Origin of the sequence: Flaviflexus sp. (assembly GCF_052087705.1) — a bacterium.
Lineage (GTDB): Bacteria > Actinomycetota > Actinomycetes > Actinomycetales > Actinomycetaceae > Flaviflexus > Flaviflexus ciconiae.
This window is the reverse complement of record NZ_JBQCYC010000014.1, coordinates 1-56,258: the sequence shown is the minus strand read 5'-3', so window position 1 is coordinate 56,258 and position 56,258 is coordinate 1. Positions and strand designations below refer to the sequence as shown.

54 protein-coding genes and 5 tRNA genes are annotated in these 56,258 nt (G+C 59.4%); 31 read left to right on the top strand and 28 right to left on the bottom strand.

Annotation, left to right across the window (positions count from 1 at the left end):
* Positions 1-452: 452 nt before the first annotated feature.
* From ACTHUY_RS08425 to ACTHUY_RS08400, 6 genes are all read right to left on the bottom strand, one after another.
* The gene (locus ACTHUY_RS08425; RefSeq protein WP_441678453.1) at positions 453-968 is read right to left on the bottom strand and encodes an NYN domain-containing protein; all 516 of its coding nucleotides are present in this window, start codon (positions 966-968) and stop codon (positions 453-455) included.
* 309 nt (positions 969-1,277) lie between these two features.
* Positions 1,278-1,367: transfer RNA gene (locus tag ACTHUY_RS08420), tRNA-Ser, on the bottom strand.
* Between the two features lie 50 nt (positions 1,368-1,417).
* The gene (locus ACTHUY_RS08415; RefSeq protein WP_441678445.1) at positions 1,418-1,765 is read right to left on the bottom strand and encodes a hypothetical protein; all 348 of its coding nucleotides are present in this window, start codon (positions 1,763-1,765) and stop codon (positions 1,418-1,420) included.
* A gap of 375 nt (positions 1,766-2,140) precedes the next feature.
* On the bottom strand, positions 2,141-4,186 hold the full coding sequence (locus ACTHUY_RS08410; RefSeq protein ID WP_441678443.1) for an N-6 DNA methylase: 2,046 nt from the start codon (positions 4,184-4,186) through the stop codon (positions 2,141-2,143).
* The gene (locus ACTHUY_RS08405; RefSeq protein WP_441654714.1) at positions 4,183-4,695 is read right to left on the bottom strand and encodes an NYN domain-containing protein; all 513 of its coding nucleotides are present in this window, start codon (positions 4,693-4,695) and stop codon (positions 4,183-4,185) included. Before ACTHUY_RS08405 ends, ACTHUY_RS08410 begins: the two co-directional genes overlap by 4 nt.
* A gap of 368 nt (positions 4,696-5,063) precedes the next feature.
* Positions 5,064-5,151: transfer RNA gene (locus ACTHUY_RS08400), tRNA-Ser, on the bottom strand.
* Between the two features lie 61 nt (positions 5,152-5,212).
* Here ACTHUY_RS08400 and ACTHUY_RS08395 point away from each other — a divergent pair.
* On the top strand, positions 5,213-6,148 hold the full coding sequence (locus ACTHUY_RS08395; RefSeq protein ID WP_441654713.1) for an NAD(P)H-quinone oxidoreductase: 936 nt from the start codon (positions 5,213-5,215) through the stop codon (positions 6,146-6,148).
* A gap of 11 nt (positions 6,149-6,159) precedes the next feature.
* Here the strand turns inward: ACTHUY_RS08395 and ACTHUY_RS08390 are convergent, their stop codons facing one another.
* Entirely contained in the window at positions 6,160-7,035 is an 876-nt protein-coding gene (locus tag ACTHUY_RS08390; protein ID WP_441678441.1) for an HAD family hydrolase, read from the bottom strand.
* The gene (gene serS / locus ACTHUY_RS08385; RefSeq protein WP_441654711.1) at positions 7,032-8,291 is read right to left on the bottom strand and encodes a serine--tRNA ligase; all 1,260 of its coding nucleotides are present in this window, start codon (positions 8,289-8,291) and stop codon (positions 7,032-7,034) included. Before serS ends, ACTHUY_RS08390 begins: the two co-directional genes overlap by 4 nt.
* A 34-nt stretch (positions 8,292-8,325) precedes the next feature.
* On the opposite strand from serS, the gene ACTHUY_RS08380 reads away from it, so the two are divergent.
* Complete coding sequence (locus ACTHUY_RS08380) at positions 8,326-9,459, top strand: diacylglycerol/lipid kinase family protein (protein WP_441654710.1); 1,134 nt, start codon at positions 8,326-8,328, stop codon at positions 9,457-9,459.
* Positions 9,460-9,477: 18 nt separating this feature from the next.
* Here ACTHUY_RS08380 and pheA read toward each other — a convergent pair whose 3' ends face one another.
* Positions 9,478-10,395 carry a prephenate dehydratase gene (gene pheA, locus ACTHUY_RS08375; RefSeq protein WP_441654709.1) on the bottom strand — a complete coding sequence of 306 codons (918 nt, stop codon included), beginning with the start codon at positions 10,393-10,395 and terminating at the stop codon, positions 9,478-9,480.
* A gap of 59 nt (positions 10,396-10,454) precedes the next feature.
* Between pheA and ACTHUY_RS08370 the strand changes: the two genes are divergently transcribed.
* On the top strand, positions 10,455-12,563 hold the full coding sequence (locus ACTHUY_RS08370; RefSeq protein ID WP_441678439.1) for a hypothetical protein: 2,109 nt from the start codon (positions 10,455-10,457) through the stop codon (positions 12,561-12,563).
* Positions 12,564-12,656: 93 nt separating this feature from the next.
* Here ACTHUY_RS08370 and ACTHUY_RS08365 read toward each other — a convergent pair whose 3' ends face one another.
* From ACTHUY_RS08365 to ACTHUY_RS08355, 3 genes are all read right to left on the bottom strand, one after another.
* Positions 12,657-13,457, bottom strand: coding sequence for a glycosyltransferase family 2 protein (locus ACTHUY_RS08365; RefSeq protein WP_441654707.1), 801 nt, complete (start codon positions 13,455-13,457; stop codon positions 12,657-12,659).
* A gap of 99 nt (positions 13,458-13,556) precedes the next feature.
* Entirely contained in the window at positions 13,557-14,408 is an 852-nt protein-coding gene (locus ACTHUY_RS08360) for a DUF5926 family protein (RefSeq protein WP_441678437.1), read from the bottom strand.
* Positions 14,409-14,417: 9 nt separating this feature from the next.
* Entirely contained in the window at positions 14,418-14,768 is a 351-nt protein-coding gene (locus tag ACTHUY_RS08355) for a rhodanese-like domain-containing protein (RefSeq protein WP_441678435.1), read from the bottom strand.
* A gap of 22 nt (positions 14,769-14,790) precedes the next feature.
* Between ACTHUY_RS08355 and ACTHUY_RS08350 the strand changes: the two genes are divergently transcribed.
* Both ACTHUY_RS08350 and ACTHUY_RS08345 read left to right on the top strand, forming a co-directional pair.
* The gene (locus ACTHUY_RS08350; RefSeq protein ID WP_441675556.1) at positions 14,791-15,480 is read left to right on the top strand and encodes a copper resistance protein CopC; all 690 of its coding nucleotides are present in this window, start codon (positions 14,791-14,793) and stop codon (positions 15,478-15,480) included.
* A gap of 282 nt (positions 15,481-15,762) precedes the next feature.
* Positions 15,763-17,625, top strand: coding sequence for an MDR family MFS transporter (locus ACTHUY_RS08345; RefSeq protein WP_441678433.1), 1,863 nt, complete (start codon positions 15,763-15,765; stop codon positions 17,623-17,625).
* A gap of 130 nt (positions 17,626-17,755) precedes the next feature.
* On the opposite strand, the gene upp is transcribed toward ACTHUY_RS08345, so the two are convergent.
* Positions 17,756-18,394 carry a uracil phosphoribosyltransferase gene (gene upp, locus ACTHUY_RS08340; protein ID WP_441678431.1) on the bottom strand — a complete coding sequence of 213 codons (639 nt, stop codon included), beginning with the start codon at positions 18,392-18,394 and terminating at the stop codon, positions 17,756-17,758.
* Positions 18,395-18,477: 83 nt separating this feature from the next.
* On the opposite strand from upp, the gene tadA reads away from it, so the two are divergent.
* Together tadA and ACTHUY_RS08330 are read left to right on the top strand one after the other, a co-directional pair.
* The gene (tadA, locus tag ACTHUY_RS08335) at positions 18,478-18,912 is read left to right on the top strand and encodes a tRNA adenosine(34) deaminase TadA (protein ID WP_441678429.1); all 435 of its coding nucleotides are present in this window, start codon (positions 18,478-18,480) and stop codon (positions 18,910-18,912) included.
* Positions 18,913-18,978: 66 nt separating this feature from the next.
* Positions 18,979-19,066: transfer RNA gene (locus ACTHUY_RS08330), tRNA-Ser, on the top strand.
* Positions 19,067-19,236: 170 nt separating this feature from the next.
* Here the strand turns inward: ACTHUY_RS08330 and ACTHUY_RS08325 are convergent.
* From ACTHUY_RS08325 to ACTHUY_RS08305, 5 genes are all read right to left on the bottom strand, one after another.
* A complete protein-coding gene (locus ACTHUY_RS08325) occupies positions 19,237-20,052 on the bottom strand; it encodes an Ltp family lipoprotein (RefSeq protein WP_441654701.1) in 816 nt (271 codons plus the stop codon).
* 175 nt (positions 20,053-20,227) lie between these two features.
* Complete coding sequence (locus ACTHUY_RS08320) at positions 20,228-20,611, bottom strand: hypothetical protein (RefSeq protein ID WP_441654700.1); 384 nt, start codon at positions 20,609-20,611, stop codon at positions 20,228-20,230.
* A gap of 48 nt (positions 20,612-20,659) precedes the next feature.
* Complete coding sequence (locus ACTHUY_RS08315; RefSeq protein ID WP_441678427.1) at positions 20,660-21,076, bottom strand: hypothetical protein; 417 nt, start codon at positions 21,074-21,076, stop codon at positions 20,660-20,662.
* A gap of 151 nt (positions 21,077-21,227) precedes the next feature.
* Positions 21,228-21,869 (bottom strand): hypothetical protein, encoded by a 642-nt coding sequence (locus tag ACTHUY_RS08310; RefSeq protein ID WP_441678425.1) that lies wholly within the window; start codon positions 21,867-21,869, stop codon positions 21,228-21,230.
* A 146-nt stretch (positions 21,870-22,015) separates the two neighbouring features.
* Positions 22,016-23,503 carry a DUF1846 domain-containing protein gene (locus ACTHUY_RS08305; protein ID WP_441678451.1) on the bottom strand — a complete coding sequence of 496 codons (1,488 nt, stop codon included), beginning with the start codon at positions 23,501-23,503 and terminating at the stop codon, positions 22,016-22,018.
* Between the two features lie 359 nt (positions 23,504-23,862).
* Between ACTHUY_RS08305 and ACTHUY_RS08300 the strand changes: the two genes are divergently transcribed.
* The 3 genes from ACTHUY_RS08300 to ACTHUY_RS08290 all read left to right on the top strand — a co-directional run bounded on the left by ACTHUY_RS08300 (position 23,863) and on the right by ACTHUY_RS08290 (position 25,714).
* Positions 23,863-24,417 carry a type 1 glutamine amidotransferase domain-containing protein gene (locus tag ACTHUY_RS08300; RefSeq protein ID WP_126704518.1) on the top strand — a complete coding sequence of 185 codons (555 nt, stop codon included), beginning with the start codon at positions 23,863-23,865 and terminating at the stop codon, positions 24,415-24,417.
* A 197-nt stretch (positions 24,418-24,614) separates the two neighbouring features.
* Positions 24,615-25,325: a class I SAM-dependent methyltransferase gene (locus tag ACTHUY_RS08295; protein WP_441678423.1), complete on the top strand. Its 711-nt coding sequence runs from the start codon at positions 24,615-24,617 to the stop codon at positions 25,323-25,325.
* A complete protein-coding gene (locus ACTHUY_RS08290) occupies positions 25,322-25,714 on the top strand; it encodes a hypothetical protein (RefSeq protein ID WP_441678421.1) in 393 nt (130 codons plus the stop codon). The genes ACTHUY_RS08295 and ACTHUY_RS08290 overlap by 4 nt, the downstream gene beginning before the upstream one ends.
* Before the next feature lie 76 nt (positions 25,715-25,790).
* On the opposite strand, the gene ACTHUY_RS08285 is transcribed toward ACTHUY_RS08290, so the two are convergent.
* The 3 genes from ACTHUY_RS08285 to ACTHUY_RS08275 all read right to left on the bottom strand — a co-directional run bounded on the left by ACTHUY_RS08285 (position 25,791) and on the right by ACTHUY_RS08275 (position 29,209).
* Positions 25,791-25,867, bottom strand: a tRNA-Pro gene (locus ACTHUY_RS08285).
* Positions 25,868-25,940: 73 nt separating this feature from the next.
* A complete protein-coding gene (locus ACTHUY_RS08280; RefSeq protein WP_441678419.1) occupies positions 25,941-26,828 on the bottom strand; it encodes a metallophosphoesterase in 888 nt (295 codons plus the stop codon).
* Positions 26,825-29,209, bottom strand: coding sequence for a transglycosylase domain-containing protein (locus ACTHUY_RS08275; RefSeq protein ID WP_441678417.1), 2,385 nt, complete (start codon positions 29,207-29,209; stop codon positions 26,825-26,827). The genes ACTHUY_RS08280 and ACTHUY_RS08275 overlap by 4 nt, the downstream gene beginning before the upstream one ends.
* A gap of 166 nt (positions 29,210-29,375) precedes the next feature.
* Between ACTHUY_RS08275 and ACTHUY_RS08270 the strand changes: the two genes are divergently transcribed.
* Genes ACTHUY_RS08270 through ACTHUY_RS08260 form a run of 3 tightly spaced genes read left to right on the top strand, consistent with a single transcriptional unit; the run spans position 29,376 to position 30,429 of the window.
* Positions 29,376-29,756 (top strand): WhiB family transcriptional regulator, encoded by a 381-nt coding sequence (locus ACTHUY_RS08270; protein WP_441654718.1) that lies wholly within the window; start codon positions 29,376-29,378, stop codon positions 29,754-29,756.
* Between the two features lie 34 nt (positions 29,757-29,790).
* Entirely contained in the window at positions 29,791-29,952 is a 162-nt protein-coding gene (locus tag ACTHUY_RS08265; protein ID WP_126704523.1) for a DUF4177 domain-containing protein, read from the top strand.
* The gene (locus ACTHUY_RS08260; protein ID WP_126704524.1) at positions 29,953-30,429 is read left to right on the top strand and encodes a RidA family protein; all 477 of its coding nucleotides are present in this window, start codon (positions 29,953-29,955) and stop codon (positions 30,427-30,429) included.
* 139 nt (positions 30,430-30,568) lie between these two features.
* Here the strand turns inward: ACTHUY_RS08260 and ACTHUY_RS08255 are convergent, their stop codons facing one another.
* Complete coding sequence (locus ACTHUY_RS08255) at positions 30,569-31,246, bottom strand: Crp/Fnr family transcriptional regulator (protein ID WP_441654692.1); 678 nt, start codon at positions 31,244-31,246, stop codon at positions 30,569-30,571.
* 170 nt (positions 31,247-31,416) lie between these two features.
* Between ACTHUY_RS08255 and nth the strand changes: the two genes are divergently transcribed.
* Complete coding sequence (gene nth, locus ACTHUY_RS08250; protein WP_441654691.1) at positions 31,417-32,028, top strand: endonuclease III; 612 nt, start codon at positions 31,417-31,419, stop codon at positions 32,026-32,028.
* Between the two features lie 65 nt (positions 32,029-32,093).
* Here the strand turns inward: nth and ACTHUY_RS08245 are convergent, their stop codons facing one another.
* Both ACTHUY_RS08245 and ACTHUY_RS08240 read right to left on the bottom strand, forming a co-directional pair.
* Positions 32,094-33,008, bottom strand: coding sequence for an alpha/beta fold hydrolase (locus ACTHUY_RS08245; protein WP_164719969.1), 915 nt, complete (start codon positions 33,006-33,008; stop codon positions 32,094-32,096).
* 69 nt (positions 33,009-33,077) lie between these two features.
* Entirely contained in the window at positions 33,078-34,355 is a 1,278-nt protein-coding gene (locus tag ACTHUY_RS08240) for a hypothetical protein (protein WP_441654690.1), read from the bottom strand.
* 88 nt (positions 34,356-34,443) lie between these two features.
* On the opposite strand from ACTHUY_RS08240, the gene ACTHUY_RS08235 reads away from it, so the two are divergent.
* From ACTHUY_RS08235 to ACTHUY_RS08215, 5 genes are all read left to right on the top strand, one after another.
* Positions 34,444-35,247, top strand: a complete 804-nt coding sequence (locus tag ACTHUY_RS08235) for a hypothetical protein (RefSeq protein WP_441654689.1) — start codon at positions 34,444-34,446, stop codon at positions 35,245-35,247.
* A gap of 64 nt (positions 35,248-35,311) precedes the next feature.
* Positions 35,312-36,328, top strand: a complete 1,017-nt coding sequence (locus tag ACTHUY_RS08230) for a hypothetical protein (RefSeq protein ID WP_441654688.1) — start codon at positions 35,312-35,314, stop codon at positions 36,326-36,328.
* Entirely contained in the window at positions 36,325-37,476 is a 1,152-nt protein-coding gene (locus ACTHUY_RS08225) for a TadA family conjugal transfer-associated ATPase (RefSeq protein WP_441654687.1), read from the top strand. The genes ACTHUY_RS08230 and ACTHUY_RS08225 overlap by 4 nt, the downstream gene beginning before the upstream one ends.
* Positions 37,473-38,192 carry a type II secretion system F family protein gene (locus tag ACTHUY_RS08220; protein WP_126704531.1) on the top strand — a complete coding sequence of 240 codons (720 nt, stop codon included), beginning with the start codon at positions 37,473-37,475 and terminating at the stop codon, positions 38,190-38,192. Before ACTHUY_RS08225 ends, ACTHUY_RS08220 begins: the two co-directional genes overlap by 4 nt.
* A complete protein-coding gene (locus ACTHUY_RS08215; RefSeq protein ID WP_441654686.1) occupies positions 38,189-38,716 on the top strand; it encodes a type II secretion system F family protein in 528 nt (175 codons plus the stop codon). Before ACTHUY_RS08220 ends, ACTHUY_RS08215 begins: the two co-directional genes overlap by 4 nt.
* 12 nt (positions 38,717-38,728) lie before the next feature.
* Here the strand turns inward: ACTHUY_RS08215 and ACTHUY_RS08210 are convergent, their stop codons facing one another.
* On the bottom strand, positions 38,729-39,703 hold the full coding sequence (locus ACTHUY_RS08210) for an aldo/keto reductase (protein WP_441654685.1): 975 nt from the start codon (positions 39,701-39,703) through the stop codon (positions 38,729-38,731).
* 143 nt (positions 39,704-39,846) lie between these two features.
* Between ACTHUY_RS08210 and ACTHUY_RS08205 the strand changes: the two genes are divergently transcribed.
* Genes ACTHUY_RS08205 through ACTHUY_RS08195 form a run of 3 tightly spaced genes read left to right on the top strand, consistent with a single transcriptional unit; the run spans position 39,847 to position 40,863 of the window.
* Complete coding sequence (locus tag ACTHUY_RS08205) at positions 39,847-40,062, top strand: DUF4244 domain-containing protein (protein ID WP_441654684.1); 216 nt, start codon at positions 39,847-39,849, stop codon at positions 40,060-40,062.
* 46 nt (positions 40,063-40,108) lie between these two features.
* Positions 40,109-40,504: a TadE family type IV pilus minor pilin gene (locus tag ACTHUY_RS08200; protein ID WP_126704535.1), complete on the top strand. Its 396-nt coding sequence runs from the start codon at positions 40,109-40,111 to the stop codon at positions 40,502-40,504.
* Positions 40,501-40,863, top strand: coding sequence for an Rv3654c family TadE-like protein (locus ACTHUY_RS08195; protein ID WP_441654683.1), 363 nt, complete (start codon positions 40,501-40,503; stop codon positions 40,861-40,863). The genes ACTHUY_RS08200 and ACTHUY_RS08195 overlap by 4 nt, the downstream gene beginning before the upstream one ends.
* Here ACTHUY_RS08195 and ACTHUY_RS08190 read toward each other — a convergent pair.
* Positions 40,860-43,223 (bottom strand): DEAD/DEAH box helicase, encoded by a 2,364-nt coding sequence (locus ACTHUY_RS08190; RefSeq protein WP_441654682.1) that lies wholly within the window; start codon positions 43,221-43,223, stop codon positions 40,860-40,862. The genes ACTHUY_RS08195 and ACTHUY_RS08190 overlap by 4 nt on opposite strands.
* A gap of 182 nt (positions 43,224-43,405) precedes the next feature.
* Here ACTHUY_RS08190 and ACTHUY_RS08185 point away from each other — a divergent pair, with 182 nt between their 5' ends.
* Both ACTHUY_RS08185 and ACTHUY_RS08180 read left to right on the top strand, forming a co-directional pair.
* The gene (locus ACTHUY_RS08185; RefSeq protein ID WP_441654681.1) at positions 43,406-45,265 is read left to right on the top strand and encodes a ribonucleoside triphosphate reductase; all 1,860 of its coding nucleotides are present in this window, start codon (positions 43,406-43,408) and stop codon (positions 45,263-45,265) included.
* Entirely contained in the window at positions 45,262-45,990 is a 729-nt protein-coding gene (locus ACTHUY_RS08180) for an anaerobic ribonucleoside-triphosphate reductase activating protein (RefSeq protein WP_441654680.1), read from the top strand. Before ACTHUY_RS08185 ends, ACTHUY_RS08180 begins: the two co-directional genes overlap by 4 nt.
* 116 nt (positions 45,991-46,106) lie before the next feature.
* On the opposite strand, the gene ACTHUY_RS08175 is transcribed toward ACTHUY_RS08180, so the two are convergent.
* A complete protein-coding gene (locus tag ACTHUY_RS08175) occupies positions 46,107-47,519 on the bottom strand; it encodes an MFS transporter (protein WP_441678415.1) in 1,413 nt (470 codons plus the stop codon).
* 117 nt (positions 47,520-47,636) lie between these two features.
* Between ACTHUY_RS08175 and ACTHUY_RS08170 the strand changes: the two genes are divergently transcribed.
* From ACTHUY_RS08170 to ACTHUY_RS08145, 6 genes are all read left to right on the top strand, one after another.
* Positions 47,637-49,094: a methyltransferase gene (locus tag ACTHUY_RS08170; protein WP_441654678.1), complete on the top strand. Its 1,458-nt coding sequence runs from the start codon at positions 47,637-47,639 to the stop codon at positions 49,092-49,094.
* A 101-nt stretch (positions 49,095-49,195) separates the two neighbouring features.
* Positions 49,196-51,934 carry a type I DNA topoisomerase gene (gene topA, locus ACTHUY_RS08165; protein ID WP_126704540.1) on the top strand — a complete coding sequence of 913 codons (2,739 nt, stop codon included), beginning with the start codon at positions 49,196-49,198 and terminating at the stop codon, positions 51,932-51,934.
* Positions 51,931-52,536, top strand: coding sequence for a dTMP kinase (gene tmk / locus ACTHUY_RS08160; RefSeq protein ID WP_441678413.1), 606 nt, complete (start codon positions 51,931-51,933; stop codon positions 52,534-52,536). The genes topA and tmk overlap by 4 nt, the downstream gene beginning before the upstream one ends.
* Positions 52,520-53,668, top strand: coding sequence for a DNA polymerase III subunit delta' (locus ACTHUY_RS08155; RefSeq protein ID WP_441654676.1), 1,149 nt, complete (start codon positions 52,520-52,522; stop codon positions 53,666-53,668). Before tmk ends, ACTHUY_RS08155 begins: the two co-directional genes overlap by 17 nt.
* Positions 53,669-53,737: 69 nt before the next feature.
* A complete protein-coding gene (locus ACTHUY_RS08150; protein WP_441678410.1) occupies positions 53,738-55,285 on the top strand; it encodes an alpha/beta hydrolase in 1,548 nt (515 codons plus the stop codon).
* Positions 55,286-55,407: 122 nt separating this feature from the next.
* Positions 55,408-55,480: transfer RNA gene (locus ACTHUY_RS08145), tRNA-Thr, on the top strand.
* Here the strand turns inward: ACTHUY_RS08145 and ACTHUY_RS08140 are convergent.
* Positions 55,436-55,792, bottom strand: a complete 357-nt coding sequence (locus tag ACTHUY_RS08140) for a helix-turn-helix domain-containing protein (RefSeq protein WP_441654717.1) — start codon at positions 55,790-55,792, stop codon at positions 55,436-55,438. The genes ACTHUY_RS08145 and ACTHUY_RS08140 overlap by 45 nt on opposite strands.
* Before the next feature lie 79 nt (positions 55,793-55,871).
* Here ACTHUY_RS08140 and ACTHUY_RS08135 point away from each other — a divergent pair, with 79 nt between their 5' ends.
* The gene (locus ACTHUY_RS08135) at positions 55,872-56,123 is read left to right on the top strand and encodes a helix-turn-helix domain-containing protein (protein ID WP_441654674.1); all 252 of its coding nucleotides are present in this window, start codon (positions 55,872-55,874) and stop codon (positions 56,121-56,123) included.
* Positions 56,124-56,258 lie beyond the last annotated feature (135 nt).

Genomic DNA, 56,258 nt, shown 5'->3' with positions numbered 1-56,258 from the left:
CGCATCAGTGTGAGGGGCCGACCATGTCTCCGTGATAAGAAGGTGTGGAGGCCTCGATCTTGGTGCCCGTCCGAGCAACAAGTAAAGGCTCTTAAGGGGTGATGCCTGAGGATTTGGAATGAGTCTTGATCCGTCTTTAGAGAACCCTGGCTGAAGCATCTGTGGTTGTTGTGGGCTGCCTACACAAGGCCCGGAATGTCCTCGGAATTCCAGCATGATTCGTCTTGTCGCATCGTCCTTCCCGACATTTGCGTGTACGGCCCAACCGTATATTTACTCTGTCACCACATACTCGGTCTGGCGGACGAGAGGAAGTGTTGCTTGCGTCATCAACTCAAGTTGCACGCTCAGACCCATCTGGCCCTACACACAAGGACGTGCCGTTGAAGATCGCGCGTAATTCGCGCTCCGCGGCATCGCTGGCCTGGGGTGGGATGGTATAGCGCAAGGCGTTAGTGCCACTTGTCGGGGCGTTGATAGTGTTTTCCGTTCTTCGTGAACTTGTCCGGCAGCTGGGCATTGCGGATCGTTGCTACGCCTATTTGAAAGGAGGCTGGCATCAATTCTTTGAGTTCGGATGATGAGCGCTTTGGAGGAAAGGCGCAAAAAATGAACATGTTTGATCGGATTTTCCTGGCAGCTCGAACTGCTGGGGCAACGGCACTGTCCGCAGAAACTATCATTGCGGTATCGAAGATGTCTTTGGCAACGTCTACGACTATCGATGTTGCAAGGTTGACGTCCGTTTCCTTTTCCTCGTAGCCGATGCATTTGTGGCCACACTTAAAGCAGCGCCGTTCCTTTTGCTGATACCGGCCATGAATTACTTCAAGGATTGTGGGATTAGCGGCGACCAGGGCGTCTAGGTAATGGTCTTGTCTGCTTTGTGCGTCAGGGTCGTTGAGTACGGAAGAGGTAAAGTACTTGACGGATACGAGTCTCTGGCGTGGGCGCAGCGATCTAGACAGCTTTACGACATTCAGCTACAGATTTGCACGGTTACTACTGTCGTGTAGGCCGTGGTACAGGTTGAATCCATCGATATAAACGGCCAGGCGCTCCTGCTGGGAGTTCTCGTTCACCATTTGGTATTTCGCCTTGGCTTTCGCTGTTTACCGGGTATTATCAACTCATACCACGATTCGGTTGCAAACACGACTGAAGTCCGACGGCCCCTTTCCGAAGGGGCCGTTTTTGTTTGCGCTCACAATGATCGAGCAAGCCGGAACGTCTAAATGCAAAAGGGCCGACCATGTTTCCATGATCGGCCCGATTTGCGGAGACGGAGGGATTTGAACCCTCGAGGGGCTATACACCCCTACCTCCTTAGCAGGGAGGCGCACTCGACCTGACTATGCGACGTCTCCGAGTGCTAGAACCTAGCGCTATCTAGATTACAGGTCGAAGAACTCAGATGCTAATAAAGGCCATGGCTGTTGCCGATATCGCTTATTACAAAGTCTGAGGGTCGTGGGTTCTCCCACTTGAAAATCACGGTTTCCGTCAGGACGCTCGTGACTCGGTGGAGATTGATGGTCCATATTCCGGAGCGACGTGTCCGCATTTCGGTGTCCGTAATTTGAACCAGGCCCGTGATGTGTCCGCTGAGTTTGCCGTCCTTCATAATGGCAGTGCCGTCACCGGTTGGTTCCAGCTCGGCTATCCAGTCGGGGACTGCGAATCCTTCAATCTTGATCTCTTGCGTTGGCCATTCCGGATGAACAAACGATAGGAGGCACGTCGTCCGGTTGAGTGCCCCTGCCATTGCAAAGGACTGAAGGATGACTGCGGAGTCCGAATCAAGGTCGATTGCGTACTCGTTGGCGGGGCTCGGCAGAAGAGAGGTGGGTTCGGTCGCGCATCCGACGAGGAACCGAGGATTGAACTCGTTGTCCTTGAGCAGATTGATCCGACCTGAAAGATCTGCGGAGAACTAGAGGTCGTCCTCCCAGGTCATTTCGTACATCAGCATTTTCTATCCTTAACGGGTTGTTGTTGCAGTAGTAAGGCCCGTGACAACGGGCCATAAATAGGTGTTCTGAAGGAAGCCAAGGTGCCTTGGCCAAAAATATTTGTGTGGCAAGGGCTCGGAACGCTGTGTCGCGGTTCCGAGCCCTTGAGGAGAGCAATCGGTCGTTGCCTACTGAGCGGATGCCCTACTCAGGTCGAGTTCAACCCCATATCGGATGCCGTCCAGGATAGTTATCCGGAGAGCTTCTGCTTGAGAGACCAGCTTTTGTGCTGTCTCTTCGATGTCTCGAACCTTGTTGAGTTCGTTGACCAAAGTTGCTTGGGCCTGCGGTGTCAGTGCGGGAATTTCGGCTTGACGGACTCGGCGCATTGACATGATCGAGCGTGGTTCGTTTGGTCGGTTGTTCCAGGACCCTGAGAGTGCAGCGAGAAGGAACTCGGGTCTGAGCGCCTCCGGATCCTCAACACGCAGCACCGTCATGAGTGGTGAAATGGCCCGAGAGCCCTCATGGTCGACCACCGTGATTAACCCGCGGGTTGCCGACACGATAATGTCACCCGGCTTGGTAAGTTCGAGATCGTATTTCTTTGCGACGTTCTGAGGGATTGGCTCGGGGAGCTCGCCAGTCGATACGTGCTCTGGTTTGACCGTGCGGTTCTGATATTTTTCGGGCAGTTCACGGATGCCTCGGTGATGGCCGGAAACCACCGTGAGCGTGCCCTGTGAGGCAAGCTCGTCGATCGTTACCACCCCAGGATTGCTCGCGGCAGAGAACGTTTCGGTCAGAAGTGTGCCACCTGGATCAGCCAGGGGAGAAGACAGTACTGCGGCTAGGGCCCCGGCAAAGTCTTCTTGGATCTTGTCCTCATCCACATTCGCATCTGACACCCATTTGCTGGGACTCAGCGGTGCGTTGCCCTTGAGCAGTTCCGAGTTCGGCACGAATGCCTGAGCGAGCTCGGAACCGGCTGAGTCCTCAGCGAGAACCCACCCAGCAAGTGCCTCCTCGGGCTCTTCGAAATCTCGAGCGTCGATGAAACGAACTTGCAGAGAGCCCTCTTCCGCGGGCCGGAGAGCCCACAAAGTGAGCGTCATGTGTGACTGCGGAAGCATGTTGGCGGGCAGGGTGGTAATCGACTCGATGTGGTTACCGAGAAGAAGGCTTTCAATGATCTTGTTCTTTGACGTCAGCTCGGAGAGTCGACTGTGCGGGGCAATGACGAATGCTCGCCCGTTCGGTGCCAGATGAGAAAGAGCATGCTGGATCCAGGCTAGCTCCGCCTCAATGCGTGACGGGACTCCGTGCGAGAACCGCGGATCATCATCGGCGTGGGCACTATCCCACCGCATGCCAAACGGTGGTTCAATGACAATCGTGTCCGCGGTCAGGTCCGGAACCGGGTCTTTGGCAAGAGCATCGCCAAGGTGCAGCTCGAGCTCAAGGTCCCGAAGGTAGGCGCGCTGAGCGGCAACATCAATTGCTGCGGGGTCGATCTCGGAACCGACTAGACGTGTTGCCTTCCCGGATGTTCCTACCTGGAGGAGAACATTCGCGATCCCCGAAGCCGGGTCGTAGACGGTGCCACCAACTCCCTGAGCTAATGCCGAGAGCAGCCTCGAGGTTCGGGAGCCAATGAATCCGTGCTCGCCCCCGCTCTTGACCTGATGGCGGGTGACCCGCTCGAGGAGAAGATCGGTTGTTTCCGCTAACTGATCGGTGTCGATACCCGCGATTGCGTTGATCAGCTGCGACAGCGCCTTCTTGTCGATAACTTCGAGTACCTCGAGGTCGCTACCCGGCGTCAGGTTAGGCACGCCGTTGCGGAGCGTCGTAAGCATCTCCCGAACCGCGGGCGCCTGCTTACCGGGCTCGAGTGCGATCAGCAGTTCGAGATTGTCCGAGTTCTGCTTCTTGAGGGCGGCGAGAGCCAGGAGGAGTCGAGTGACCCCATCCAGCGGGGCGGCTCCCCGAACGGTGTTGAGAAGAGCCCACAGCTGAGCGTCGGGCCTGGGGAGCTCGACCTCGTGGCCGCGCTCCTGCAGCCAGGCAATAACGTCGGTCTGCGAGAAAAGTGGGCGGGCGTCGGTTCCGCCGACGGGGGAAGGGAAGTCTTCATTGCGTCGGCGCCAGTTGCTGACAACGGGCCTGCTGACCTTGGCCAGCTCGGCAATATCGGATGGGGAAAGGAGGATAAGGGACGAGTCGATGGTCATGCGGCTTCCGTGTAGTCAGTCTGCGAGAGCAGATCGTCGAGAAAATAAGTTGTGTTGGCAACGAGCCTGAGATGTGCAGAAAGGTGGTCAGCCCAGCCGGCGACGGTGACATGCACTCCGTCAGCGCGAAGGGCCGCGATGGCATCGGTAAAGATGTGATCTCCCGAGATGATGAGAACCTCGTCGTAGCGGGAGGCAAGATCCTCTGTCTCAAGAATGTTGAGAAGTGCGAGGTCCGCGCCATCATCCCCGTCTTGCATGACAATCCGGGAACTCTGCCATGTCGCGCCGATATTGACGGCTCCCAGTCGGCAGGTGCCGAAGATCAGCTGATCGGAGTCGTTTACGACACCGCGATTCTCGAAGAGCTGCTTAGCCCACTGCGCCTGGTCGAGGGTTGTCACGGCACCTCCCACAATATTCTCGATATCGATGAGAACAATCCGGCGACCCCGAGTGGGAATTCCGGGCCTTGCCATCGTCGCAACATCCGTCAGCATTTCAACCATCTACTTTCTGTTAATCAAATTAACTACCTTGCATACTTCAACCGTAGGGGAGTGGTTAAGCGGTTGTCAAGTGTTAATTTGATTCACGACTTATTGTTTCATTCATCAACTCATTTCTAGTGCGGGGCAATCCGCTCGACGGGCTATCTGCAGGCTCCTTTGGGTAGTAAAAGAACCCTTGACTACAAGGGTTCTGAGGAGCGCCAGGTGATTGGCCGCAGGCTTCGGGGAGCGAGCGCTAACTCGATCCGATGAAGTGCTTCCAGGATAAGTGGGGGTTCGGACAAACTTTTCTCAGTTTTTCTATCGGGCGGATATGGAGATGCAAAAACGGCGACATACTGTTGGTATGCCGCCGTTTCCATCCGCGGAGGGTGGGGGATTCGAACCCCCGATACGGGATCGCCGTATAACGGTTTTCAAGACCGTCTCATTCGGCCGCTCTGACAACCCTCCAAGCGCATTCCATTGTACTGAGAAACGTGCCCGACATGCACATCGCTGAAACAATGGAGATATGCAGAACACAATGCTGGCAGTGACAGACGATGCGAACCTGAGTCCCACCGACCATCCGGTTCCGGCTCCTGGCCCCGGTGAGGTGCTTGTCAGGGTGGAGTATGCGGGGGTGAATCGGGCTGATCTTAGCCAGGTTGCCGGCAATTATCCGCCGCCTCCAGGAGCATCAAGCATCCTGGGGCTCGAGGTGTCAGGCACGCGTGTCGATACCGGAGAGCGGGTGATGGCTCTCCTGACTTCTGGCGGTTACGCGCAGTACGTGGCAGTTCCCGAGGGGCAGGTGATGTCCGTCCCGGAAGGGATCGATCAGGAGCGTGCCGCTGCGATCCCGGAGTCCCTAGCAACAGCATGGTCGAATCTTGTTGACATTCTGAAGGTAGGTAGCGGCGACACTGTTCTCATTCAGGGCGGCTCCGGTTCTCTTGGAACCTTTGCTGTTCAGTTGGCGCGGGAGCTTGGCGCGAATGTTCTTGCGACCGCTGGAGGGCCAGATCGTTGCCGACAAGTCGAGGAGCTTGGAGCAACAGCCATCGATCATCGTGGCGATGTTGCCGAACAGGTTAAGCACCATGCTCCCGATGGTGTTGACGCAATCCTCGATAGTGTCGGTTCGGATGTTGGGCAGATGCTGAAGTTACTCGCCCTCGAGGGACGCATCGCAATCATCTCCCTCCAGGGCGGGACAAAAGCGGAGATCCCGGTGGGCCTTGTTATGGTAAAGCGCCTGAGTGTTCTCGGGTCGACGCTACGAAGCCGCCCCAAAGAGGAGAAGGTAGAAATTATCCGTGACGCGGCCGAGTTTGCGTTGCCGCGACTTGCGGACGGCAGGATCGTTCCGTTCGTTGACCGCGCCTTCCCACTGGGCCAGGCAAAAGAGGCGCACGAGCATGTCAGGTCCGGATCCCCATTCGGGAAAGTGGTCCTGCGAATCTGAAAGCTGAGTGCTTACAGGAGGCGCTCAAGAACGACTGCTAGACCATCATCCTCAACGGAGGCGGTTCTGGCGTTAGCTGCACGATGTACCTTCGGGGTGGCATCTCCCATGGAAATACCGGTGCCCGCCCATTCCAGCATTCCAATGTCATTGTCGCCGTCTCCCACGGTGAGGACCGACGACAGTGAAATGCTGTGCTCCATGCGGAGCTTCTCAAGAGCGGTTGCCTTCGATACTCCTTCGGGGGAGATGTCGAGCCATGCGGTCCAGCCGATCGCGTACTCGACGCCGTTCAGGCCAAGATTGTCGATCCTGTCCTGAAGCTCTTCGGGGGACAGGTGCGGAGCGCGGACCGTTAGGCGGGTTGCGTCATCGCTCGCAAGAGAGTCAATGGGCGTAACAATTGACTGGCCTGTGAGTTCTCCCGGAGGGAACTCTGCCGAGACCCTGCGGGGACCCCAGGCGGGTTCCACTGCGAGAAGGGCGTCGGGGATGTGGGTGGCGACGGCCTCGATTTCGGCGGCCGGGTTGAACGTCACGTAGTCAAGCAGGCGCGTGCCAGGGTTGAGTCCGGGTTCGTTTGCTTGCTTGTCCCGCTTAAAGGTCAGTGCGCCGTTGGCGCACACGGACAGCCCGTCCGGCATCTCCAGCTGTTCGGCAACCAACATCATCCCGTCCACACCGCGACCCGTCGCCATGATGACGTGCGTGCCCATATTCAAGTGGGCGTGAATAGCTTCGGCAACGCGCGGGGAGAGCGACGTGTCGTGCCCGATCGTTGTTCCGTCGAGGTCAAGTGCAACCATGAGCTCCGGCCCCGCCCCCGGAAGGGAGGACATGGCGTCGCGGAGCCGCGCAGAATCATCTGCGGTGAATTCGACCTTCACGCTGGCTTGATGATGTCGCGGCCACCGAGGTACGGGCGCAGACCCTCCGGGACGTACAGGCTGCCGTCCTCCTGCTGGTGGTTTTCCAAGATCGCAACAAGCCAGCGCGTTGTGGCGAGCGTGCCGTTCAACGTGGCGACCGTGCGGGTCTTCCCTTCGTAGCGCTCGCGGATACCGAGGCGGCGTGCCTGGAACGTCGTGCAGTTCGACGTGGATGTCACTTCCATCCACCGTTCCTGGCTGGGTAGCCAGGCCTCGCAGTCGAACTTCCGCGCTGCGGAGCTGCCGAGATCGCCCGCTGCGGTGTCGATAACGCGGTAAGGAAGCTCAACCTTGGCGAGCATTTCCTCTTCCCATCCCAGCAAGCGCTGGTGCTCTTCTTCGGCGTCCTCTACCGGGCAGTACGAGAACATCTCGACTTTGTTGAACTGGTGGACGCGAATAATGCCGCGGGTGTCCTTACCGTAAGAGCCGGCCTCGCGCCGATAGCATGACGACCATCCTGCGTAACGCTTCGGACCATCCGAAAGGTCAATGATTTCGCCGGAATGGAACCCGGCAAGGGCTACCTCAGAAGTGCCGACAAGGTACAGGTCGTCTGTCGGCAGGTGATAAATCTCGTCTGCGTGTGCTCCGAGGAAACCGGTTCCGCCCATGACTTCCGGCTTCACCAGAGTTGGCGTCATTGTTAGCTTGAAGCCGTTTGCTTCAGCAAGATCCGCCGCCGCAGTCAGGAGCGCCAGTTCGAGGCGGGCTCCGATACCGGTGAGGTAGTAGAAGCGGGATCCGGAAACCTTCGTGCCGCGAGCCATGTCGATCGCGTCAAGACCCTCGCCAATATCCAGGTGGTCCCTGACCGGGAACGAGAATTCGGGAACTTCGCCGATATGCTTGAGGACCGTGTAGTCGTCCTCGCCACCCGACGGTACTCCGTCGACAATGACGTTGGGGATCGAAAGGGCAACTCGCTCATATTCGTCGTTCGCCTCGGATGCGACCTGTTCAAGCTCCTTGACCTTGGCGGACAGGGCCTGCGCCTGCTCGAGGATTGCCGGTCGTTCCTCGGGAGTCGCCTTCCCGACGGTCCGGGAGAGAGCCTTCTGCTCGGCGCGAGTATCCTCGGCGAGCTGCAGGGTCGACCTGCGAGATTCGTCTGCGGTGAGCAGCTGGTCGACAAGTGACTCGTCAGCGCCGCGTGCTCGCTGGGAAGCCTTGACTGCATCGGGGTTGTCCCGAACGAAGCGAATATCGATCATGCAACTAGTCTAACCCTCGCTGTATCCTTTCGATATGTCCTGGGAAGCATGGGTTGGAATCGCCACCCTCCTCGTGGCGCTCGCCGCCCTTTTCACGTCCGTCAAAAACCGGCAACTGATTGCGGGCTTGACGGCCCGCCGCGGACCCGCGACGCGTTCCGAATCCGATCAGTCCACCGAGGACAAGTCGGGTACGCCGGTTGCCGTCGTGTTCAACCCGTCGAAGAATATTGATTTACCCGCACTCAAGAAACTCGTGACGGAACGGGCTGCCGAAACCGGTTACGGGGAGGTTCGCTGGATCGAGACAACGGTTGAGGACCCGGGACTTGGACAGGCCAAGCAGGCCGTGGCCGACGGTGCGGGGCTCGTTATTGCTGCCGGCGGCGACGGAACGGTACGCATGGTGGCAGAAGGGCTTGCCGGTACCGGCGTTCCACTCGCTGTAATCGCTCTGGGAACTGGCAATCTCCTGGCGCGAAACATGGACCTGCCTATCTCATCAACTCGCGACATGGTCAACCTGGCCTTCACCGGTTCGTCCCACGCCGTTGATATGGGATACATCGAGGCAGATCCGCTGAGTGAGGCAGAGAAGGTGGAGGCCATGGCCGCCGACCCGGATGCAGCCAGTGTCCCCTCTGGCGAACACGGCTTCGCAGTGATTGCCGGTCTAGGATTTGATGCCGCCATGGTGGGTGACGCTGACTCGGACCTGAAGTCGAGAATTGGCTGGGTCGCCTACGTCGCTTCCGCGGTGAAGAACATGAAGGCACAGAAGATCCATGCGGGAGTGACGGCCGGGGATGCAGAACCGGTTGAAATCGATGCTCGCTCAATCATGTTTGCGAACTGCGGCAAGCTTCCCGGCGGTGTCGTTCTCGCCCCCGACGCGCACCTGGATGACGGCTGGCTGGAACTCGTCATTATCGACACGAAGGGCGGGTTGGTTGGATGGGCGGACCTGGTGCGCCGCATGGGGCTCGCAGGAATCGGTGTCACCAACGACGGCCTTCCGTCGACCGGAAGAATCGAGATGAGGAAAACCCGTCACGCCTCCGTTGTCACCGACAGCCCGGCCCGTGTCCAGGTTGACGGTGACGTCCTCGGATATGCCACAACAGTGCGGTCCCGAGTGGTTCCCGGGGGACTTCTCGTCCGCTTCTAATTCTGGCTGTGTTGTCGGCTACTTGCCGAGCAGGTTAGACACCCAGTCGCGGGCCGCGACAAAGTCCTGATCTGCAGTGCCTGGGCGTAGCTTGACCGGGACCCGTTTGGCGCTCGGGTAGGAGCCGAGGAACTTCACGTGAGGGCTCGTGCGGTGCAGACCGATAAGAACCGCCTGAACTCGCTCGTCCTCAACGTGGCCCTCGCAGTCAATGGAGAACTGGTAGCGTCCGAGAGAATCCCCGACCGGGCGGGACTCGATCCGAGACAGGTTCACCCCGCGCGTCGCAAACTGTTCGAGCATCGCAAGCAGAGCACCTGCCTCATCCGACGGTAGCTGCACCTGCAGGGTTGTCTTATCCGATCCGGTGCGCTCCGGAAGGGCCGTGCCTTCCCTCCCAGCGCAAATAAACCGCGTGACAGCATCCGGATTGTCGGCAACGCCTTCGGCTATCACTGTCAGACCGTACTGCTCGGCGGACAGTGGATTGCACAGGACTGCATCGAAGTTCATTGCGCCATCGGCCATGGCCTTCGCAGATCCTGCTGTTGACGTGCCGGGAACGTGAATCGCGTCGTCGAGATTACTGGCGATCCAGTTTTGGCACTGCGCCCATGCGTGGGGGTGGGTGGAGATTCGCTTCACCTCGGACAGGTCCATGGGACCCCGAGACGCTAGAACGAACGTGATCGGAACCAACATTTCGGCCACAATGCGCAGTCCGCTACCGTTCGATAGCGAATCGATTGTGGCGTTGACCCCGCCCTCGACGGAATTCTCGATCGGAACAACAGCAAAATCGGTCTCTTCGTTACGGACCATTCGCAGGGCTGCGGGTACGTCAATGGCGGGAATATGTCCCCCCTCATCGGACGAAATCTGCATGAGAGCCATGTGCGTGAACGTGCCGCGTGGTCCAAGGTAAGAAAACCGCATGACCCACAGTGTAGTCCTCCGAGGAGAACCGGCGGACCGACGCTGGATAAGATCAGGTCATGAGATCGCTCCATGCTGCCTGCCTCGCACTCCTCGTGTGTGCGCTCGCGATCCTTCCGCTGTCCGCACACGCTACCGAGGAGGACCGACCGATCGTCCTCATCGGCACTGGTGGAGTCATGTGGGACTACGTTGACCCGGAGACAACCCCCAACCTTTTTGCCCTCTCCGAAGAATCGGCAGTCGGCAACCTGTCGGTGCGGGCGGTCCACCCGGTCGCCTGTCCCGCCGATGGCTGGCTTACCCTCGGTGCGGGCGAACGCGCCGGTGATGATGAGACGGACAATGGGGCGTGCCGACTCCTTGAAGAACCCGTTGACGGAACTGTTCCCCACTGGGAGGACTACGTTGCCTCCGCGGAAAACTCTGCCTATTCACCTCGTCTCGGTCAGCTCGCAGAGCTCACCGCAGACCGCAACACGCTCGCGCTCGGTCCAGGTGCCGCCATTGCTCTTGCCTACGAGAACGGCACTGTCTCCTCCTATGGTCAGATCGAGGATTACCGCGACCTAGCGGAAGGCCAAGACCTTGTTCTCGTTGACATCGGCTCTATGTCTCAGATCGAACCAACTGTTTTCGATGAAACCCAGAACCGGCAGAAGGGCGATCCGCTAGCTGCTTCGTTCGAAACCCAGGAATGGGATGAGGAAGCGATCCGGGCAGACATGGCAACAATCGATGCCAGGCTCGGAGAGGTTCTTGACGCAATCGAAGAAACAACGCCCGAGGCGCGGATCATTGTTGCCTCCCTCTCTGACTATTCCGCAACTGCTTCCACCCAGCAGGTGATCATGGAGGTGACAGGAGAGCCTGGCCTGCTCACCAGCTCAACAACGAGGCGGAGCGGGCTTGTGGCAGCAACCGACCTGCTCCCAACCCTCGTCAATGGTTCTGAAGGTCCGGGAGACTCGATTGTCGCCGACGCTGGCGGAACAGCGGAAGGGAACCGGGCCGCCGTTACCGAGTTTGACTCCCTCACGAAAGCCATTAAGCCCGCCACCGGATGGGTGTATGCCCTGTGGGGCATAAGCTGGCTTCTTGTTTTCTTCGCCACCCTGATCTTCCGAAGGAAACCGGTCCTGCGCGGCGGTGCGCTAGCGGTGGCCAGCCTGCCCGCCTCGGCCGTGCTCATGAACGGTACTCCCTGGCACACGGCGGGGAATCCCACGCTGGTGCTGTGCCTAGGAATCGCCGTCGGCAGCGTGCTAATCGGTATCCTTTCCTATCGCCTACACGGGCGTCACCGTGCGGCGCCAGCGGCCCTCGTTGCCGGCCTTGTCCTGCTTTCCTACCTGCTTCCTGTTCTTGTCGGCTCCCCGCTGGCCCTCAACTCTGTCTTTGGTGCGCTCCCGTCGGTCGGCAGGTTCTACGGCATGAACAACATGATGTTTGCGATTGTGGGGGCAAGCGGGCTCGTGCTCGCCGGCATCATTGCCGAAAAGCTTGCTGATCGTCAACGTGCGGCGGCCCTGATTGTTGGCTTGGGGGCAACTATTGTTTTTATTGACGGATCTCCCTGGCACGGCACTGACTTTGGCGGGCCACCCGTTCTCGTGGTCGGCTTTCTATTCCTCGCACTGCTTGTGAGTGGCCGCCGGCTCACCTGGCTCTCGAGCCTTGGCATTCTGCTTGCGGGTGTTGCCGTTGCCGCCTTCTTCCTACTCGTTGACTACCTGCGCCCGGTCGAGGACCGCACCCACCTGGGTGATTTCGCGCAGTCGATCCTGGACGGAACAGCTTTCGACGTTATCGCCCGGAAGGCCATGCAGGTGGTGGCCCTGTGGCCGCTACTGCTGGTCTTCGTCATCATGCTTGCCGTGCTCTGGATGCTGTGGCGGAAGAAAGCACCGATAAGCCTCGAGCAGTTAGTGCACCCGAATGGTGACAGCTGGGTGTGGACAATCATTGCCCTCGTTGTCGTACTCCTGGGCGGAACCCTCCTCAACGACTCCGGTCCCATCATCTTCCTCACGGGTGGAATGGTGGCGATTCCCCTCCTTGCCTCAATCCTCTATTACGGGAAGCCGCTAGGTGCTCGGAAACAGAAGCTGGCGCGTGACACGGATGAGAAAGCCCGGGGATCAAACAGGGATAGCACTACGAATTAGCTGAGCGAACATGCCTGAACGGCTGGCTCTCCTCGGCGATGACCCGGCTCAGTCAATTGCGTTGCTCAGACGATCACGCAAAGTGAGGTGGTCTCACTCGCTGGTGACGGGCCTGATCTTGTAGGCGCAGAAGGGCTCGCCCGGTCGCTGCGTAGACGGGTCGACTCGATACTGAGAGGCGACGCGGACGCCGCGGAGGCGCCTCATGTTCACCGCCAGGGCAACATCTCGGTACTGGGCGGCCCGGTGGAGGTGCCCGGAGAAGTCGTTACCGGTGGGACGATGCTGAAGGTCGCAGGGAATTTCCTGGAGAGTCATGCCGGCAACCAGCATGTCGATCGTCATGGCCGTTTCCACGCCCCATCCTCGCGCCAGGGGCTTTGCGGCCTCGTAGGCTTCACGGGTCATGCAACGCTGACCAGAGAGCGGCTGGGTCGGTGACCATCCCGTCATGTTCGAGATTGCCTTCCGGGACAGGCCGGTGACGAGGCCGTGGCCACCCGCACCCGCCTGCTTCGGCAGAACTGCAATCGTGCAGTCCGCTTTGCCGGAGGCGACGGGACCAACGAGGGGAGCGGTCTGAACCGAGGTCTCGCCAAGATCAGCATCAATGAACATGAGGAGGCGGGGCTGACGCCCCTCCGCATCTCTCATGGCAACCACGGAGGCCCCCGTTTCAAGGGCCGATGCTTTGCCACGGTTCACAGGGTGGCGGACAACGGTAGCGCCCGCTGCGCGAGCGGCGGACTGGGTGTCGTCGGTGGAGCCATCATCGACCACAACAATGAGATCGACGTATGGAATAGCGCGCGCGGCTCGGATTGTCGAGGCGATGAGATCGACCTCGTCCTTTGCCGGAATGACGACAGCGACATGCGCACTTTGGGTGTTCACGTCTTTAGCTTATCGCGCTACGGACTGAGAGATTGCCAACAGAATTAAAAAAGGGCAGAACGGGCAGTACTATCCACCCGTTCCGCCCAGTTTTGGACATTATCGCAGTGTCACCTGTCGAGAAACGATGCCCGAACGGGTGCGTCGCTCCTCGGCGGTGAGTGGCTCGGTCGAATTAATGGCGGCTGTGAACTCCTCGTTGAAAGCTTTCATGGGCTCACCGAGCTCGTCAGCTTCCGTACCGGGGGCCAACTGCCACACGGGGATAAGAAGACCGCATGCCCTGAATGCACCGACGAAACGAGCGTCCTTATCGAAGCCTTCGCTACGGCTCGACTGGAGGCGTGCCAGCCCGTCAAGGACGCGGTCCTGATCTTCGGGCCGGATCCAGCGAATAAACTCGTTCGTCATCCGGCACCAGTAGGCACCGCGGACACCCTCGACTGGTGCCGACGGGATAACGTTCTCGCGGGTCTGTTCGATGGCCTGACGTACGTCCTCGCGGTCGCGCTCCTCGTCGCTCATCCAGTACGAGAAATCCTCGTACAGGGTGAGTTCAATATCCTTGTCGACCAGGACGTCGGGAAGGCGGGGACCAGGCTCGGCCAGCTCGGCAGACTGAATAGTTGCGCCAGGCTCAAGCTCGAGGGCGTCGATAATGAGAGCTGCGAGGTCGCGGGATGCGTCACCGGATCCCGTGACGGTCTGAATAGCAACGAGAAGCTCACCGCTTTCGCGGCGTACCGCGGCCGACATGTTCGGAAGCAGTGTCACCAGGGTGATGTCCCGGCTTCCGTACTCTTCAGTTGTCGTTACCGTGGTGGTTGCGGCGGGAATGATTTCCCGCATGGCAACCAGTTCAATCTCTGCCTTGAGGCCCTCGTAGGGGCGCTCAACGAATGGCACCCGCTTCTTCTTCGGCGCTTTCTGCTTGCGGCTTTGCTTACCCAATGAATGTCCTTACGCGATAGTGGGGATGTCGCCGTCGGATGACACGAGCGGGAGCCCGTTGGTCTGCCAGGCTGCCATGCCGTCTGAAAGATCCCAGGCGTCAATGCCGTGCTCTGTCAGGATGGCTGCGGCCTGTGCACTGCGGCGGCCCAGTCTGCACACGACCATGATGTCCGTATCGGGAACCTCTTCGATACGGTCGGCGAGTTCGTCAAGCGGGATGTGGAGTGCACCGGGAGCATGTCCAGCGTCCCACTCGTCCTCGCCACGAACGTCAATAAGTGTGAATCCCTCCGGGATGGGATCGTCAGCATTGAGGTCAGTGGTGAGAAGCGGTCCCGGATTCTGTGGAATAGCCATGCTTCTAGAGTACGGTGAAAGAATGTTGAGACGAAACTCTGCCCCCGCCTTGATTGTGGCACTACTCGGTTTTCTCTTCTTCGGAATCAGCCCGGCAAGCGCCCACGACACCCTTATTTCGGTGGATCCCGAGGACGGTGGACAGGTTGAGACAGCGCCCGACGAAGCTGTCCTTACCTTCTCCAGCAACCTCATGGATATTTCACCCCAGGCAGTTGTCAGGCAGGGCGACACCACCCTCGAATCGGGCGAGGTCAGCATTCACGGAACCGACCTTATCGTCCCGCTACCGCAGCTGGATGCTGGCGACTACGAAATCGTTTACTCGGTTGTATCCTCCGACGGTCACCGGATCGACGGCCTCACCACATTCACGGTCACGACCGGAAGTGGGGGAGGAACCGATGGTTCCCCGGGCGATGCGGAAGAGGATGAACAGCCGGTGGCCGATCCGGACGGGCAGGAAACCGATGATCCCGACACTCCCGTGAACAACGATGAAACCGCTACGGACGCTGACGAACCCGCCACTGATGAAGCGACCGATGATGCTCAGTCCGATGATCGCGGAAGCGATGCGACGACGGGTGAGGAAGAGCAAGCCGACGAGGATAGTGGATCGGCTACAACCTGGATTCGCTGGGGCGGAATTATTGTCGTTGTCCTTGGGCTTGCCGTCATCATTTCCCGCTACCTCCGCAACAGGGACTAATCGGCAATTCGGAATATTCCGTAGCAAAGACCGACAGCTAACGGATCTTCATCCGTGGCGGATAGACTAGAGAATTATTTGGAAGCCGGGACGGTTGGCCCGGTTTTCTTATGCTTACTTCCGCAGCTCCGACATTCTTGTGTGCCGTCAACTCACTCCCGCTCCTTGCTGACACGTTTCCTTGATGTCCAGGGGAAATGGTTAGCGACATCTCTATCCCAGCAGTACTGCTCTGAGGTCATTGGGAGTAAAGTAGTTCAACTGTATTAATAAAGGAGTGCAGTGAAAAAGCGCGAGAGGGATCTAACCTCGAAGAGGGCATACCGGGGTATGACTCAGGAACAGGCGGAGGCTGCTGAGAAGAAGCATCGGGAGGTGCTCTCCGTTCTTACGGGGCTCCTGCTTGTTCAGTTCCTTGGCATGTTGGCAAACACCATCGTGTCGAATGCTATGCCAGTCATTGTTGCCGAGATCGGCGGTAACCAGACCCACTACACGTGGATCCTTACCTCAGGCATTCTCGCCAACACGGTCATGACGGCCCTGTCCGGCAAGCTTGCCGACCTGTACGACAAGAAAAAGCTCTTCATCATCTCGATGGTGCTGTTCATCCTTGCCTCCCTCCTCTGTGGCCTGGCAACCTCCCCGGAAATGCTTATCGCTTTCCGAGTGCTTCAGGGAATCGCGATGGGCATGCAGGTCATGATGTCGATGGTCATTATGGCCACCGTTATTCCTCCGCGGGAACGCGGCCGCTACAACGGGTACATGGGTGCGGTCATGGCTGTTGCCACGGTGTCCGGCCCCCTCATGGGCGGACTTATTGTTGACACCCCGTGGTTGGGGTGGCGCTGGTGCTTCTGGGTAACAATCCCGTTCATGCTGTCCGCGATCTGGGTCATCAGCAAGCGTCTTGACCTGAAGCAAATGTCCCGCGGCAAGGTCCACCTCGATATCCCCGGTGCCGCTCTCATGGCGATCGCGGCCGTCTCCTTCCTTCTGTGGGTATCCATGGTGGGCGCTAGCACACCCTTCACTGACCCCGTCGCACTCCTCCTTATCGCTATCGCAATCGTTGCTACGGTCCTCTTCGTTCTCGTCGAACGCAAGAGTCCCGAGCCGCTTATTCCCATGGAGATCCTCCTTCACCGCAACACCGTCCTTGCGATCGTCGGTGTGATCGGTGCCGGCACGATCATGTTCGGAGCGAACGTCTTCCTTGGCCAATACTTCCAGTATGGTCGCGGGTACAGTCCAACGGTTGCGGGCCTCCTCACCTTGCCGATGATGGTCGGCATTGTTGTTGCCTCTACCTGGGTGGGCCAGCTGATCACCAAGAACGGCGTCTGGAAACGGTACGTTGTCTCCGGCATGGCACTTCTGACTGCCTCTGCATTTGCCCTGTGCTTCGCCCGTCAGGATACAAACCTCGGCTACCTGGGCGTCGTCTTCTTCGCGGCGGGCTGGGGTCTTGGTGCCGCCAACCAGAACCTTGTTCTTGCGGTCCAGAACACCGTGCCGCTCAGTCAGATGGGAGCGGCAACCTCCACGGTGACGTTCTTCCGCAACCTTGGCGGTGCCCTCGGCATCCAGGTCCTGGGTGCCGCCTACACGGCCGTCACCGATGACTACATGATCGAACGCCTCGGCTCCTTGCCAGAGGTTCCGGCAGGAGCGTCCGGTGCCCTTGACCTCGGTGCCCTGCCCGATGATGTTGAGATGGTGGCCAGGGAAGCCTTCGGCAACTCCCTGTGGGCCGTCTTCCTTGCCTCCGGCATCATCCTCCTCATCGGCACGATCGCCACCGCCCTCATGAAAGGTACGTCCCTGCGTGACACGGTGGATATTGAAAAGAAGGTCCACCGCACCCTCCGGGAGGAGGAGATTCAGGCGACCCAGGCCGCTGCCGCCATGCCTGCTCCGCTGGAGCCGTCCCTCACCCAACCCAACCTCCCCGAGGAAGCCTCGAGCTTCCAGGCCTCGGTGCGTGCCGGCCTCGATGAGAATGATCCTAAGTGGGGCGAATCTGCGACCCAGCAGAGGGACGATACCGAGTCGAGCAAGCAGAACACCAGCGCCGAATCGGATGAGCAGAGAGCCGGGGATAACCAGGGAGCCGGTAACAGCCGAGCGGAGAAGCAGTAACTGGGTCGATGACAGTGGCTTACACCGTCACTGGGAAGCACGCGTTGAGCGCTCCCTGCTCTCGGTGTGTTTATGACAAAGGAGGAGGGCCCGTGCGAACGTACCGGCCCTCCTCAGTTAAGGATTGCGTTTAGTCGATAACGCCGTAAAGACGATCGCCAGCATCGCCCAAGCCGGGAACGATGTAGGCGTTCTCATCGAGCTTCTCGTCCACAGCCGCAACGACAACGGTGACGTTGGCTCGGTCGTCAATGTGCTCCTCCAGGGCGGCGAGACCCTCAGGTGCGCCAAGTAGGCAGATAGCGGTGACGTCCTTAGCCCCGCGCTCAAGCAGGTAGTCGATCGACGCGATCAGCGTGTGGCCGGTGGCCAGCATCGGGTCAAGGACGTAGCACTGGCGGTTGGCTAGGTCGTCAGGGAGGCGGTTTGCGTAGGTGATGGCCTCGAGCGTCTTCTCATCCCTCTTCATGCCGAGGAAGCCAACCTCAGCGGTCGGAAGGATGCTCTGCATGCCTGCCAACATGCCTAGGCCAGCACGGAGGATCGGGACCACAATCGGCGGCGGATCGGTCAGAGCCGTGCCCGTCGTCTTAGCGACAGGGGTCTCGATCTCGATCGTCTCGACGTTGATGTCACGGGTTGCCTCGTAGGCAAGAAGTGTCATCAGCTCATCAACGAGCTGTCGGAAAACCGGCGATGGGGTCTTCTTCTCACGGAGCACCGTGAGCTTATGGGCAACTAGGGGGTGGTCAATGACCTGCAGTCTCATATCAACTAATCTAACTGAGGAAAGTGCAAATCGCAGGAAACCGAGGTCCCATGTGCGCAGAAAGACTCAAAAACTTTGAATGGGTGATGCGCAACTGCCTCAAACTTGCCGAAACAGCGTCGCAGCTTGGCGACGTTCCGGTCGGCGCTGTCGTCCTCTCTCAAACCGGTGAAATCCTTGGTGAGGGTTTCAATATCAGGGAATCTCGGCACGATCCCGCCGGTCATGCCGAGATCGTGGCCCTGAGAAAAGCGGCAGAAAAGCTCGGTGCCTGGCGACTCGATGAATGCACTCTCGTTGTCACGCTGGAGCCGTGCACAATGTGTGCAGGAGCGAGCGTGCTGTCGAGAATCGAGACGGTGGTCTTCGGTGCGTGGGACCCGAAGGCTGGTGCGGCGGGGTCCCTCAGGGATGTCTTGCGAGATCCAAGGCTCAACCACCAGGTTGAAGTAATCGGCGGGATCCTTGAGGAAGAATGCTCAACCCAGTTGATGGACTACTTCGCTCAGGCCCGATAGTTCTGCCACATTCCGCACCAATGATTTGTGTATCTGGGCATACTCCAAGTAATCTGAATGACCGATGGTGGAGTGTCCGAGCGGCCGATGGTGCAGCACTCGAAATGCTGTTTGGTGAAAGCCAACGTGGGTTCAAATCCCACCTCCACCGCCATAGATTCCCCCGGAATACCAACGAAAAGTGGCTTCCGGGGGAATTCTTGTCCCCGGCGTGGGGACATTCTGGGGACATCCGCGAATTCTAGGCGAAAAGTGATCGCCTAACCCTGGGAATCGAGGCAATAAGCCGCTTTTTCGTGCAACCTACGCGCAACAGTGAGTGAATTAGAGGCCGACCGCGTTCACTCCGTAGGTGGCCTGCTCGAGGGTGAACCCTTCATACAGCAGTTGGTCGATGAGGCCCTGGCGGGAGAATCCCATGAGCTCCAAGTAGCTTTCCGCGGATAGGCGAGCCTGCTCATTCCAGTCTGGATTGACGGCATCCACGCCGTAGGTGGCCTGTGCGTTGGTGAACCCTTCGTACTCAAGCTGGCCAATAAGTCCCGTGCGGGAAAAAGCCGTGAACTCCAGATAGCTTTCTGCAGAGAGTTGCGCCTGCTCGTCCCAGTTCACGCTGAGGGAGTCGACCGCGAATGTTGCATCGGATGTTGAGTAACCCTCGTATTCGAGCTGGTCGATGAGGCCCTGGCGGGAGAATGCCGTGAACTGGAGGTAAGACTCGGCTGAGCGCACCGCGTTCTGCTGGGAGACTGAGAGGTCTGAAGCGGGAGCTTCCGTGGGTGCGGGTGCCGGTGTCGTCGTTGGTGCTGGCGCTACGGTCTCGTTCTTAGCAGCCTCCGGGGTGGCTTTCTTTGTCGCCTCGGAAGATGTCGACTCAACGGCGGCGACGGTGACGTCGTCTGTCGGCTCCTCACTCTGCTCCTCGTCGGTCGTCTGTACGTCGGTGGTCTTTGGTGACTCCGATTCGGATGCCGTGGTTTCAATGTCGTCTGCAACCTCGGCCGCTTCGGGAGTCTTCTCCGAGGAACTGCCGGTTGCTATGGCTCCAATGGTGGTGATGATGACAACGATGGCGATGGCCCACGCCCACCATTGTCGGTACCACTTCTTTGTGGCTGGTGGGTAGTAATTCATGGACATGTCAGATACTTCCGTTCTTGAGGATTATCTGAACCTTATGATCATGCAAGGACAAAAATGTTGGTTTATTTCAATTGGTGCAAAATCACGCATGGAATTCGAATAGGCGCTTGGCTTATCTTTTGGGGTTTAGGACTAAAGTCTGCTCTTTACCCTATGCTGGGTTGCTTTGTCGCTATTGGCGAGAGCCGCAGTAGTCCAGGATATTGTCCAAAGCCTCTTGTGTAGCCTCTTCGTCATTACCGGGATAGGTCAAGGCGAGGGCGTACCCGTATTCGTTAGCCTGCGTTTTTTCATTTGACGGAATAACGCTCGTGCCACCGAGGAGATTAGCGATGAGGTAAAGCTGGCGACGCGTTTCTAGGTACTGATCGGAATCTCGGTCTTCGAAGGAAACCTCACCGACCTCCGAGGCCACCTCGCAGGCATAGGTTATTTGGCCTTCGATGCTTGTCTTGGGTGCATCATCAGACCGGATAAAGAAGCCGATGACTGCGCCGATGCTGAGCGCGGCAACGAGGAGGATCGCAACAATTCCTGCATTCACTCGTTTAGCCATGCTGAATTCGTTCTTGTGCCCACATCTTCAATTCTCGCCTTGAAACGGTTAGGTTCTGGGAGGCGGAGGCTGCGAGCCGCGGAGCCACTGAGCATCGCAGTACTCAACAGCGACTCGAACCGCATGGCTGAGTGCGTCTGGCTCAATGCTTTCAATGGCGCTAAACAGCTCGTATGAAAGCACTTCCTCTTCCGCCGCATCATCAGCAGGCGTGATCTGACCATTGCTGAGCAAAGCTGAGATGGATCGGATTTTGCTGATCTTTCTCCAGTCGTAGCCAAGGTAGGGCTCGGACAAATCGGCATCACTGAGATCATGTGCAATCGCACAGGCATAGTCGATGCGACCGTCTTTGGAGGTGTCAGGACCGGAGCCACCGGGAATGTAGTATCCCGCCGCAGTTCCGCTCAGGAGGGCAACCACTGTGAGTGCAACAACGGTTCCTCCATTCAATCCCTTGGACATCGTTATCTCTTCCCTAGATACGTGAGCTTCGGAAAGACACTAGTGCCACTCATGGAGGGCGTCAGTCAGTTATGTGGGGAGCGGGACCCAGGGTAAGCCGAATGAACCGAGAATTGCGCGGGTTGGAGGAATTCTTTGAGGCGTTACCGGCCTAATTCGCTGGTGGCGTCGTGTCACCGGTTGGTGGCGCAGGATCTCCGGTCGGTGGCGGATCGACAGGTGGCTGAGTTGGCGACGGGACTGACGGAGTTGGGTCTACTGGCTCGGTCGGGTCGTCAGTAGGAGGTGCAGGATCCTCGGTGGGAGTGACTGTCGGTATCGGTTCTCCGGGGTCGTCCGTTGGATCCGCTGGCGTCGGCGTTGGCGTGGGTGTCGGCTGTACCGGAGCTGGATTGACCGGTACCGGGCGGACGGGAGCAGGGGTCGGCTGGGCAGGGGGCGCAACCCATTCGGTTGTTGACGGCTCGGCGAGCTCGGGTGTGGACGGCTCCAGTACCTCGCTTATTTCAGGTTCGCTCGGTTCCTCTGTCTCAGCAGGATCGGTTGACGGAGCGTCCGTGGTTTCTTCCTCGGTCGTTTCCTCGTCCGTTGTCTCCTCCGGCTCGGTCGGGGGCTCGGTTTCGTCAGTTGAGGAGAAATCGAAGGTACGCAGTTCACCCGTGGGTGGTTCGTCACTGTTGACGATACTGATGGTGGCTACGCTGACTATCCCGATGAGTATTGCAACGGCGAATCCCCACACCAAATAGGGTCGGTCTCGCCACCACGGTGTGCCCGAGGGGTTATACGACATGGAGAATCCGATCCGGGTGCTCGGTAAGCAAGAAGATTGCGAGCAACCCCAAAGCTAGGTGTTACGCCCTATATCTTAGTGATGAATATCCAGAGATAAAGGTATGGAAGTGTCCGTATAGGGTGCAATGCCTCTCGATCGGGCCATTATCGCTTCCGGTAAAGCTTTTTGACCTGATAGACGGGCTCAGATGTGACCCGCACACCCAGGTTGCGGAAAATGCCTTCGTCAACGGATCCAAGAATCGTTGTCGTATGAACATCGCAGTCCCGCAAGTTCCTCAGCTGAGCAAGAGCTTCCTGCGCCTGAGTGCTAGTGGCCGCAGAGACCGACAGGGCAATGAGCACTTCGTCCATGTGCAGGCGCGGGTTCTGGCTCCCCAGATGCTTTGTCTTAAGATCCTGAATTGGCTTGATTGCTTTGGGGGAGAGGAGCTGCACCTTATCGTGAATGCCGGCAAGGACCTTGAGCGCGTTCAGGAGCATTGCAGACGAACATCCAAGCAGCTCGGAAGTTTTGCCAGTCACGATCGTGCCGTCAGCAAGCTCGATCGCGGCTGCGGGATTCTTCGTTTTCTTCTCGATCTTCAGCGCAGGCTCGACAACGGCTCGATCCAGGCGGCTGATCCCAAGCTTGCCCATGACGATCGCAATACGATCGGACTCTTCAGACTCCAGATCGTTCCGGGTCTCGTTAACAAGCGTCTTATAGTAGCGGCGGATAATTTCTTCCTTCGCCGCCTGTCTGCACGCCTCATCGTCACTGATGCAGTGGCCGACCATGTTCACACCCATGTCGGTCGGCGACTTGTACGGAGACTCCCCAAGGATCACTTCCAGCAACCTGGATAGGAGCGGGAAAACCTCAACATCGCGGTTGTAGTTGATCGCCTGCTCCCCGTATGCAGACAGGTGGTAGGGATCGATCATGTTGACGTCATCAAGGTCGGCAGTAGCCGACTCGTATGCGAGGTTCACGGGATGGTCGAGAGGTAGGTTCCATACGGGGAACGTCTCAAACTTTGCGTACCCGGACTTCAAGCCCCTTTGGTGATCGTGGTAGAGCTGAGACAGGCACGTGGCGAGCTTGCCGGAGCCCGGGCCCGGTGCGGTGACAACGATGAGGTCGCGGGTTGTCTCGATATAGTCGTTCTTCCCGAATCCGTCCTTTGACACAACAAGATCCGGATTAGCGGGATAACCCTTGATTGTCCGGTGGCGGCTGACCTTGAAACCGAGGCGCTGCAAGCGTGAACGGAACGCTCGGGCCGACTGGTTATCATCCGCCATTTGCGTCAGCGCGATATTCTCAACGAGGAAGCCGCGCTCGCGGAATACGTCAACGAGCCGCAGAACGTCCTCTTCATAGGTGATGCCAAGATCGGCCCGGACCTTTTGCCGTGCAATGTCGTTGGCGTTGAGGACGATGATGATTTCAACTTCGTCCTTCATGCGCTCCAGCATGGTGATCTTATTGTCGGGAGTGAACCCGGGAAGAACCCTCGACGCATGATTGTCGTCGAACAGCTTTCCACCCATCTCCAAATAGAGCTTTCCGCCGATGCTCCTGTGCCGTTCAGCGATGTGCTGGGACTGGAGTTCGATATATTTCGCGCTATCAAAGCCCACGGACATGTCAGTCATCTTCGCTCAATTCCACGTAGTCGTTTACGGGGGAGCCCTAATGAAGCATAGTGTTTCTTTCGGGAGCATGGCGAGTTACACGGCGTGTGCCGTCCGCCCCATCTGACCAGCCAAGCGTTTTCGCGACGCCTACAGGGCACCAAATTCGTGACTTCTGCTCAACCTGCCACCCGATGGGCGGATGGTAGAAACATGTTTCGGCAGAGGGCTCGACGATGCTCCATTCCTGTGTATTTCCGTGATGAGGTTTTGCCCAACACGTAAAAGAGTGTTCATCGTCCGCTGATTTCCTTGGCTACAGACAGTCTGGCCACCAGGCTGGAGGCGAGACTACGAGAAGGGAAGTCATCATGTCGAACGAACTCGCAGGCCACAAGATCGCATTCCTCTGCAAGCGCGGAGTGGAGCAGCCAGAACTGACGGAACCGTGGAAGGCAGTCCTTGAAGCGGGCGGTCAGCCGGTACTGGTCAGTGAAGAGGCGGGCACTATTACCGCAATGATTCACGACTGGGACTACGGCGATGATTTCACCGTCGATGTCACCCTCGACGACGCGAAGCCTGCTGACTATCTTGCACTCGTCCTGCCCGGAGGAACGCTGAACTCCGACAAGATCAGGACGAACGAGAAGGCGCAGGACTTCGTCCGAGCATTTGTGGAGGATGGCAAGCCCGTCGCCCCGATCTGCCACGGTGCGTGGATCATGATCGACGCCGAGGTTATTGCCGGTCGCACGCTGACGTCCACACCACGGATCCGGAAGGATCTCGAGAACGCCGGGGCAACCTGGGTGGATGAAGAATTCCACCGCGACGGCAACCTGCTGTCCAGCAGAAGCCCTCGAGACCTTGACGCGTTCAACCGCGGTATTGTCGAAGTTTTTGCCGAAGCAGCATCCAAGTAGCCTAAGCACGACGGCTGCAAGCTAGGTATTGCCGCCCGGGATTTCTCACCAGCGGCAGTGGGCCCGTGTCACACCTGTGCCATGGGCCCACTTAGTGCCAGCGTGCGCGGCCAGAGAATCCGTGGTTTGCCCGCTGGGTGCGTGAATTCAGTTTCTCCACATTGACAGGATGTCGCGCGCCGAGGAGTGTTTAGCCTATGGCTTTTGATGATTTCATCCCCTCGGGTAACCAGGCGGTTAATCCCGGTGTGTACGACATTGAGAATGAGGGGATCGATCCGGAAGGGACCCTGTGGCGGGCCCTCGTTGAGGCAGCACCCTGGACAGATAAGTCCCTGGTTGATCTGGGATGTGGGGCGGGTTGGTGGCTCCCAAAATACTCCGACGCTGCTGAGCTGTACGGTGTTGAGCCCGATGAGACGCTCCTGGATATAGCTCGTGGTCGCGACTCGAAAGCAAAGATCCTTCACGGTTCGGCCGAGCACATTCCCCTTGCCGATGACTCGGTTGACGTTGTGCACGCCCGGTTCGCCTACTTTTTCCCACACCCCACATACGATGTGTCCCCGGGCCTACGTGAGGTCGCTCGTGTTCTCCGCCCGGGAGGCACCCTCGTCGTGATCGATAACGACACCGTGCGAGGGGAGTTTGCGAAGCTACTCAAGGTCAGTGTTGCGGCTGAGAGACAGGGCGAGAATACGTACACCAGGCAGTGGTGGACTGAGCAGGGAGCCGAGACCCGTGCCATTATGAGCTCCTGGGAGTTTCAATCACGGAGCGATCTCGAGTCGGTTATTCGGCTCGAATTCCCATCCGAGGTCGCCGAGAACTGGCTTGCCGAGCATCCCGAACGCACCGGCCTCAGCTACGGGTACCTGCTCCACATCTGGGTTAAGCCGGGCGCATGATGGCTAGATTTACCATTCGCTCGCCCCTTGACATGCAGGAGGCCGTCCGCAGGATCGTCACAGCCGAGGGGCATCGGGTGCCGTTCACGACCGTGAAACGCGATGGTCGGCGGATTGTAGCCACGACGACCGTTGGCCCGATTCGCTTCGACGACACGATGGTGATCGCCGATGTGGATGTGAGGGAAGATCATGCCCGCGGGACAATCATTAAAGAAGGCCCCGTTCTCCTCGGCACGATCCGATTTGCGGTCACAGCTACGGAGGGTGGATGCGTTGTGGGATGGGATCAGAATATTCGTGGCGGACGATGGTCGATCCTGAACCCGCTTCTCCGGGCCGTCATGTTCGCGGGGTATCGGATCTCGCTTGGTGCCCTACTGCGGTAAGCCTCGGCAGTTACGGAAGTAGTCCGCCATAAAACAAGGATGCTGGTACCTCAACTGAGATACCAGCATCCTTCTCTGGTCGGGGTGACAGGATTTGAACCTGCGACCTCTTCGTCCCGAACGAAGCGCGCTACCAAGCTGCGCCACACCCCGTGCAACTCATCCATGATACCGAATCCGGCGTGCGAACGAAAAACAGGGGGCTGGATCGGTTGTGACTACTTGGTCACGCCAGGTCGATGATTTGAACCTCTGGTCGGCAGGCCAGACGGAACGGCGCGTACGGGGAGGTTCCCAGCCCGCGGGAGATTGCTACGGTCATTGTCTTTTCCTGCGCGATTGCAGGCCAGCCGAAGACTCCGGCAACATGCGCGGTGTCGAGATCGCAGTTGGTGATAAGAGCACCGTAGCCAGGGACGCAGACCTGACCGCCGTGAGTATGACCCGCGAGGGCAAGTGTGACGCTGTCCGCCTCCATAGCGTTAAGGACCCGAGTGTACGGGGCATGCGTTAGGCCGATTGTGAAGCCCTCCTGCTCCTTGGGAGCCGGGTATTCGTCGAGATCGATGTGCGGGTCGTCCACGCCAACAAGCTGAATCTTTTGGTTGTTTACCTGGATCGACGACCGAGTGTTGCGCATATCGGTCCAGCCGAAGTCGCGGAACGCTTCCGCCATCGCGGCGTGGGGGAGGTCCTCCGGGTCCTTCTCGGGTCCACCGAGGAACGGCAGAACGTAGCTGAGTGGGTTCTTCCAGACCGGTGCGTGATAGTCGTGGGAACCAAACACGAAGGCTCCCGGGATCCCGTTGAGGGGTTGCAGGGCACGCAAAAGTGATGGGAGGGACTTTGTGGATGACAGCTGATCGCCGGTGAAGAACACGGCATCCGGCTTGAGGTCGGCAAGGTCGCGAAGGAACTCCACCTTTTTCTCATCCCCGGGCATGAGGTGAATGTCGGAAATGTTGAGGATCCTCATCGGCTCCATGCCGTCAGGGAGGATATTGAGGTGGTGGAAGGACCGTTGGAAGCTACGGGCTTCCCACAGTGACCATCCGGCAACTCCTGCACCAATGCCTACGCCAAGGCCCGTGACGGTGGCGATACTGCGGATCATTCGTCGCCCCCGGTGTCTCCACTACCGGGGTTCCCCTGACCGGGATTCTCCCCCTCGGTCTGTCCGGGAGGTGGTTCGGGGCTCGGTGGAGTGGGTGGCTCCGGGCTTGTCGGTGCGGGTGCCTCAGTTGTGCCATTATCGGTCGGCACTTCCTCCGGTTCCGTCGTCGGATCCGGGGTGGGTTCGGCAGGCTCAGGCTCAGGCTCGGGTTGCGGTGCCGGAGCGGGTTGCTGTGTCTGGCGGATTGCCGGATTGTCCCGGCCCTGCGGGAGGATTGTTGCGCCGCTTTCGTCACTACCTTCGGTTGTTTGAAGGTCGAAGGGGACGGGCTCGACGCCCTCGAGGACTCTCGTGTGGTAGGTGGAGAACACCATGGCCGGGTACAGGCCGCCATAAACTTCGACGTTGTATTGGCCGTTAATGGTGGTGTAGAACATCGAAATGTTCCCCTCCATGTGACCAAGCCACACCGCGGTGGCCTCCTGGGTTGTATATCCCATAAACCAGGCGTGGTAGTCCATGTTGGCGGTACCGGTCTTGCCGGCAGCCTCGTGGCCCGGGATCTGCGCACGGAAGCCCGTACCACCGTCAGCCACGACCGTCTGGAGTACCTCGGTGGTCGTGTCGGCCACGTCCTCCTCGAGTGCGCGGCTGCAGGACGGCTGAAGTTCGGCGATAACCTCGCCGTCCTGGTTCTCGATCTTTGTGAACGACATGGGCTCGCACATGATGCCGCCGGAGGAGAGCGTAGCCATCGAGTTGGCAGTGGACAGCGGGGTCACGTTGTTCGAGCCAAGGACGGAGGAGGGGCGCGGCATAAGAGGATCGCCGCTACCGCTCCGCACACCCATCTGCTCCGCAACACCCGTGATATTGCACAGGTCCAGCTGCGTCGCCATATCAATGAACGACAGGTTCACCGAGCGAGTTGTCGATTCCAGGACGGTCATCATGCCCGAACCAATGCCCTCAATGTTCGACGGATTGTAATCATCGGCAAGATCTGGGGCGCACGAGATTGTGAAGTCATCCCTCGAATAGGTGTCGCGAGACGCGTCAACGCGTTCCTGCACGCTACGTCCCGAACGGATCCATTCGATCAGCGTGTACACCTTGAAAGTTGAGCCGGACTGGAAGCCGAAGCCGCCGCCGCGGTCGGTGCCAACGTTGAGATTAACCGTTGTTGCGTTCGGATCCTCGGGCGAGGCGGTGCCGTAGTTCGTGTTCTGAACCATGGAGACGATCTTGCCCGTGCCGGGCTCAACGGATGACATCGCCATCTCGACACCCGAGGGGTCGTTGACCGGGATGTGTTGGATAACGGACTCGTAGGCCGCGCGCTGCTTGACGGGGTCAAGAGTCGTGTGAATGACGAGACCGCCGCGGTACAGCAGATTGAGGCGGTCCTCCTGGGACTCACCCCAGGACTCGGAAGCCAGCAGGTCCTTGACGACGTATTCGCAGAAGTAGACCGAGATTCCCGCCGACTCACAACCGTTTGTCGGGGTAGAAATATCGAGCATGTCATCGATCGACAGGGCTACGGCCTCGCGGAACTCCTGTTCGTTGATGTAGCCCAGCTCGTACATTTTCGCGAGCACCGTGTCACGCCTGTTCTTCGCCTGATCCGGGTTCGTCAGCGGGTTCCAACGGCCCGGTGACTGCGTGATGCCGGCAAGCATTGCGGCCTGCGGAATGGATAGGTCCTTCGCGGGAACGGAGAAGAAGAACTGCGATGCTGCCTCGGCGCCGTACTGGGAGGGGCCGAACATGGCGATGTTGATATAGCCGGTGAGGATTTCGTCCTTCGTCAACTGCTTCTCGATCGCCATGGCGGTCCGAGCCTCGGAGAGCTTACGGGCGATCGTCCGCTCCGTCGCTGCCGCAATCAGCTCCGGATCGTTCGAGTTACGACCCTCCTCGATTAGGAGGTTCTTGACGTACTGCTGGGTGATCGTGGAACCACCGGCGAGCTCACCACCGGTGAAGTTGTTGAACGCGGCGCCAATCAGGCCCTGCGGGTCAATGCCGTTGTGCTCGTAGAACCGTTCATCCTCAATCGCGACAACAGCGTCCTTGAGGTGCTGAGAGATGTCTTCCGAGCCGACCACGACGCGGTTCTCCGCGTAAAAACGGGCTAATTCCGACCCGTCGGAAGCGAGAATGACTGACTGCTCGGAAGGTTCCGTGAACGTCAGCTCGGTCGGCAGGTCATCAAACAGGGATGTCGTGGCCGTCGTGACCGTTCCCGTTGCTGCCACGATGGGCATGGCAAGACCGGCGAGGGCAATACCTCCTGCGGTGCACGCAAGCAGGAATGCAAGGAGCGCCGCGACGATCTTTCCGGGAGCGGCCCCGGGGGCCTTCTGTGAGCTCGGCATGGTTACGAGTTTAGGCGCTGAGTCCGGCGTTGTCTGGTTCGAGTAACCGAAAACGCAAAAAGCCTGCCTCATTACCAGATTCTGCGTCCTCTTTTTCATAAATTAATATCGCATTTCGCATTTTCCCAGGTAAACAGATATATTGAAAAGGTAGGTGACAGTCGTCATGTCAAACAAAATAATCGCCAGAGTCGAGGAAGCCTCGGGTGAAGGAGCGCAAATGTCTCTTTTGTTAGAAGGACAGACCTGGGCCGCGCAAGCCGCGTGCTCAAACGTGGATCCGGACAGTCTTTTCGTCCGGGGTGCCGCACAGAGACAGGTTCGGCAAGTCTGCTTTAGTTGCCCGGTCAGGTTGGAATGCCTGTCGGATGCATTGGACTCGAACACAACATACGGAGTTTGGGGTGGCCTCACCGAACGGGAGCGTCGTGCACTCCAGCGTCGATTCCCGAACGAGCAGAACTGGTATAAACGTCTGCACACCTCGCAAGATCCCATCTCTGTGGAGCTTCGGGCCGGACGAATTCCCAGATTTAGTAATCGATAGAGCGTCGGATGAGGTTGTTCGGTAGAATCCAAGCATGACCAAATGGGAATACTTGACTGCACCGCTTCTCATCCACAACACGAAGACCATTCTTGATAACTTCGGAAGTCAGGGCTGGGAACTTGTGACAATCACCCCCGGGCCTGCCGGGACCGAAAACGTTATCGCTTACTTCAAGCGTCCAAAGGAGTCTTGAGTGACTGTACCAAGCCGCCGCCTCGCAGAACTGGGGCTCGTGTTGCCTCCGGTCGCGAAGCCGCTCGCGGCTTACGTTCCTTCGAAGATGATCGGGAACGTTGCGCGTAGCTCGGGGCAGCTCCCCTTCGTTGACGGCGAGATCAAGACCGTCGGGAAGGTTGGCGCCGAGGTATCCCTCGACGATGCCTACGAGGCGGCCAGGGCATGTGCACTCAACGCACTGGCGGCAGTTGCGCAGACAACAGGCGGGATTGATTCGATCGCCTCGATCATTCACGTCACCGGCTTCGTAGCATCGGCGCCCGACTTCTATGACCAGCCCAAGGTCGTCAACGGAGCATCGGAGCTTCTTGGCGAAATCTTCGGGCAGGGCGGGAAGCACACCCGTTCAGCCGTTGGAGTTGCTGCGCTACCTATGAACGTTCCGGTAGAAATAGAGATAACGTGTCAGATCGTGAAATCGCGAAATGACTAACTGAACCCTTTTAGTCTAGGCACCGTGTGGCCATGCCAAGGTTAAAAGTTAGCCGAAAGGCGGAATGCGGCGGGGATTTCCCCGCCGCATTCTTTATGGTCTGGATCCCGTAACTGTCAGTAGCTACGGGCCGTGAGATCTACGAAGCCCGCTTCTCGAGGCGTCCGATCTCGATAAGGGTGACAGCGCGTCCCTCGAGGCGGATCCAGCCGCGGGAAACGAAGTCAGCAAGGGACTTGTTGACGGTCTCGCGGGAAGCGCCAACCAGGTGGGCGATCTCTTCCTGCGTGAGGTCGTGGGCGACGTAGACGCCCTCCTGGGTCCGCTCACCAAAGCGAGAGGCAAGATCAAGGAGTGCCTTGGCGACACGGCCGGGCACGTCTGCGAACACGAGGTCAGCCATGAGCTCATTCGTGCGGCGCAGGCGCTGCGCGAGCTGGCGGAGCATGTGCTTAGCCATGTCTGGGTTGGTGTCGATAAAGCCCATGAGGTCCTCGTGGGAGAGTGACAGGAGCGTGGTCGGAGCAACGGCGGTGGCCGAGGTCGAGCGCTTGCCCAGGTCAAACAGCGATAGCTCGCCGATGATCTCACGGGGGCCAAGGATGGCGATGAGGTTCTCACGACCATCGTCAGAGGCGTGGCCGAGCTTGATCTTGCCGTCGACAATGATGAACAGGTTGTCTCCGGAGTCGCCCTCGTGGAAGAGGGACTCGCCGCGGCGGAGCGTTTCCTCAGACATGAGCTCGGTGAGCTTTGCCTGATCCTCCTCCGACAGGCCCGCAAAGAGCGGAACCGAAGCGATGATGCTTGTCTCCAATGCTTTCTACCTTTCAAATATGTCTAGCGTTGCCGAGCCGACCGACTGGCATTGGCAGGTCATGGATAAGACTATCCTATGTGACAAGGGGCATAATATGGATTATGACGGTCCAGAAGAAGAAGTTCCCTCCCAGGCCACGTTCAAAATCCGCTCGGATAGAACAGGCAGTGGCAGTGAACGAGGCTCTGACCAGGTACTATCCCGATGCTCGATGTGAACTGGACTACCGTACCCCTCTCGAGTTACTTGTTGCCACCGTGCTGTCTGCACAGACGACGGATGTGCGGGTGAACTCGGTGACTCCGGAGCTGTTTGATCGTTATCCGACTGCGCTGGATTATGCGGAGGCAGACAGGGAAGAAATGGAAGACATCCTCCGACCCCTGGGGTTCTTCCGTGCGAAAGCCAAGTCGCTGATCGGCATGGGGCAGGCGCTGACCGAACGGTACGACAGGGAAGTCCCCGCCGATCAGAAGAGGCTGATCGGTCTTCCCGGAGTTGGTAGGAAGACCGCGAACGTGGTTCTCGGTAATGCGTTCGGAATACCTGGAATCACGGTCGATACGCATGTGGGTCGCCTGGCTAGGCGACTGGGTTGGTCGAGAAATGAAGATCCGGTCAAGGTAGAAGCCGACATTGCCGAACTGCTTCCCGAAGAGGAGTGGACCATGGCCTGTCACCGGCTGATATTCCATGGGCGAAGGATCTGCCACTCTCGTAAGCCAGCATGTGAAGTGTGCCCGATCGCTGACCTGTGCCCCTCATACCCGCTTACCTAGGGTGCGGGTGGATGGGCTGAAGTAGGTTCAGCGGGGCCTGACAACGAGCGCAGTGCGGCGTTCTGCTAGGAGGCGTGCTCGGCGAGAAACTCGAGTAGCAGCCGGTTGATCTCGTCGGGGTTCTCCTCGTGCGCGAGGTAGCCCGTGTCCGGAAGGACAACGTGGCGGTAGTCGGCGGCTACATGCTTCTTCGTGCTGGCCCAAGCCCTGGTGGGCAGGAGCGGATCGAGATCGCCACGGACAGTGAGGACCGGGATGTTTAGCGGGCTCGAGAGCTTATCGAGGTGCTTGCGGCCCGAGGGACGCCGCGTCATACCCCACGTCCACTGAAGCTGTTGGAGTTGCGTCTTTGCGGCATTGGGAAGCTGGAGGGCCTGCGAATAGTAGTCGACAGCTTCGACTGCACCCCGGTTGCCGGGTGCGGACACCGCGGCAAGAAGCTTCTTCAGTTTGTCGCGGCTGGTCAGGCTCTTCTCGGCAAGCTGGGGGAGGAACGCCGATAGGTAGTGGCGCCACGTGCGGAACGTGACGTGAAGACCGAGCCGGAACGTGTCAACGGGATGGGGTGCCGAGATCGTGGCTACTCCTGCGATCAGGCTCGGAGCAAGTGAGGCCGCGGACCAGGCCAGCGCACCGCCGGAGCCGGTACCGACCAGAATCGCTTTTGAGGCTCCCACAGCGCGGATCACACCAATGACATCGTTAGCCAGAGTGGGGGTATCGAACGTGTGCCGGGTGCGGTCGCTTCCGCCCGCGCCGCGAACATCCATGGCCGCAACCGCGTAGCCGGCTTCGGCGAGAGCCGGGATCTGGTGACGCCACGCGTACCAGTACTCAGGGAAGCCGTGGATGAGAAGGATAAGAGGCCTGTCTTCTTTCAGGGTGCCCGCCTGGGCCACGTGGAACTGGGCGCCACTCGCCCGAACGAGGCGATGCTGCCAGGGGCCCGGCAGTGTCACGCACGAATTGTCGACAGGCACGATTCTCCTCATAGTTGTTGCGGGTGCAGGCAGAGCCCGCACCCGCACTGGTATACCTCCGAGAATAGCCTAGGAGTTTGGGTTCCTCGACAGGAGAACGGCTCGGCGGCCGGTGACATCTCCCCGGTCTGTTCCGAACCGGCGGGCGGAATGGGAGACGATTCCGGTCATGAACAGAACGAATCCGTAAACCGTGAGCCTGCCAGACGCCGCATCGTTTGTCAGGTGGTAGGCAACGTTGCCGGTGAAGTCGCTGATCTCCGAGAAGTTACGCATCGCGGATCCGGTCAGAAGATCCTGAGCAAAAGCCGGAGCGAAAATCGCAATGGCACCGGCGATCGCAATGATCAGGCCGATAACGATTGCTCCAACGGAGGAGAAGCTGGCCAGGTACCAGAGAACAGCGAGGCAGAGGAGTGCGCCAAGAAGCTCGAGGACGACGAGCCAATCCACGGTTCCCGTGTTCCAGGCAGAATCTTCGAGGCCGACAAGGCGAACCCCGGAATCGGCAACGAGATACCAGGCCAGTGGCGCAACGATCAGGGTCGCGAAGAACACGCCAACGTGCGCCCATCCGCGGCCGCGCGGCTCTTCGGGGATCGGCTCCTGGAACCGGAAACCGTTCGTGTCGTGGCGGGGCGCGACAGTCTCGGGAGGAGTGGCGATCGTCGAGGGCGACGAAGCTACGTTTTCTACACCGACCCGGTTAAACACCGATGTGCGGTTCGGGTAGTTAGCTCCTGCCGGGGCCGCGACGGGAGGCGTCATGACAGTCTGATCGGTAGCTGCTGGGCTACGAACTGCAGTGGCATCGGTTGCCGGGTCATTGCCCGCAATCACCGTGTCGTCCTCGGAGCGTGGCGTGGTATCGACGTTGCCGAACTCGCGTTCCCAGCGTTCGCGTGCGGCCGCCCTGTCCTCCGGGGTTTCCCGGGTGAGGTTATCCTCGGAAGGCTTTGCTCCAGCAGGTTCATCTACATCATCATCGAACGAGGGCGTCCACGACCTGGTGGACTCAGTTTCAGACTCGGTGAACTCCGGATCATCAGCCACGGAAGCTTCGCCCTCGTGCGGGTTCGAAGGAATTGGCCCGTCCTGCGTCGGCTGGTTCTGTGCCGGCTCGCTGTCGAAACGGGAAGCGTTGCGGAAAGCGGGGGAGTCGTCTGACGGAGGCGGAGTGAGGGCCTCGTCGTTGTTCACGGGCGCGTCAGCGGGCGCCTCGTGTGCCGGAGTGTCAGAGGGCTCGGCGATATTGCGTTCCTCGCGCTCCTCGGGAAGCGGATCGAGAATATCGTCGTGGCCGTCCTCGCGGTCCGGTCGGGAATAAGGATCGGTTGGTGTCGACACTGTGGCCTCCTAGTCGGTATAAGTCGACGCTATACCGAATCTGGCGCATTTTTGTGGAACACGCGCCCGTCGACATACCGTTGGGTTTATGGATTCGGCAGATACTCCCCTGGTCACAGCGCTGAAGACACTTGGCAAACTGCCCGAAGCTAGCGCCGGTGCGGCACGAGTTTCCCAAGCCATCAGGTCCGTTAGATTCTCGACGGGGCTCCGCCGAGGCTGGGAAGGTGCCAGGACAGAATCGAGTATCCGCTGGGTTCTTGCCGACTGCCGCAGGTCCGGCATCGATGTCACGGCAAAGACACTGCGGGAGCAGGTTGCCTGGCAGGGTGAACCGGAAGTCAGGGTCGCGGCGGCCTCCTGGCGATGCCACAGTGACGCTGTTGCCGAAATGCCTCCGCTTAATACGAAGGATCTTGCCCCGCCCTCGCACCGTCCGGTCCGGGCCATGCTCGCGAGCCTGCACCGAGACGCGGGCTCAACTGATCCCCAAGACGACGTCAGGGAAGAAGCTGGGATCCTCTCCGAGGAAGACGCTGCAAAGCAGGAGCTCATCATCGAAGGCGCCGAAGCAAATGCTCCCGGCCTCATTGTCCTCTCCGTGCTTGCCGGCCAATGGATCATGCAACCGCTATCGGTCGATGCTGACCGGACGATCAGGGATTCGTTTATCAGGTGGCTCGGAACAGTGCGCGGTTTCGAACCAACGGGAACCGCTGTACTTAACCTTGACTCGCTCGAAAGCCAGATTGCTCTTTACAGAGCAGGAACACAGGAAGGAATGGATGCGTGGATTGGTGCCGTTGCCGACGTCTACGTTGATGCGATGAGTGAATCCTTGCGGATTTCCCAATCGGTTCTTGCCGGGCGTACTGATCCCCTCGTTGACTGAATTCATCCACAGGATGACCTGAAGGGAACAGAGCCTCACGGGGTGTCGGAGCAGACTCGGGGGTATGAACGACAAGGTCTCACACCGCAGGATTCGGACGCAGCCCCTGACGACTGTGCTCATCAGGGCCTCGTCGACCGATCTGATTACCGACATTGAACGGCTCGCCACGGTGGCCGGCGTCGATACTTCGACCGCGCCACCTGGCGGTGATGCTCCGCCCGCGATTCTCACTCTCGTCCAAGAACCCGGGGACCCTCGGGCAGTCAGCGCGAGGTTCAATGAGCTGTTCCAGCCCGAATTCGCCGGACAGCACGTGGTGGTGAACCCGAGAACCCAGCCTGGCGACCTTCTCGAACTATTTGTGGCCGCCGGAGCGACCCAGCGAGGAATCATCGTCGGAGTGATCGGTGCCCACGGGGGAGCGGGAGCAACAGTACTATCGGCAATGTTGGCAAGAGAGCTCGCCCTCGACGGTAGTGCGAGCCTGGTTGACCTTGATCCGCTCTCGCCCGGCTACGGTGTCCTGCTCAGCCTCCCGGAGACCGGCAAACGATGGGCGGATGTGGCACGAGAAACTGGGACACTTCTTCCCGGCAGGCTCGTGGAATCACTCCCCGAATGGAAGAAAGTTCGGGTGTTGAGCGGTGATCAACGCGGCGGTGTGCCAACCGCGGATCGCACCGGGGTGCTTGTTGCCTCCGCGGTCGCACAGATCAGTGCCGTCACCATAGTTGATTTACCACGACATGCCATCCTCCGTCACGGGCTGACAGCGGAACTCCTCGGTTGGCTTGACCACCTCGTCCTTGTCACTCGGGCGGATATTCTGAGCCTGGCAGCCGCGGAGCGGGTGCTCTCACTCCTGCCGGAAACAATGTCGTTCACCCTTGTTATTGCCGGGGTGAAAAGCATCGGGCAAGCCGAGGACGCGGCTCACCAGCTCGGTCCGGAAGCGGTTCCCCTGAGATTTGAGAGAACCTTCGACGGGGATATTTCCCACGGCATGACACCGGGTGACCGGCTTAGATCCGGTTCGTCCCGCGATATTCGACGCATCGCGACCAGGGTGGCATCGTGAAAGCCGCGGACCTGGCGCAGGCCCGCGCCGCAGTTGTCGGCGGGGACCCCATCGGCACCGTCATTGCCAGTGCCGTACCGGGCGCTATTTCCATTGCTTCCGTGGCATCGCTTGGCCAGGGCATCCTCCAACAGCTTGAAGGAGCGGGCCCCGTTCTTCAGCCCCTGCTCGAAGACCTCAGTGTCACCGACGTTCTCGTTAACGGAACGAAAGGCGTATGGGTTGACCGAGGTAACGGGCTTCAACAGGTCCACGAAAGTGCGGCAGAGCTGGATGATGATGAAGAGGTCAGGAAACTAGCTGTGCGGCTCGCTGCCCGATGTGGGCAGCGGCTCGATGATGCCTCCCCAATTGTCGACGGTACCTTCCCGAACGGCGTGCGGCTCCATGCGGTCCTGCCGCCACTCGCCGCCGAAGGCACCCTCATCTCCCTACGAACCCAGAGATCCGTTGCCCTTACGCTCGAGGGCCTGGGCGAATTTGGAACCGTTGACCCAACGGTCGCCGCAGTCCTTACCGCCATGGTCAACCAGCGAGCCAACGTCATGATTTCGGGTGCCACGGGCTCGGGAAAGACAACACTGCTCGCGGCGCTTCTTGGCCTCGTTCCCCACGAAGAACGAATCATCGTTATTGAGGAGTCGGCCGAGCTACGGCCCACCCATCCCCACTGCATTCACCTCCAAGTGCGGCACGCAAACGTGCAGGGTGCGGGTGAAGTGTCGATGAGTGACCTGGTTCGTGCCGCCATGCGTATGAGACCCGATCGTCTTGTTCTCGGAGAGTGTCGCGGTGCGGAAGTGCGCGACGTCCTCGCGGCCCTCAATACCGGGCACGAGGGCGGCTGGGCAACGATCCACGCCAATGCCGCGCAGGACGTGCCGGCGCGCCTCGTTGCGCTTGGTGCACTTGCAGGAATGTCGGAGCAGACGGTCGCAGCCCAGGCATCTGCGGCCCTTGACGCCGTCGTCCACATCAAGAGGACACCCCGGGGGCGGAAGGTTGACCACATCTCCGTTCTCACACGCACGAGCCAACGGCTCGTGTCTACCGCAGCTCTGCGCATGGTTGACGGGGTTCCCGAACGTGGGCCAGCCTGGGACCGGCTCAGCGAGCGGCTTGGTCTGGACAAGGACCTCATACCGTGAGTGTCATCATCGGGTTGGTTCTCGCGGTAGCTATCATCGCTGCAGGCCCGGCCCGCCGCCTGCCGAAGCCGCGTCAGCAACGACAAATTTCCCGCAGGAAGCTTCCTACGCTCCCGAAGCGTCACGATATTGATTTGGGGGTTCTCGCCTCCGAAGTGGCTACGCGGCTACGGGCCGGCATGGGAGTGGAAAAAGCCTGGCAGGTGTCCCTGGAACGTACCGGACTACCCGTCCGCCAACCCGTTCTTGACCGACGGGGGACACCGCGGATCCTCACCGAGCTGGACAGGCAGTCCGGCCCGGCGGACCGCGTCCGAGCGTTCCTGACCGGAGCTCCCCGAATCACTCACGTCACGAGAATTGCACTGCCTTCCTTGCTGGCGGCGACACGATTGACCTGGGAAACAGGTGCTCCCATGGCTGATGTGCTCGATGAGTGTGCCGAGGGGTTGACCGAGGCGGGGGAGGCGCAAGCTGCCCGGGAGATTGCGCTAAGAGGGCCCCAGTCGACGGCCACGATGTTGGCCTGGCTTCCCATCATTGGGATTGGGCTGGGGTTCATGATGGGAGTTGACCCGGTCGGGTTCCTCCTCGGCTCAGCCCTTGGGCGGGTCTTCCTAATCCTCGGAATCTGCTTCGAGATTGCGGGAGTCATCATTGTCCGCAGGCTCGTCCGTACGGCGCAGACCGACGGGGCGATTGGCAGGCAACCGTGATCGTTGTTGTCTGCATCCTTCTTGTCGTGCTCCTGGCGCTACCCGGCAGGCGGCTACCTAAACAAAAGCCGCTTCCACCGCCGAAGCTACAGCCAATCGATGAGGCCATGGTCATCGACCTGACAACTGCACTCGTTGTCTCCGGCTCCTCAATCCCGTCGGCCCTCCGGGCGCTTGGTCGGTGCTTGCCGCCCGGACCGGAAGCGGAGGACGCGAAGAGCGCGGCCCGGTCACTCCTCATGGGAGCGGGATGGGATGAGGCATGGGAAGGCAGATCGGGGAGGCTCACCAGACTGTCGAAGGCCCTTGAACCAGCCTGGGTTGATGGTGCCCCACCCACAATTATGCTCCGCCGGGCCGCTTCCGCGGTGCGTGCCAGGCGTCTCAAAGACTCCCAGGAGGCAGCCGCCCGTCTTGGCGTGCGGCTTGTCCTCCCACTTGGTCTCTGCTTCCTGCCTGCCTTCTTCCTCCTCGGAGTCGCCCCGATCATCATTTCGCTCGGGATGACAGTCCTCGGAGGCTAGGGGTGACGTGTTCTAGAAGAGCGCGACCTTTGGCGGGGGCGGGAAGATCTCGCTGAGCTCCTCAAGATCGTCCTCGGTGGGAACCCAGGAGGCCGCCTTCGCATTGGCGGTAATCTGGTCCGGTCTTGTCGCTCCGGCGATCACCGATGCAACGGGGTAGGAAGCCAGGAGGAAAGCGAAGGCAACATTTAGCTCGGTCAGGTCGCGTGCTTGAGCAAACTCCCGGAACTCCTTCAACTGATCGAAGTCGGTGGTCTCCATGAGCTGCGGTTTAACCACATCGAGTCGCGACCCGTCGGGGGCCTTGCCATCCGTGTACTTGCCGGTCAGGAGACCGTTGGCGAGCGGATAGTAGGGAACAACGCCGAGACCAAAATGGGCTGCGGCAGGCAGTACTTCAAGCTCTGCTCGTCGGTCCAGGAGATTGAAGTTGTTCTGGGACGCAATGAACCGTTCCGTACCGAGCTCCCGAGCCAGGTGGTCGGCGTGGGCAATCTGCCAGCCCGTCATGTTCGAATGACCGATGTAACGAACCTTGCCCGACGTGACCAGGTCATCGAGGGCCGCGAGGGTCTCCTCAAACGGCGTATTTTCGTCAACCGTGTGGTAGTAGAACAGATCAATGTAGTCCGTTCCCAGCCTCCGAAGCGATGCTTCGGCCGCGCGAACGATATAGCTACGGGAACCGCGAGCGCCGAAGTCCTTGCCGTTTGCGCCCTTCATGTTCATGCCGAACTTCGTGGCCAGAACAATGTCGTCCCGGTTCTTGCCGAGAGCCTGACCGAGAAGCGTCTCCGACAGTCCAGGCTCCATGCCGTACATATCCGCGGTATCGAACATCGTGATCCCCGCGTCCAATGCCGCGTTCACGAGAGCGCGCGTGCCCTCAAGATCCTCCGTAGCCGTGTTCTTCCGCCCGAAATTGTTGCCGCCGAGGCCGATCGCCGAGACCGTCAGACCCGAATTGCCCATGTGCCTTAGTTCCATGACCACCAGTCTACGGATCGGTCCACACCCTGCAACGGACAAGCCACTTCCACGAGGGCCATTCGGCCCCGGAGTGGATGTTGCGTTCCGCGGGAAAGTAGGTCCGTGCTCAACCGGGCACAGATACAAGGAAAGCAATATCTATGAAAGGGACAGTCATGAACGCTGAGAACATCGAAGAAAACACCGAGCTGACAGCCTCACTGGAGGACCCGGAAGCCGGCATGGCAACTGCGGAATATGCCATCGGAACGGTGGCGGCCACATCCTTTGCTGGACTCCTCGTCTGGATTTTGGACCAGCCCTGGGTCAAGGAAGCCATCGAAAACATCTTCCAGGCCATCTTCAACTTCTTCTAGGAAGCGAACGCGGGCCGGCCCTTCGGGGCCGGCCCGGGAGGTCACCATGACAATCACAAAACCAACCCTGGAAGATTCGGAAGACGAACGGAATAACCAAGATGACAGCGAGCGTGGAATGGTCACAGCCGAACTGGCCATGACAATTCCCGTTGTCATCGCCGTCCTCTTCCTCGTCGCCAGCCTTGGCGTATCGCTCGTAGGTCAGCTGAGGGTCACCGATGCTGCAAGAGAAGCTGCCCGCGCATACGCGATGGAGATGAGCGACCGCGAGGTTGCCGAACTTGTCGCGGATCGGGCCGGTGACGATGCGTCATATACCGTCCGTCAACACGGCAGAACATTGACCGTAACCGTCAGTGCGCCGGTCGGTGGCCCCTGGTCGATCCTTGACCTCACAGCCGAGTCGTCCATGACTGCGCTCGCGGAGGCCGAACGATGAGTAAGAAGCCAGGATGTGACGATCCAGAGCGAGGATCGGGCACCGTGCTATCGCTCGGCGTGATCGCCGTGCTTGCATCAGTGGCCATCTTCCTCGGCTGGCTGTCCGCCGCCTTCGACGCAAAACAGCGGGCGGATGGTGCGGCGGACTTTGCGGCACTAGCTGCGGCTCAGGTTCTCCATGACCCGTTCGAAACTGGAGACCCCTGTGTCGTGGCAAGCGAGGTGGTGCGGGATGCTGAGCTGGTCTCGTGCACGGTTACGAACGACCGGATTGTCGTGTCCACACAGGCGGAAGTGCGGCTGGGAATCCTCGGTGGAACGGCAATGACGGGAGAGGCCGAGGCCGGGCCACGCTAGCTCATGCCGGACACGATCGCTCGCCCGAGAATCAGTGCACCGACCTTGGATAGCGGGGAGTTTCCGTTTCCACACTTCGGGGACTGAATGCATGAGGGGCACCCGTCCCGGCAGGGGCAGGACTCGAGGCGGCTTACCGTCGCCTCGAGCCAGGGCCTCGCTGCATGGAAACCTCGTTCCGCACACCCCGAACCTCCCGGAGACGCATCGTGAATGATGATCGTTGGATTCCCGGTCTGCACGTGAAGTGCGGTCGACAGTCCGCCAATGTCCCACCGGTCGCAGGTGGCAAAAAGTGGAAGCAGCCCGATTGCGGCGTGCTCCAAGCCGTGCAGTGCACCGGGCAGGATATCGGGAGTCAGCTTGAGTTCGGCACACCGCACGTCCGAGATCGTCCACCAGCAGGCCTGGGTAGGTAGCTCCCGCAACGGCATCTCCAGCGGAGACCGGCCGAGATAAAGACCGTCCCGGCTCCGCCTCGTGTCGTAACCCGTCACGCGAGAAGCGACAAGCACATCGCCGAATGCGAGGACGCCATCCCTAAGGGGAACCTCGTGCTTGGTCTCAACGATTTCCACGGCCGTCTCCGCAACGGCAAACGTACGGATTTCCTCGTCCCGATAAGGCTCAACTATTGCTCGTTCGGCGTCGAGCGACTCAACAATGAAAGGAGAGCCCTGATGAATGTAGACAGCCTGGGGGTGGACAGTGGTGTCTGCCTGACCGGCCGATACCGTGCCGAGAAGCGAACCCGTGGAGCCCTCGATGATCGAAATCTCGCTTCCCCCGCCCCGAATGTCAACGAGTTCGTGCGCGGAGGCTCCGAGAGCCACATTCCAGCGCCATGCCCCGCTTCGGTAGGTGAGCAGTCCAGCTTCAACGAGCTCATCGAAGTGTTCCGTTGTCTGGAATCCGAAGATCTGAGCGTCGTCGGCGGTCAGCGGAAGCTCGGAAGCTGCGGCGCACACGTGCCCCGAAAGAATGTACGGATTGCTCGGGTCAAAGACCTGAGCTTCGACAGGTTGTTCAAGGAGCCCGGCAACGTTCTCGGCCAAGTACTGGTCGAGAGGATCGTCGCGCGCAATAAGAACGGCAATCCCATCCTGGGAAGCCCTGCCCGCTCGGCCCATCTGCTGCCGGAACGAAGCATGCGTGCCCGGCCACCCGGACATGACAACCGTGTCGAGGCCCGAGATATCGATGCCGAGCTCGAGCGCATTCGTCGTGGCAAGTGCTCGAATGTCTCCGCTACGGAGACCTTCCTCGAGTTCTCGGCGTTCTTCTGGCAGGTAGCCGCCGCGATATGCGGCGACCCGATCCTTATAGGGAGATCCGTGATCGGCAAGATCCTCGCGAACCAGCTGGCTGATCGTTTCCGCACCCGCCCGGGAACGGCTGAACACGAGCGTCGAGGCGCCGGCCGCAACGGCGCGGGAGGCCGCCTGTGCGGCTTCCTTGAGCGCGGAGCGCCGCACCGGTTGTTCTTCTTGGTCGACGACTACGATGCTGTCCTCGTTCAGGGACTGATCGGACCTTTGGGGAATGGCCCGCCCCCGGGCAATCACGAGGTTCGATGCGCTGTGGGACGACGTGTCTTCGTCGATAACCGATATTTGGTTGGCTTCAACGCCGAGAAAGCGCGCGGCGGTATCACCCGGGTTTGCCGCAGTTGCAGACAAGAATATGACTGTCGGGTTAGCCCCGTAGTGCCGTGCCATGCGAAGCATCCTGCGGACCACAAGTGCAACTTGCGCTCCTGTCATTCCGCGATAGGTGTGGAACTCGTCGATGACGATGGCGGTAAGACCTCCCCACAGACGGGGCCACCGCTCGTGGCCAGCCAACATCGAAAAGTGTGCGAAGTCCGGATTCGTCAGGATGATGTTGGCGTGGGCTCTTGCCCATCGCCGCACCTCGGAGGGTGTATCGCCATCAACTGTTGCAGGTTTGATGCTGTCTCCCGTGACGGAAACAAGGTGCGTGAGGCTGTCGAGTTGATCTGCCGCGAGTGCTTTCGTGGGAGCCAGATAGAGGACCGTTGGTTTCTTACGGATCTCGGAGAGCCGGGTAGCCTCCCTGTGCGAAAGGATGTGCGACAGGAGCGGTGCCCACGCGGTCAGCGACTTACCCGAGCCGGTTCCGGTTGCAATCACGGTGTGGTGGCCAGCGTGGATGGATTCCATGCCGTCGACCTGATGCCTCCATGGCGACGGTACGCCAAGGGAGGCAAGGCCAGCGGGGATGGCTTCGTGCACCCAGCTTGGCCACGGTGCGCGAGTGCCTTCGCGGGCGGGGGTGAAGAGGGTACCGGCGATCTGATCGGCAGCAAAGCCGTCGAGGATCGCCTTCCAGATGGTCATGGGGCAAATGTAGTCCCTGTGCCGGGCAATCGACCCGAGCACCTCGCGAACTCATCTGAGAATGTAATCGGTAAGATTCGCGACCAGGCACAAGATGTAGTGGTGGTTCGGCGTGTCGCCACAAGTCCTAGTGTTTGGGGCATACCTTGGGGACTGTTCGCGCTTAACGCGGAGCGATTGACATGGAGGAAGAAATGAACAGAAAGCCCGTCAGCGTCGACCCGGTATCGACCATCAATGAGTACCTTGACCGTTCGGATTGGCGCGTTAACGCCAACGCCAATCAGGATTATTCGCTGGGAGGGATGATCCTCAACACCTCGGGCAAGGTGGTGGCCAACTATTGGCTAACCGAGGTGTATTCAGAAGCGGCTGCGGCCGCGCACCGCGACGGAGACATTCACATTCACGATCTCGACATGCTGTCGGGCTACTGCGCAGGATGGTCGCTCCGCCAGCTGATAGAGCAGGGCTTCAACGGAGTTCCGGGAGCTATCGCTTCGAAGCCGCCGAAACACTTCTCATCGGCCTGCGGTCAGATCGTGAACTTCCTGGGCACACTGCAGAACGAGTGGGCGGGCGCCCAGGCATTCTCGTCGTTCGACACGTACATGGCGCCATTCGTGCGCCTGGATTCGATGACGTTCGACCAGGTGAAGCAGTGCATGCAGGAACTGATCTTTAACCTCAACGTGCCGTCCCGGTGGGGGAGCCAGTGCCCGTTCACGAACCTGACGTTCGACTGGACCTGCCCCGAGGACATTGCCGATAACCAGCCGATGATTGGCGAAGAAATTTGCGACTTCACCTACGGTGACCTGGCTGAGGAAATGGCGATGATCAATCGTGCCTACATCGAGGTCATGATCGAGGGGGATGCCGATGGGCGGGTCTTTACCTTCCCGATCCCCACTTACAACATCACGCCCGACTTCGATTGGGATACCGAGAACGCCAACCGGATGTTTGAGATGACGGCGAAGTACGGGCTTCCCTACTTCCAGAACTTCATCAACTCGGACCTGGACCCCGGCATGATCCGTTCGATGTGCTGCCGCCTCCAACTTGACATGAGGGAACTTCTCAAGCGTGGTAACGGGCTGTTTGGTTCAGCCGAGCTGACCGGTTCAATCGGCGTCGTCACGGTTAACATGGCAAGGCTTGGCTACCTCTATGCCAATGATGAAGAGGGGCTCCTTGCGCGCTTGGATGAGCTCATGGACCTGGGTCGCGACACGCTGGAGGCCAAGCGGGTTGCCGTTCAGGGACTCATGGATGACGGGCTGTACCCGTTTTCGAAGCGGTGGCTCGGTCACCTCAACAACCACTTCTCCACTATTGGCGTGAATGGCATGAATGAGATGGTCCGCAACTTCACCCTCGATGAGCATGATCTTTCAGACGAATGGGGCACGGACATGTGCCTGCGGATACTCGACCACGTCAATGAGCGACTTATTTCCTACCAGGAGCAGACCGGTAACCTGTACAACCTGGAGGCCACCCCCGCCGAAGGTGCCACATACCGGTTTGCAAAGGAGGATGGTAAGCGCTTCCCGACGATCCTCCGGGCAGGAACCGAGGCCAACCCGTATTACACGAACTCATCTCAGCTACCCGTCGGTTACACGGATGATGCGTTCGAGGAGCTCATGCTTCAGGACGATCTTCAGAAGAAATACACGGGTGGTACGGTCCTTCACCTGTATATGAACGAGAAGATGAGTTCGGGCGAGGCGTGCAAGCAGCTTGTGAGGCGGGCCCTCACGAAGTTCCGCCTGCCCTACCTGACGATTACGCCCACCTTCTCGATCTGCCCCACCCACGGCTATCTTGCCGGTGAGCACTTCACCTGCGACCGGTGTGCGGCAGAGAATCCGGGTGCAGAACCCGTGGAGTGTGAAGTGTGGACGCGCGTCATGGGCTACTTCCGTCCCGTGAAGTCGTTCAACATCGGAAAGAAGGGGGAATACGCCGAGCGGCTCATGCTGACCGAGAACAAGATCGGCAGCCGCGCTCCGGTTGAGGCTACGAGCCGATGAGCGTCTCCGTTGCCACCGACCTGTCGATAGCGGGCCACGTTCCGCTATCGACGGTCGACTGGCCCGGCAAACTCGTCTCCACCGTATTCCTGCAGGGCTGCCCCTGGGCGTGCGGCTACTGCCAGAACACGGAAATACTGGACCCGAAAACGCCGGGAGTTGTTCACTGGGGTGATGTCGTGAAGCATCTGGATAACAGGCGAGGGTTGCTTGACGGCGTTGTTTTCACCGGAGGGGAAGCCCTGCGTCAAGAGGTGCTTGGCCACGCCATTGACGACGTCAAGGCGCGAGGCTTCCTTGTCGGCGTCCACACTGCAGGCCCATATCCGTCCAGGCTTGAACGGTTCATTGACCGGATTGACTGGGTGGGTCTCGACATTAAGGCCCTTGTTGATGACTACAGGAGCGTTGTCGGCTACGACCAGGGCGCCAGATCCTGGAAGTGCCTCGACATAGTCCTAGAATCGGGAGTTGACTACGAGATCAGGACAACCGTCCACCCGGGTTCCCCCGCAGCTGTGCAATTCCCGGAGCTCCTTAGTCGGCTGAAGGAAAAGGGAGTGACGTCCTTTGCTCTCCAAGAGGCACGCGCAATTGGTACTTCGGAAACCTTCCAACGGGAGGCGCAAGCGTGGGATCTAAAGGAATGGTCAAAAGAATTTGCCGGCCTTGCTGAGCTGGCAACGACCGCCGGATTCAACTCGGTGGAAATCAGGGCGGCCTAGGAGTAGGTGTTGGCTGGGCCGGCTGCGGGCTGTTGTTTGAAAGTGTGCAACCGGCCCTGCCATCTGGCGTTGCGGGAAGGTCAATTCCCTGGTTGAAGCTGGAATCGAACCACGGTTCAGACGGTGTTCTGGCCCCTGCCCTTGACGGCGTCGATGAGTGCAATGCAGAGGGCAAGAACCATGAAAAGCGTAATGAGGGAGTAACCCCAGAGGAACGCAACATCGTGTCCGGATGAGATGTGGCTGAAGTAGAGGCCGGTGACGGCTGCCGTGCCCACTGACGTGCCGATGCGCTGACCGGTCTGCATGATCCCACCCGCGGTCCCGCCGTGGTTTGTGGGAACCTCCCGAAGCGTTAGCGTCTGGTTTGGTGAAGTGATCCAGCCGGCCCCGAACCCGATCGGGAGCACGGCGAGGGAGAGGACCCAGACGGGCGCTCCATTAACAATCGCAAAGGCCGCCCACACCGCGAGGCAGAGACCCGTAATGTTCAGAAGCAGGCCAGTGACAACGAGCCAACGGCCGTGCTTCACGACCAGCTTTCCTCCGATATAGGAGGTGTAGATCGAAACCACCGCTGACGGTAAGCCAACCATTCCCGCAACCAGCGCAGACTCGCCGGCGCCGTTCTGGACAAACTGCGCGATAAGGACCCAGATGGTTGTGGTACCAGCGAAGAAGACCGTGATCATCGCCGAGCCCAGCGTGAAGGTGCGAATACGGAAGAGGGACAGATTAACCATGGGGGAACGCCCCGAATAACGGTAGTGCTGTTCCCAGGCAAGCCAGGCAATCCCGAGGACGACACCAACTGGAGCGAACCACCAGGTGGCGCGATTGTCGGATGCCATCATGAACGGAAGCATGAACAAGAGGACAGCCGCACCGAGCAGTAGCGCACCAACCGGATCGAGATCGTGCTTCACGGCCTGAGCGCGAGGCGTCTTCGGTAGCCACATAAGGGCGAGAATAATGGAGATGATCGACAGGGGAACGTTGATTCCCATTGTCCACCGCCACCCCACCCCTTCGGGGAAGATATTGATAATCGTGCCGCCGAGAACCGGTCCAATAGCAACGGCAACACCAACAACTGCGCCGAACATGCCGAAGGCACGCGCCCTCTCCGGCCCCCGATAGTGTTGCTGAATGATCCCGGTGGTTTGAGGGTTCATGAGGCCTGCACCAATTCCCATGAAGGCGCGGGAAATGTCGAGAACAAGAATTGTTGGCGCGAGGGCCGCGAGGAGGGAAAAGATGCCGAACACGGCCACGCCAGCAATAAACAGACGCTCGCGGCCGAGGAGGTCGCCAGCTCGTCCGGCGGCAACGAGAACGATTCCAAAAGTTAGGGAGTAGCCGGACAGCACCCACTGAAGTCCCGTCGAAGAAGCGTCGAGCCCCTTCTCAATCGAAGGGAGGGCAACGTTGATGATCGACACGGCGACGAGCGCCATGAATAGCGAAGAAAGCAGGACAACGAGGACTTTGTTACGGTCCTTCGGTGCGAGCGTGGAATCAGCGGTCACAACTTCACACCATAGTCCCGTATCGGACAGAAGAGCAGAACGGGCGTTGGGTTAGACAGAATTTCAGATAACATTCCAGTTAGTTTCAAGAAAGTGTCAAGTTTAGGGATGGTGAACGTGTTGAAACTCCTAGAATTGGTTGATCGGCTCTGCGAGGATCTTGCTGGTTACACAGAATCGGCGGTCGCAACGGCCCTCGGCCCGGTTGGCATGGCCGGCATTGCGAGAGAGCAACGCCTCCCTGGAATCTGTTCCGTGGATCGCAATCCCAGCCGCACGGCACTCGTTGCCGCCCTGTTCATGCTCGGTGGGAGGCTCAGCTTGGAAGAGTATGAGCAGGTGCTCCCCTCAATCCCGCTCGAGGAAGCCATCGAAGCTGGCCTCGTCACTGACTCAATCCGATCCTGCATTGCTATCCGTCCCGTCCCGGTTGATGATCGGCACGGCGGAGGGGAACTCCTTATCGCCTCCGACCTCGGCCCTCTCCAAGGCAAGGCTCCCAGTACGGATCACGTCATGCCGGTGGGCGGGGCAACAAAGACCCTTGCCAGCCTGACCTCCTTCGAGGCGGGTCAGACAGTTCTCGACCTGGGAACCGGGTGTGGCTATCACGCGCTTCTTGCCGCCAAGGCGGGCGCCAAGGTCGTTGCCACCGATGTCTCGGAGCGGGCGCTAGCGTTCACGAAGCTCAACGCCAGCCTCGCGGGGCTCGAGGTGGAGACCCGTCTCGGATCCCTCTACGAGCCAGCCCCCGAACGATTCGACCGGATCGTCTCCAACCCGCCCTTCGTTATTACGCCCGCCAAGGTCCGCGCCATGATCGGGACCTTCGAATATCGGGACGGCGGCGTGGAAGGTGATTCGCTCCTGCAGGAAGCAGTCGCCGGCACCACGGATCACCTCACCGAAGACGGAATAGCCTGGATGCTCGGCAACTGGCAGGTCGCAGCGGATGTGACAAGCGGAAGTTTCGGCGAAGCGTGGAAGCAACCGGTTGAGGAATGGCTGGGAGACCAGAAGGCCTGGGTAGTCCTTCGAGACGCTATTGACCCAGCCCAATACGCCGAGATGTGGTTGCGGGAAAGCCAGTTAACCGGCTCTGCCTACGATTCTGCCTACTGCGTTTGGCTCGGAGAGTCCGCCAAGGACACCTCAATCGCCTTCGGCTACCTGACGATCGCGGCAGAGGATGGGCCGCAGCGCCTCGAAGACTATCGCGGGCCGATTGCCGACACTTTTGTTGATTCGACATGGGCGGGGCTTGAGCTGGCGGGAGCCTCCGATCAGGAGTTGCTTGCCATGCGCCTGGTTTCGAAGGCTGTTCTCGAGACGCGGCTCCACACGCCGGGCCAACCCGACCCTTGGCACATCTCCATCACCGCCCACGGTCGGGAGATTCCCATCAGTGCAGAAGTTGCAGGATTCCTGGGAGCAAGCGATGGGGAATTGACCGCGGGACAGATCATTGCGGCACTTGCGCAGCTCCTGTCCGTCCCCGAAGACGAGATGACGGAAGCTGTTCTACCGGCCGTGAGAGAGTTGATTGGAGCTGGCGCCCTCGTCCTTGGCGGGTGATATCGTGAGCCCGAGTGCGAGCGGCGAGTTGAACAACGGGGTGCTACTCCTTATATATTGTGCCTAGTCCCTCGCCGGATCCATCAACCGAAGGAAGTTCAGTGACCAAGCTTGTCATCGTGGAGTCTCCAGCCAAGGCCCGGACCATTGCGGCCTATCTTGGCTCGGAATTTGTGGTCGAAGCATCAGTCGGCCACATCCGGGACCTAGCGGAGCCACGGGAACTTCCTGCTGACATGAAGAAGGGGCCTTACGGGCGCTTCGCCGTCAACACGGAAGACGGATTCGACCCTTACTACATTGTTGACGCGAACAAGAAGAAGACAGTCACAGAGCTGAAGAAGCTCCTGAAAGACGCCGACGAACTCTATCTCGCAACGGATGAGGACCGGGAGGGCGAGGCAATCGCCTGGCACCTCCTGCAGGTCCTCAACCCGAAAGTTCCGGTCAAGCGCATGGTGTTCCACGAAATCACCCGCGAAGCAATTGACCGGGCCCTCGAGAACACCCGCGAGATCGACACGCAGCTCGTCGACGCACAAGAGTCCCGCCGAATCCTTGACCGGCTCTACGGCTACGAGGTCTCGCCGGTCCTCTGGCGGAAGATCGGTCCCGGCCTCTCCGCGGGCCGCGTACAGTCCGTCGCCACCCGCCTCGTCGTTGAGCGCGAACGCGAACGCATGGCGTTTGTGTCGTCCAACTACTGGTCCGTGGCCGTCAAAGTCCACGGCGGTGAAGAGGGCGCCGAAGAGACATTTAAGGCACGACTCACCAGCGTCGACGATCGTCCCGTTGCTCAGGGCCGCGACTTCGGTGACGATGGCAAACTCAACCCTGCCGCAATCCGCAAGGACGTAGCAGTCCTCGACGAAGAGAGTGCGAAGGCGCTCGCGGAAGCCCTGACGGGTGCACATATCGGTGTGCTCAAGGTCGAGTCGAAGCCCTCGAAGAGACGCCCGTCTCCGCCGTTCACCACATCGACGCTTCAGCAGGAAGCCTCTCGCAAGCTTGGGCTCAACTCCCGTCAAACCATGAGCCAGGCCCAGCAACTATACGAGAACGGTTTCATTACCTACATGCGTACCGACTCCGTCGACCTATCGAAGGAAGCGGTTTCTGCGGCACGGTCCCAGGTGAAGGAACGCTACGGTGACTCCTACATCCCGGAAAAGCCCCGCTTCTACTCGAAGAAGGCGAAGGGCGCCCAAGAGGCCCACGAAGCAATCCGTCCGGCGGGCGATAAGTTCCGTAGCCCGGACCAGGTGAAGTCCGCCCTGTCCGGCATGCAGTACAAGCTATACGAGCTTATTTGGAAGCGCACCCTAGCGTCGCAGATGTCGGATGCAAACCTCCTGACATCGTCGGTACAGATGAGCACGGAAGTGCAGGCAGCGGGCTTCTCGAAGGCCGGCCTCTCGGCCTCCGGCACGGTCGTTACCTTCCCCGGCTACCTTGCCGTGTACGAGGAAGGTAAAGACAAGTCCCGGTATGAGGAGAAGGACGGAGAGTCCCGCCTGCCGGAGCTGTCCGAGGGCGACATTGTTGACGTTGTCGATCCCGGTGCGGTTGCCGAGGGTCACGAAACGACCCCGCCGCCCCGCTTTACGGATGCTTCGCTCGTCCGAAAGCTTGAGGAGCTTGGCATTGGTCGCCCCTCGACCTACGCCTCGACGATCTCGGTTATTACCGATCGCGGATACGTGGAGCGCCGCGGACAGGCCATGGTGCCCACGTGGATTGCCTTCTCCGTCATCCGTCTTCTCGAGGAGAACCTCCCCGGGTATGTTGACTACGACTTTACGGCCCAGATGGAGAATTCACTCGACTGGATCGCGAGCGGCAAGACCGATCGCGTTGCCTACCTGGAATCCTTCTACCACGGCGATGACGACCATAAGGGTCTTCAGCACGAGGTCGAGAACCTCGGCGAAATCGATGCTCGAGCCCTGAATACGATGAGCCTCGGTGAAGGTGTCGATTTGCGAGTCGGCAAGTACGGCCCCTACATCGAGAAGGCCATTGAAGACGGCGACCCGCTCCGCGCGAACGTTCCGGTTGAACTCACCCCGGATGAGCTCACGCTTGAGAAAGCGAAGGAGCTCCTGGAGAAGGGCAAGGATGACGGCCGGATCCTTGGCGTCCACCCCGATACCGGCAAGGAGATTGTCGCGAAGAACGGCCGTTTCGGCCCCTACGTCTCCGAGGTCCTCCCGGAGGACAGCCCGAAGACAGCGAAGCCGAAGACCGCATCCCTGTTTAAGAACATGGATCTCAGCACGATCTCTCTTGACCAGGCAGTTGAGCTCCTGTCGCTTCCCCGCGACGTCGGACCCGACGCCGAGGGCACGATGATTACCGCCCACAACGGAAAGTTCGGTCCCTACCTGAAGAAGGGAAGCGACTCCCGGAGCCTCGAAACCGAGGAGCAACTCCTCAAGATCACCGTTGAAGAGGCCGAGGCGATTTTTGCTCAGCCGAAGAGGCGCGGACGCGCCGCTGCCGCCGCTCCGCTCAAGGAGTTCGGCGAAGACCCGATCTCGAAGAAGCCCGTTGTTCTTAAGAACGGTCGCTTTGGTCACTACGTCACCGATGGTGAGATCAACGCATCACTGCGAGTAGCGGACAACATCGAGACGATCTCGCCTGAGCGAGCATTCGAGCTACTCGAAATGAGGCGCGAGAAGCTCAAGAATGATCCGCCAAAGAAGAGCACTCGTAAGGCACCCGCCAAGAAGACCACCGCGGCAAAAAAGACGACAACGACGCGGAAGCCTGCGGCGAAGAAGACCACAACTCGCAGGGCTCCTGCGAAGAAGGCCACGGAGGAGAGCGGGTCGTGACCGGCCGCTTCATCTCCTTTGAAGGCGGTGACGGATCCGGGAAATCCACCCAGATTCGGAAGCTAGCAGAACGAATCCGGCAGGCAGGCGGCGACGTTGTTGTCACCCGCGAGCCGGGAGGTACCGACCTGGGGCTGAAGATCCGCCAGGCACTGCTTCACGGCGAAGATCTGTCCCCTCGGACGGAAGCTCTCCTCTATTCGGCCGACCGTGCGCACCACATGGCAACGGTTGTTCGCCCCGCCCTCGAGCGGAACGCCACCGTGATCACCGATCGCTTCATGGACTCCTCGATCGCATACCAGGGCGGTGCCCGCGGACTCGGCATCGATACGATCACGAAACTCAACCGGTGGGCCGTGGAGGACCTTGTCCCGGACATGACGATCCTTCTTGACCTTGATCCCGTCATTGGTGCACAGCGCGTAGGAGCCGAAAAGGACCGGCTCGAATCCGCAGGCGACGCATTCCATGCGGAGGTCCGCCAGACCTTCCTCGACCTTGCCGCCAAAGAGCCAGACCGGTTCGTCGTCGTTGATGCAAGCAGGACGCCCGAGGAGATCTCCGCAGACATCGGAACGGCCTATGACCGTCTTCGATGACCTTGCAGGGCAGGAAGCGGCAATCGAAGTGCTGACTCGAGCCGCTACGGCTGCCCGCACCGGTAGCGCGGGAATGACGCACTCCTGGTTGATCACCGGGCCCCCCGGTTCGGGACGATCAACCGCCGCTAAGGCCTTCGCCGCTGCTCTCCAGTGCACCGGCGAGCCAGTGGGGTGCGGTGAGTGCTCGGGATGTCGGACAGTCATGTCCGATTCCCATCCGGATGTTGAAATTCTGGCCACAGAAGCAACGACCATCACCGTCGCATCGGTACGTGAACTCGTTTCCCACGCACAGTCAACACCGACGGTTGGCGCGTGGCGAGTCATGATCATCAAAGAGGCCGACCGCATGGTTGAGAGAACAACAAATGTTCTCCTCAAGGCAATTGAAGAGCCGCCGCCCCGTACCGTGTGGATTCTGTGCACACCATCGCCCAGCGATGTGCTGACAACAATTAGGTCAAGATGTCGGGGGCTAAATCTCGTGATCCCCGCGGCGGAAAAAGTTGCAGACCTGCTGGTGCGCCGTGACGGCATTGATCCTGACGCCGCCCTAATCGCCGCGAAAGCAGCTCAGTCCCACGTGGGGGCCGCGAAAGCCCTTGCGAAAGACCCCGGTGCGGGCGAGCGCAGACGAGAGAATCTTCGTGGCGCCTACGGGATTAGGACGGCAGGGCATGCGGCCCTAGCTGCGCAGGCACTCATCGACCGCTCGAAGGTCCAAGCGGAGGCTGAAGGTGAGAATCGTGCGGACCGCGAAATTGCGGAACTCCGCAGGACCCTGGGCCTGGCACCCGATGAAACCATTCCGCCAGCGATGAGAAGCCACTTTAAGCAACTGGAGTCCGAGCACAAGAAGCGAGAAACACGACGGATTCGCGACGCTCACGACCGCGCTCTCATCGATCTGCTATCTCTCTACCGGGACGTCCTTGTCGTACAGCTGGAGGCTGGTACCGATCTTGTGAATGTTGATTTCGAGAAGGAGATCGAAGACATCGCGGGATCGATGACGGCTGACAAAACGATTGCGATCATGGATGAAATCTCGCTGGCTCGTGAACGCATCGGAGCCAACGTTGCACCGCTGCTCGCTATCGAAGCGATGATGATGGCGATGAGGCGCTGACCGGGGGATCAATCCCCAGACAGTCTTCCGCCGTCGAGGACAGGCAGGTATCTGGTCTAGTCTGAAGGCGTGAAACGCTCTATCGCCGCCCTCGGTTCTCTGTTCCTCTTCCTCGGTGCCTGCTCATCATCTGTGCCCGGTGAAGAGCTCTCCTCTGATGGGTCTAGAGACCCCGGGGAGTCAACTGCCCCGATTCCCGAGGGTCTCGAAGCCTTCTACGAACAGGAGGTGACGTGGGAGGCTTGCGAGGAATCCGGAACAATCAACTCGGAATGCACCGAAATCACGGTTCCCCTCGACTATGACGATCCCGATGGTGAAACGATCGAGATCTCTGTCCTGAAGGCAAACGCGACAGGCGAAGCTCAAGGCTCGCTGTTCGTTAACCCCGGTGGCCCTGGAAGCTCTGGTAAGGATGTGGCGGAGAGCGCGACTTTCTATTTCAATGATCCCATTATCGAGAATTACGACATCATTGGCTTTGATCCCCGCGGAGTCGGCGACTCGGCACCGGTTGACTGCATGCCCGATGATGAGCTTGGCCTCGTGCTCGATGCGAGCTACCCGGACACTGACGAAGGCTCTGCGGAGTCGCTTGAAGACACGAAAGAAATCGTACAGTCCTGTGTCGATACCTCGGGTGACCTCCTCGAGCACGTGTCAACGATCGACGCTGCCAGGGACATGGATGTCATGAGGGCGGCACTTGGAGAGAACAAGCTCGACTACTTCGGCTTCTCCTACGGCACCCATCTTGGTGGCCAGTACGCCGAGCTCTTCCCCGACAACGTGGGACGCATGGTTCTTGACGGAGCCGTTGACCCCGCGATTCCCTCCCTTGACTCCAGCTACTTCCAGGCGGTCGGCTTCGAAAAGGCGCTGACGGCCTACGTCGAATACTGCCTGGAGGACGGGGACTGCCCGCTGGAAGGCGACACGGCTGACGAGGCCAAGGAGTTCCTCCAGGAACAGATTGAGGACAGCCTCGAAAACCCACTTCCCACGATGATTGATGACCGCTCCGTGACCCCGGGAATCTACTACACCGGTATCGCCACCACTCTCTATGCCGAAGAGCCCTGGCCCTACCTCACGGAAGCTCTGAGCATGGCAATCGAGCGGGGCGACGGGAGTCTCCTTCTGTCATTTAATGACCTCATGATCGGACGTGACACCATGTCCGGTGAGTTTATGGACAACTCCCTGGAAGCGCGTTGGGCGATCAACTGCATTGACTACCCCGCCGGTGTTGATGAAGAAGCCGTTGCGGAAAACGATGCTCGACTCCACGAAGATGCTCCGACATTCGCTCCCTACTTTGAGGGTGGAGATGTCTTCTGCAACGAATGGCCGCACACGGCCGATGAGGTCCCTGGACCGTTCTTAGCGGAAGGCTCCTCCGAGATTATTGTCATCGGAACCGTCGGCGACCCGGCAACCCCATACGAGGCTGCAGTCAGCCTGGCTGAGCAACTCGACAACGGCATCCTCCTGACCTGGGAAGGGGAGGGGCACGTCGCATACGGCACGGCTGGCTCCTGTATTGATGATGCAGTGGACAACTACTTCGTCGATGGGACAATCCCCGAAGACGGATTGATCTGCCCTGCCAACTAGTCCGTCAACTACGATCCAGCGCCCCGGTTCACCCACCGGGGCGCAATCGTGTTTAGCGCCATAGCTGAGTATTTGAAATCGAGCTCCGGGCTTGGGTAAGCTCGGCTTGCTGATAACCCAGCGCCGCCTTAGCTCAGTCGGTAGAGCGATTCACTCGTAATGAATAGGTCGAGAGTTCGATTCTCTCAGGCGGCTCGCATTTTCTCCCCCCGCTTCGGCGGGGGGATTTGCGTATCCGGGCTTAAATGGGGCCGGGATCCATCCGCCATCCTCGCCCCGAGTGGGTACTAGGTCAGCGATTGTAATGCCCAGTGTTTCGGCGGTTACCAAGAGATCTTCTGCGCTCCAGTCAGCGCGTCCATGAATACGCGTTGAAATATTTGGTTGGGAGACTCCGAGGGCTTGTGCCAAGGATGTCTTCGTCATGCCTGCATCGAAAAGATACTGGTTGACAGTTACGCCAATGCACTGGGAGACCGTGTATGCCCGTTCGGTAATTGCAGTCATATAAAGATAGTGCCTGTTCATACGAAATCCGTCAAGAATATCGGTTGACGATTGCGGGTGTGGCGGATATGTTCAGCTTATGAACATACGAAACTCGGATGGCTATATTTTTATGGTTCCGAAGGAAGCGGCGGAATTTACGGGTGTCGCATCTGAGCGAACCTTCCTGCGCTGGGCGCGTGAGGGCAAGGTTGCCCATGTTCGGTTGCCGAACGGACGGGTCTTGTTTCGCCAATCGGATCTTGAGGAGCTGATAACTCCGATTCCGGCTACGGCTGATTCCCCTGATTCTGATGTTTTGTTTGATCGGGATTGGCAGGCCGAGGGGTGACTGTGCGATGAGTATTAAAGCGATGACGTGGGCGTGGGGACTGGCTGAGTTGCCGTTGCGTGAGTCGATGGTGCTACTGGCCTTGGCTGATAACGCGAATGATGAGGGGTATTGCTGGCCGTCGCAGGAGACTAT

Coding starts and splice junctions, on each gene's coding strand:
- ACTHUY_RS08415 (WP_441678445.1), bottom strand. CDS start 1,765: ATGGCAGGGGCACTCAACCGGACGACGTGCCTCCTATCGTTTGTTCAT.
- ACTHUY_RS08410 (WP_441678443.1), bottom strand. CDS start 4,186: ATGACCATCGACTCGTCCCTTATCCTCCTTTCCCCATCCGATATTGCC.
- ACTHUY_RS08405 (WP_441654714.1), bottom strand. CDS start 4,695: ATGGTTGAAATGCTGACGGATGTTGCGACGATGGCAAGGCCCGGAATT.
- ACTHUY_RS08395 (WP_441654713.1), top strand. CDS start 5,213: ATGCAGAACACAATGCTGGCAGTGACAGACGATGCGAACCTGAGTCCC.
- serS (WP_441654711.1), bottom strand. CDS start 8,291: ATGATCGATATTCGCTTCGTTCGGGACAACCCCGATGCAGTCAAGGCT.
- ACTHUY_RS08380 (WP_441654710.1), top strand. CDS start 8,326: ATGTCCTGGGAAGCATGGGTTGGAATCGCCACCCTCCTCGTGGCGCTC.
- pheA (WP_441654709.1), bottom strand. CDS start 10,395: ATGCGGTTTTCTTACCTTGGACCACGCGGCACGTTCACGCACATGGCT.
- ACTHUY_RS08370 (WP_441678439.1), top strand. CDS start 10,455: ATGAGATCGCTCCATGCTGCCTGCCTCGCACTCCTCGTGTGTGCGCTC.
- ACTHUY_RS08355 (WP_441678435.1), bottom strand. CDS start 14,768: ATGGCTATTCCACAGAATCCGGGACCGCTTCTCACCACTGACCTCAAT.
- ACTHUY_RS08350 (WP_441675556.1), top strand. CDS start 14,791: ATGTTGAGACGAAACTCTGCCCCCGCCTTGATTGTGGCACTACTCGGT.
- upp (WP_441678431.1), bottom strand. CDS start 18,394: ATGAGACTGCAGGTCATTGACCACCCCCTAGTTGCCCATAAGCTCACG.
- ACTHUY_RS08325 (WP_441654701.1), bottom strand. CDS start 20,052: ATGTCCATGAATTACTACCCACCAGCCACAAAGAAGTGGTACCGACAA.
- ACTHUY_RS08320 (WP_441654700.1), bottom strand. CDS start 20,611: ATGGCTAAACGAGTGAATGCAGGAATTGTTGCGATCCTCCTCGTTGCC.
- ACTHUY_RS08315 (WP_441678427.1), bottom strand. CDS start 21,076: ATGTCCAAGGGATTGAATGGAGGAACCGTTGTTGCACTCACAGTGGTT.
- ACTHUY_RS08310 (WP_441678425.1), bottom strand. CDS start 21,869: ATGTCGTATAACCCCTCGGGCACACCGTGGTGGCGAGACCGACCCTAT.
- ACTHUY_RS08305 (WP_441678451.1), bottom strand. CDS start 23,503: ATGTCCGTGGGCTTTGATAGCGCGAAATATATCGAACTCCAGTCCCAG.
- ACTHUY_RS08300 (WP_126704518.1), top strand. CDS start 23,863: ATGTCGAACGAACTCGCAGGCCACAAGATCGCATTCCTCTGCAAGCGC.
- ACTHUY_RS08295 (WP_441678423.1), top strand. CDS start 24,615: ATGGCTTTTGATGATTTCATCCCCTCGGGTAACCAGGCGGTTAATCCC.
- ACTHUY_RS08290 (WP_441678421.1), top strand. CDS start 25,322: ATGATGGCTAGATTTACCATTCGCTCGCCCCTTGACATGCAGGAGGCC.
- ACTHUY_RS08280 (WP_441678419.1), bottom strand. CDS start 26,828: ATGATCCGCAGTATCGCCACCGTCACGGGCCTTGGCGTAGGCATTGGT.
- ACTHUY_RS08275 (WP_441678417.1), bottom strand. CDS start 29,209: ATGCCGAGCTCACAGAAGGCCCCCGGGGCCGCTCCCGGAAAGATCGTC.
- ACTHUY_RS08270 (WP_441654718.1), top strand. CDS start 29,376: ATGTCAAACAAAATAATCGCCAGAGTCGAGGAAGCCTCGGGTGAAGGA.
- ACTHUY_RS08265 (WP_126704523.1), top strand. CDS start 29,791: ATGACCAAATGGGAATACTTGACTGCACCGCTTCTCATCCACAACACG.
- ACTHUY_RS08235 (WP_441654689.1), top strand. CDS start 34,444: ATGGATTCGGCAGATACTCCCCTGGTCACAGCGCTGAAGACACTTGGC.
- ACTHUY_RS08230 (WP_441654688.1), top strand. CDS start 35,312: ATGAACGACAAGGTCTCACACCGCAGGATTCGGACGCAGCCCCTGACG.
- ACTHUY_RS08210 (WP_441654685.1), bottom strand. CDS start 39,703: ATGGAACTAAGGCACATGGGCAATTCGGGTCTGACGGTCTCGGCGATC.
- ACTHUY_RS08205 (WP_441654684.1), top strand. CDS start 39,847: ATGAAAGGGACAGTCATGAACGCTGAGAACATCGAAGAAAACACCGAG.
- ACTHUY_RS08200 (WP_126704535.1), top strand. CDS start 40,109: ATGACAATCACAAAACCAACCCTGGAAGATTCGGAAGACGAACGGAAT.
- ACTHUY_RS08195 (WP_441654683.1), top strand. CDS start 40,501: ATGAGTAAGAAGCCAGGATGTGACGATCCAGAGCGAGGATCGGGCACC.
- ACTHUY_RS08190 (WP_441654682.1), bottom strand. CDS start 43,223: ATGACCATCTGGAAGGCGATCCTCGACGGCTTTGCTGCCGATCAGATC.
- ACTHUY_RS08185 (WP_441654681.1), top strand. CDS start 43,406: ATGGAGGAAGAAATGAACAGAAAGCCCGTCAGCGTCGACCCGGTATCG.
- ACTHUY_RS08180 (WP_441654680.1), top strand. CDS start 45,262: ATGAGCGTCTCCGTTGCCACCGACCTGTCGATAGCGGGCCACGTTCCG.
- ACTHUY_RS08155 (WP_441654676.1), top strand. CDS start 52,520: ATGACCGTCTTCGATGACCTTGCAGGGCAGGAAGCGGCAATCGAAGTG.
- ACTHUY_RS08140 (WP_441654717.1), bottom strand. CDS start 55,792: ATGACTGCAATTACCGAACGGGCATACACGGTCTCCCAGTGCATTGGC.
- ACTHUY_RS08135 (WP_441654674.1), top strand. CDS start 55,872: ATGAACATACGAAACTCGGATGGCTATATTTTTATGGTTCCGAAGGAA.